Raw genomic sequence first — 56,320 nt, forward strand, 5'->3', positions numbered from 1 at the left:
CACGCCGACCACGCCGCCCTGACCCGCCAAGAAGCCCACGCCCGCAAACGCCGCGGCCTCACCCTGTCCATGCCACTCGACGGCACCGTCCGCCTCACCGGCACCCTCGGCATCGAAGACGCCGCCATCGTCCACGCCGCCCTGCACCCCCTGTGCCAACCCGACCCCAAAGACAACCGAACCCCCACCCAGCAACGCGCCGACGCCCTGACCGACATCTGCCGCCTCGCCCTACGCACCACCGAACTCCCTACCGACGGCGGCGAACCACCCCAACTATCAGTCACCGTCGCCTACGACCCACTCACCCAAACCCTCGGCGCCGGCACCACCGACACCGGCCAACGCCTCTCACCCGAAACCACCCGACGCCTCGCCTGCGACACCCGGATCCTGCCCATCATCCTCGGCGGACAAGGCCAGATCCTCAACGCCGGCCGCCGCCGACGCCACGCCACCGGCGCCATCCGCCGCGCCCTGCACATCCGCGACAAAGGATGCACCTTCCCCGGCTGCGACCGGCCACCCCGATGGACCGACGCCCACCACCTCAGACACTGGGCAGACGGCGGCCCCACCAACCTCGACAACCTCGCCCTACTCTGCCGCGAGCACCACCGACTCATCCACGACCCCACCACCGGCTGGCACATCCAACTCGGACCCGACCAACGACCCGACTTCATCCCACCACCGGCCATCGACCCCACCCGACAACCCCAACGAAACCTCTACCACCAACGCCAATAGCCGTCCCGTTCCGGCACCGCCACACCGAGCACCTCAGTGCTCGCTGCACAACGCCGCAGCACCATGACGCCGCTCCGGCGGAACCCCCGGACGCCACCCAGTCATGGCTGTACTCAGATGTTCGAGACGAGGTGCGCGATGTGGGCGGCGCGCTGTTCGCGGGTGTCGGGGCGGCCGGGGACGCCGGGGCGGCGCTGCCAGGGGCGTGGCCCGTCCAGGTGCCGGTACTCCACTCCGAGGGCGTCGAGGCGGCCCAGGTGGTGCTGCAGGCGCCGGGCGAAGTCGGTGTAATCGCGGTCGGCGGGGCTCCACAACGCTTCCGCGACCGCGCACAGGCGGGGGAAGGCCAGGTAGTCGACCGTGCGGGGTGAGTCGGCGTGCTCGGTCCAGATGTTAGCCTGGCCGCCCAGGATGTGGCGGGCCTCGGCGGGGGTCAGTTCCGGGGGGACCGGGTCGAAGGCGTAGACGTTCTCGACGGTCAGCGGGATGGAGACCGGGATGGGTTCGTCGGGCGATTCGGACTGGCGATAGTCGAGGTAGACGAGGTCGTCGGGGCAGGCGACAACGTCATGGCCGCGCCGGGCGGCCGAGACCGCGCCGGTCATGCCGCGCCAGGACGCGATGGTGGCGCCCGGGGCCACGTCACCCTCGAGGATCTCGTCCCAGCCGAAGAGGCGACGCCCGGCGGCGGTCAGGTGATCGTCGAGTCGCCGGATGAACCAGGCCTGCAGTCCCTCCTCGGTGCTGATCTCGAGCTCGGCCAGCCGCTGTTGGGTACGGGGGTCGGCGCGCCACTGGTCCTTGGGGCACTCGTCGCCGCCGACGCCGATGTAGCGCGACGGGAAGAGCTGCAGCACCTCGTCCAGCACGCCGGTGAAGAAGTCGACAGTGGTTTCCTCGGCGTTGAGCACGTTCGGGTTCACGCCCCAGCGGGTGAAGACCTCCAACTGCCGACCGGAGACCCCGAGCTGTGGGTACGCGGCAAGCGCGGCCTGCACATGCCCCGGCGACTCGATCTCAGGAACGATGGTGATGTGGCGCTGGGCGGCGTACGCCACGATCTCGCGGATGTCGTCCTGGGTGTAGAACCCGCCGTGCGGCCGGCCGTCCGTGGGTGCGTCGTGTGCGGCACCGACCTGGCTCTCGTGCCGCCACGCACCGACCTCGGTCAGCCGGGGATACCGCCGGATCTCGACCCGCCAGCCCTGGTCGTCGGTGAGGTGCCAGTGCAGCGTGTTGAGACGGTGCAGCGCCATCAGGTCGATGAAGCGCAGGACGTCGTGCTTGGGCATGAAGTGCCGCGCGACGTCGAGCATCGCCCCGCTCCAGGCGAACCGGGGCTCGTCATGGATTTCCACGGCGGGCAGCGCCCAGCGTTGCCCAGCCACGAGTGCGCGGCGGTGGATCGCCGTTGGCAGCAGTTGCAGGAGCGCCTGGCAGCCGTAGAACGCCCCGGCCGCGTCACCGGCACTGATCGTGGCGGCCTCGGAGGTCACCCGCAGGCGGTAAGCCTCAGCGCCAAGACTGGCGTCGAGTTCCAAGGCGATGATGGCCTGCGCAGACCCGGCCGCCAATTCCGTGACCCCGCCAGAATCTTGCGGATTCCGCGGAAACGCCTCACGGAGGCCGGTCTCGCCCACGGGCAGCCCAGCCTCGCCCACGGGCAGCCCAGCCTCGCGCAGGGGCAGGCCGGTCTCGCGCAGGGGCAGGCCGGTCTCGCCCACGGGCAACCGAGCCTCGCGCAGGGGTAGGCCGGATGCCGGGCGTAGCGCGCCCTGCAGCCAGGCCAGGACGTCGGCCAGCTCGGCGGGTGCGGTGAGGGTGGTGCTCCGGTCGAGGACGAGTTCGCCCGTGCCGGGGACGGTGGTGACAGGACGGGGGATCACGGGCCTAGCCCTTCACTGCGCCGGCGGACATGCCGGCGACCAGGTTGCGCTGAACGATGAGGAAGAAGACGACGACGGGTACGGAGAACAGCACCGAGGCGGCCATCTGCCCGCCGAAGTCCGTGCCGGTGACGGGGTTGGTGAACGACGCCAGCCACACCGGCAGGGTGTAGCGGCTCTCGTCCTGCATGAACGTGTAGGCGAACAGGTAGTCGTTCCACGCGGCGATGAACGCAAAAATGCTGGTCGAGATGACGCCGGGGGCGACGAGCGGGAACAGGACGCTGACGAGTACGCGCCACGTGGACGCGCCGTCGATCTGCGCGGCCTCCTCGATCTCGACCGGGATCGCGAGGAAGAAGCCGCGCATCACCCAGATCGAGAACGGGAGCACCGTGGCCACGTAGGCGAGTACCAGCGCCAGGTAGGTTCCGAGCAGGTTCAGGCTGTTGAACATGACGAACATCGGGATCAGCAGCGCGGTGCCGGGCAGCATCTGCACCGCGAGGATGACGACCATGATCGTGCGCCGGCCGGGGAACCGGAAGCGGGACAGCGCCGCCGCCGCGAAAATGCCCAGCACGATCGACGCCACCACGGTCGCGGCGACAACGATGACGCTGTTACGCAGGTTCGTGAGGAACTGCTCCTGCGTGACGGCGTTGACGAAATTGTTCAGCGTGGGATGCGCCGGGGCGAAGTGCGGCGTCGGCGTCATCACCTCGGGCCGGCTCTTGAACGCCGTGTTGACCATCCAGTAGACCGGAAATATCCACACCACGCAGAACACCGCCGCCAGCGTGTTCGCCCGCCACGACCGCCCAGACCCGCCGCGCAGCCCGGACCCACTCCGCCGCCCAGCCCCGCCGATCCGGCCAAACCCGCCAGCCTGCCCAGACCCACTGCCTTGCCCAGACCCGCCAATCTGCCCAAGCCCGCCACTCTGGCCAGACCCGCCAACCTGTCCCGAGCTGGTCACAGGTCCTCTCCCGACTTGAGCAGATTGCGGATGTAGAACGCGGTCAGGCCCAGCAGCAGCAGGGTGGTGACGACCGAGATCGCGGCGCCCTGGCCGATGCGGAAGCCGACGAAGGCGGTCTTGTAGGTGAAGACGCCGAGCGTGGACGTGGCGTCGCCGGGGCCGCCGCGCGAGACCAGCCAGATCTGGTTGAAGACGTTGTAGTCCCAGATCACCGAGAGGATGGTGATCAGCAGGAGCGTGGGCCGCAGATGCTGCAATGTGATCATGCGGTAGACGGCGAGTTCGCCGGCGCCGTCCAGCCGGGCGGCCTCCTGATACTCGGGCGGCACCTGGGTTTCGGCGGCGTTGAGGGTCAGGGCGATGAACGGCACTGCCTGCCAGACGATCAGGAGCCAGATGGAGACGTACGCGAGAGCAGGGTCCTGTGACCAGTTCAGCCCGGTGGTGTCCCCGAAGATGCGAAGCTGGCCGAGCAGCCAGTTGATGACGCCGTACCCGGGCTGGAACATCCAGTTCCACACCAGTGACGATGCCACGTTCGGCATTGCCCACGCCACGATCAGCACCACGGTCACCGTGTGGCGCCATGCCCGGCCCAGCCGGGTGAGCAGGTGTGACACCCCCATGCCGATCAGGACGCTCCCGGCCACCATCGCCACGGTGAAGATGACGGTACGCAGTAACGAGATCCAGAATGCGCCGCTGCCCAGAAGCTCGGAGTACTGCGCGAACCCGACGCCCGAATAGACGCCGGTGAAGAGGGTCCGCTGGTTGTAGTCGGTGAACGAGGTGAAGATCAGGAACCCGATCGGGGCCAGTGTCACCACGGCGAGCACCAGTCCCGCCGGGCTCAGCAGCCACAACGGAGCCCAGTCCCGCCGGTTGTGCGTGACGGTCATCGACCGGTGGCGAGGGTGGTGCCGAGGTGGGCGTCGAACTCCTTGGCGGCGTCGGTGGGGGTCTTGGCGCCGGAGGCGACGGCGGAGAAGACCTGGTTGATGCTCTTGTCGCCCTCGATTGTCGGCCACTGCGCCGCGGCGGGGGTTGCCTTGGACGTCAGGGCGGCGGCGAAAAAGCCCTGCTGCTGTTCGTTGAGGCTGGGCTGCGCGGCCTGGATACCCTCGGTGCTGTTGGGGATCCAGCCGTCGTTGCCGAACACGTTCTTGTCCTGCACGGCGGGGCTGGCGGCGAGCTTCGTCCACTGCAGGGCCAGGTCCTGGGCGTCGCTCTTGGTGGCGATGCCCCAGTCGGAGCCGCCGAGCATCACCGGCTGGTTCTTGCCGGACGTGCCGGGGAAGGGGAACGTACCCAGATCCGCGGTGGTGATCTTGGGGTTGGCCTTCCGGATCAGGCCGATCGAGCCGCTGGTCGCCAGCACGGCCGAGGTCTTCCCGTCGGCGAAGAGCTGGGTCTGGTCGGGCACGAGGATGTCCAGGGTCTGCGAGGCCGGTGTGGAGTACGCGTTCTGGAACATCTTGAACTCCGTCAGCCCCTTCTGCCCCGCGTCGCCGGCGAACGCGCCCTTCCACGCACCGCCGTCGTGCGAAGCGATCTCGCCGCCGGCGTCCCAGATGAACTGCAGGCCGGCGAACCAGTACTGACCCGGCAGGTAGAACGGCGCGAAGTCCGCGGCCGGGTTCGCTGCCCTGATCTTGTCCAGCGCGGCGGTGAGCTCGACGTACGTCGATGGTGCCTTCGTGATGCCAGCCGCCGCCCACGTCTTCTTGTTGTAGATGACCGCGCGCGCCCCGGCGAAGCCCGGCACGGCGTAGAGCGATCCGTCCACCGTCGCCGGGTCCGCCAGCCCGGCCAGCCAGGTCCGGCCCTGCTTCAGATCATCCTGGTACGCGGTGAGATCGAGCAGCCCGCCGTTCGCCGCGAACCCGGGCACCTGTGTATTACCGAGGTCGAGCACATCAGGGGTGCCGCTTGTGGACAGCGCCGTACTGATCTTCGTGGTGATGCCGTCCCACTGCTGGACCTGCACGTCGACCTCGGCACCGGTTGCCGCCGTGAACTGCGTGTTGATCGCGCTCAGGGTGGCATCGGTGTAGTCGCCGTCCATCACCCAGACGGTGAGCGTCTTCCCCTCACCCCGCGTGCTGGGGACCGCCGTGGGCGACTTGCCGCCACCCGCGGTGGACCCCGACCCGCTGCTGCAGGCACTCAGGGTCAGGATCGCGGCGGTACTCAGGGCTGCTGCTGCGAGATAGCGACATTTCCGCACAGTGGTCATCCTTTTCGCCGTCCGCTGTTGTTGATGAAAATTACGACCACCAAGTGACCTAGTCAATAACTCTTGCCTATGTTTCGATCTACGCCAGGAAAGACAGGCCAAGAGGGACGGGACCATGGGGTACGTGGTGGGCGTGGACGCGGGCGGTACCGCTTCGACCGCCGTGGTCGCGACGGTGGACGGCGTGGTCGTCGGGCGTGGACGGGCAGGGCCGGGGAACCCGTTGACCGCCGGCGCCCGGGATGCGGCCGCCTCGGTCACCGCCGCCGTTCGTGACGCGCTCGGGGGCCGCTCCCCTACGCTGATCGCCGCGGCGACCCTCGGCATCGCCGGGCCGGCAACCGCCGCGCAGTTCGCTCCCGCGCTGACCGCCCTCGGTGTCCCCGGGCCGGTCACCGTAGTCGGCGACGTGGTCACGGCGTTCGCGGCGGGGAGCCCGGCCGCATCCGGGGCCGTCCTGATCGCGGGCACCGGTGCGATCGCCGCCTCCGTGCGCGCGGACGCCGTCGAACGGACCTCGGACGGCCTGGGCTGGCTCCTCGGCGACGAGGGCTCCGGCCGCTGGCTGGGCCTGCAGGCGGTCCGCTGCGCGGTACGGAACTGGTCGGCGCCGTTCGCCGCGCGGGTCGCCGCGCAGGCCGGGGTGTCCACGGCGGACGAGATGGTCTACTGGGCGCAGGCGCTGCCCCTCGGCGAGATCGGTGACCTGGCGCCCCTGGTCTGCGCGGCGGCCCGCTCCGCCGACCCGCACGCGACAACGATCGTCCGCGAGGCGGTCACCCGTCTGGTCCGCACCCTCGACGACCTCGGCACGGACGGGCCGGTGGTGCTGGCCGGCGGACTCCTGACCGGCGACACCCCGATCCGCGACGGCGTACTCGCGATCCTGCACCAACGCGGACTGAGCCCCACCACCAGCCACGACCCCGCCGCCGGCGCAGCGTGGCTCGCCGCCCGCCCCCTGAGCCGCCTCCCCCCGACAACCCTGCACAAGGCACTGCTGGGCCCCGCCGAGAACGCCTGATCCCCCAGCCGCCACCCCTCAACCGCGCACCTCAAGCAGCGCGGCCTCAAGCAGCGCGACCCCAAGCAGCACGACCCCAAACAGCGCGACCCCAAGCAGCACGCCCGCAAACAGCGCAACTTCAAGCAGCGAAACGGTCGATGTCCGCCGCGAGGTCGTCGCCGGTCAAGGAACGCTGGGCCGCGCTGAGGACGCGCGCCGCGGCGGGGAGGGCGTTCTCGTCGTCGGTGAGGATCACGCTCGCGTGGGCGCGGTCGGGCACGAGGAGCATCGCGGCGCGGTAGCCGGGGAGGCGGCCGTTGAGGTACATCTGGGCGGAGGGGCCGATTGCCCAGCCCAGGCCGTACGTCATGGGGTCGTCGGGGTTTGTCCGGGGAGTGCGGGTCTCCTCGAGCAGCGGCCGGTCGCCGATCAGGTTTTCGCCGAGGGTGAGTAGATCCGGGACGGACGACCACAGCCCGCCACTGGGACGACGCGCAGGCGGGTAGTCGCCAGGCGCGGCGAATCTGGTCTGCGTGAGTTTCCACGGATCGAGCAGTGTGCGCCGCACCGCCGTTTCGTAGTCGACGCCGGTGAGGGTGGCGAGGATCGTGCCGGCCAGGAAGTAGTTGCCGTTGTAGTACGACCAGCGGGCGCCGGGTTCGCGTTCGTTGCCCGCTTGCACCACGAGCCGGGCCGCTTCGGTGAGGGTCAGGGGTGCGACGGTGGCCGCGTCCACGGATTCGCGGAGCCCGGAGACCTGGCCGAGGATCTGTTCGACGGTGAGCTCGCGATCGGCCCGCCAGTCGGGTGCGAGCAGCGGGAGCAAGCTGATCGCCGGGACGTTCAGCGGGATGCCCCGCTCGCGCATCGTCAGCACCAGCGCGGCGGCCGTGAACGTCTTCGTCAGCGACGCGATCCGGAACGGTGACTCCGTCGGCACACCACGCGCGGCGAACTGCCGAAAGCCGGCGGTGGAGGTGCCCGCGGCTGCGCTGAGCAGACCGGCCTCGGAGTCGAGCGTGTCCTGAAGGTTCACGACTCGGATTGTGCCACCGACCAGCAGTGCTAGGCGGGGGTGCAGTCGCCGGGCCCGGCTGCGCGTACCAGGGGAAGGGTGTCAGCGGTGCGGCCCGGCAGGTCGCGGAGCAGCCACTGGTTGTCGGGGTTCTCCGGAAAGATCGTGATGTTGTCGCGGTCGCGCAGCACCCGGGCGGTCTCGTCGGTGACCAGCTGGGCGTAGATGGTGATCTCCGCACCCTTGTCCTTCTGCGGGTCGGCGGCGGTCGGTTCCAGGCCGATGCCGACGTCGCGGGCCACCCAGCCCCGGCCGGTCGTCTCGGCGACGCCGTGGAAGTAGTACGGCCCGGTGGCGCCCCGGTCGAAGATGAGCAGTTGGTAGCCGTCGGGGACTTTGCCCGTACCCGGATAGGAATGGCAGTAGGGCACCGGGTCCGGCTGCGGGCTGAACCGCAGGTCCACGACCGGCGGGCCGGCAGGCTCCGACCGGGCGAGAGCCGCGCCCGCGCCGCCGGCACCGAGCACGAGGAGCAGGGCGGCCACCGCAGCCGGCACCGAACGCCCGCGGCGCCAGCAGAGCACCAGGCCGATGCCGCCCGCGACGAGCACCGCGCTGCTGAGCCCGAGCAGCCAGCCGCCGCGGCCGACGAGGAACGACACCACCGTCACGACGGCGAGGACCAGGCCGACCACATCGGCGACGACGCCGAGCGACAGCCGTGGGAACCGTGCTCCTCCGGACGATGAGGACATGGGCATCACCTCGATGCCTGTCGATGCTAGTGGAGAAAGCCGTCCAGCACCGGCGTCAACTCGGCAGCGAACTCCTCGAAGAAGCCGTGCCGCCCGCCGGGATGCAGGTGCAGCGTCGCCCCCGGGATCCGGGCCGCGATCAGCGCGGCGTTCGCGGTCGGGACCATCAGGTCGTCGTCGCCGTGCAGGACCAGGGTGGGCGCGGCGATCCTCGGCAGGAGGTCCCAGGCGTCGTGGCGATCGCTGGCGCGCAGGTGGGCGCGGCTCTCGGCGGCGGTCATCGTCGGGTCGCCGAGCAGGTGGCTGTCGCCGGGGTCGCGCGGCCAGGCGTCGGTGTAGAACAGGTCGTGCAGGATCCGGCGGCGCTCGGCACGGTCGGGCGTGGCGAGCCGGCGGCGCACCTCGGGCGCGCGTTCGCGGGCGTGCGGGCCGCCCGGCGAGGTGCAGGCCAGGATCAACCGCTCCACAAGCTGCGGGTACGCCGCCGCGAGCACCTGCGCGACCCGCCCGCCCATCGACGTCCCGTAAACCGTCGCACTGCCGATGCCGAGAGCAGTCAGCACGTACGCCGCATCGCCCGCGAAACCCGCCGTCGTCCACTCCCCGACCGCGCCCCGGCTGCCCCCGGTCCCCCGGTAGTCGAACGTCACGACCCGGAAGCGGTCCTCGAACGTCGCCCGCAGCCCGTCCCACCAGGCATGCGAGTTGGCCTGACCGGCGAGCAGCAGCAGGACGGGCCCGGTGTCACGACCGCTGACCTGCACGGCGAGCGGAAATCCGTCGGCGGTGATCATCACGGCTGATCCTATCCCTGGCCCACCGGCCATCCTGCGTTCCTCTCGCAGCCACCTCCCGCTGATGTGGCGCCGTAGGGTGCGCGCGGTGTGGAAGCTCCTGACCTCGATGCTGCTGCTCGTGTGCCTGGCCGGTTGCGAGCCGGGCAGGACGGTGCCGCCGCCCCCGAGTTCGACGCCGGCGTCGCCGGCCGTGATCGCCGAGCGGGCCAATGTCGTCTTCGTACTCGTCGACGATCTGGCGATGAACCTGGTGGAATACATGCCGCACGTGCGCGAGCTCGCCGCGCAGGGCACCTCGTTCACGGACTACACGGTGACCGATTCGCTGTGCTGCCCGTCGCGGACGTCGATCCTCACCGGAAAATATCCGCACAACACGGGGGTCTTCACGAACACCGGACCGGACGGCGGGTTCGCGACCTTCCAGCGGCTCGGCAACGGCAACTCCACTTTCGCCACCGATCTGCGGCGGGCGGGCTATCGCACGGCGTTCCTCGGCAAGTACATCAACGGATACTTCCCCAGGTCGAAGCACATCGCGCCGGGATGGTCGACGTGGGCGGCGGGCGGGGACGCGTACACCGAGTTCAATTATGACCTGCTGGAGGACGGCCGGATCCGGCACTACGGCAGCAAGCCCGGGGATTATCTGACCGACGTGCTCAGCAGGAAGGCCTCCTCGTTCATCAGCGCGTCAGCGGCGGCCGGGCAGCCGTTCCTGGTCGAGGTGTCGACGTATGCGCCGCACCTGCCGTACACCCCGGCGCCGCGCGACGCGGCCGCGTTCAAGCAGGTCAGGGCGCCGCGGGGCCCGTCGTTCGGGAAGCTGCCCACCGGGGCCACGCCGTGGCTCGCCGGGCACACACCGTTGACCGTTCAGGACATCCAGCTGATCGACCATGACTTCCGGGAGCGGGTACGCGCTGTGCAGGCCGTCGACCGCATGATCGGCTCGCTGCGGGACACCCTGGTGACGGCGGGCGTGGCCGGCCGTACGGTGGTCGTCTTCACCTCGGACAACGGCCTGCACATGGGTGAGCACGGCCTGAACCCCGGCAAGCAGACGCCGTTCGACACCGACATCAACGTCCCGCTCGTCGTGGCCGGCCCCGGCATCGTGCCCGGCGCGACCGTGACCGTCCCGGCCGAGAACATCGACCTGCGCCCGACCTTCGACGAGCTCGCCGGCGTCACCCCACCGGCCGAAGTGGACGGCGCCAGCCTGATGCCGTTACTGCGCGGCGAGAGCCCGTCATGGCGCTCAATGGCGCTGATCGAACATCACGGGCCGCCGACCGACCCCTCGGACCCGGACAAACAGCCGTGGCGCAACGGCAACCCGCCCGACTACCAGGCCATCCGGTCCACAGCCTTCACCTACGTCGAGTACGGCGACGGCGCCCGCGACTTCTACGACAACAACGCCGACCCCGGCCAACTGCACAACATCGCCCGCACACTGCCCCCGGAAAAGCTGGCCCAGCTGCACGCGACCCTGAGAACTCTCTCCGGATGCCGCGGGCAGCAGGCCTGCCGAGCCGTCCAAACTAACCCATGAAACGTACGCGACGCCGCCGCAACAATCCGGCCATGAACCCGCCCGCGAGCACCAGAACCCCACCCCCCGCAGCGATCACCCCGATGCCGGGACCGGTGACGGGCAGTCCTCCGCCATCGCCGCCACCGCCATCATCGCCGCCGGGGTTGGCAGCGTCGACCACTGTCACCGTGTCGCCCTCGGGGAACGTGGCCCGCGCAATCCCGTCGATGTTCTCCACGGTCGCGCTGACGCGGTAGGTGCCGGCTTTCGCATACCGGTGGGGCTTCGCGTGCTCCTCGTAGACGAAGCCGTAGTCCTCGACCGGGGTCCCGTCGCCCCAGTTCACGTGGGCCTGCATATAAGCACCGGAACCGTCGTCACCCCACTTGTCCAGCTGCGCCAGCTCAACCGTCGCACCCAGCGTCACCCGCTCCGGCTCAAGCCGATAACTCACCCCGAGCGGCGCCCGCGTAGTCGTCGGCGACGCTCCCGCCGACGCAGCGCCCGGGACGGAAGGCGAAGCCGAAGGTGGGACAGCAGCTGAGGCCGACGGCCTGGCAGAAGTCACAGCCGAGCCGGAAGGCCCAGCCGAGGCCGAAGTGGACGGTGCCGGCGCAGCCCATTCCGGCACGGCCCGACCCGGCACGCCCAGAGCAGACGCGGCCAAAGCAGGCGCGGCCAAAGCAGGCGCGGCCAGAGCGGCACCGGCGGTGCTCGCCAGTGCGACCGCGAAAATTCCCCGTAAGATCAACGTTCCTCCCGTGACTGATTGACCTGGCGGAGAATAGGGACCGGCGTCGCCGCGCGAGCGACGCCCGAATGAACAGGGCACGAAGGCTCGCCACCACCAACGGCTTCGCCGGACTCACAGGCGCTGAGTCGCGCTCCGAGGCTGAGTCGCGCTCAGAGACGGACGCGGGCTCAGAGACGGACGCGGGCTCAGAGACGGACGCGGGCTCAGAGGCGGAGCAGGCCGCCGAGTCGCATTCGGCGGTGTGCCAGGGTCTCCACCGATACCGCGCTGAGCATTCCCGCGGTGAGCAGCCCGAACGTCTGGGCCAGCAGCGACAGATCAGCGCCGGCACGCACCGGCATTCCCGCGGTGAACGCGTCGAGGCCAAGCGCCGGGCCGATCAGCACGGGCAGCAGCCAGCCCAGGGCCGCGCCCGCGACGAACGCGGCGGCCATCGACGGCAGCAGGTCGACGCACAGGACCGCGCGGCCTTGGCGACCGGTCAGGCCGAGGGTGCGCAGGCGGGACAGCGCCAGGCCGCGGGCGGGGGCGCCGGCGAGCACCTGGAGACCCACCGCGAGCAGGGCCAGCGCCGCCGATCCTGCGGCGCCGGCGACGAACACGAACGTGAGCACGCCGTTGACGCCATTGTCCTCGAGCGCACTGCGATGCTGGTGCCACGTCGTCACCGTGGCCCGGCGGGGCAGCTGCGTGTCGGAGATCGACGTGATGCCGGCGTCGCTCTGGCGTTGCAGCACGCCCAGGTAGTACTCCCGCTGGCCGGCGTCGGCCGCCACGCGCAACGCCTCGGGCGCGAAACCCGTGCCGCGGATGAGGTAGCGCGTCGGGATCAGGGGTGAGTAGTCCGGGGCGGGGACTGCCTGCCAGGACAAGGCGACGAAGCGACGGGTGCCGACGTCGAGGCCGGGGAGGGACGGGACGACGGCGGCGACGTGGAAGGCGTACCGTCGGGCCTGGACCTGGATGACACCGCCTGGGCCGAGCTCGGCGGCGACGTCCGGGGAGACCACCGCGGGGATCGAGCCGGCACCGGGTCCGGCGGACAGCGCCGCGGGCATGTGGCCGCCGCCGCGCAGGACCCGGTCGGCCGCGGCACCGTCGACGACCAGTTGCTGGGCCTGCAACGTGCGGCCCGAGGCTGCGATGATGGGCGCGCCGGAATACAGCAGCATCGGCACGGCCGCGTCGACGCCGGGCACCGCGGTCAGCCGGCGGTCGGTGCCGGGCGCGAACGAGAAGCCGGTCACTTCCGCGTCCGCCGCGACGCTCTGATGGGTGGCCCTGTCCCGGGCGTCGCCGATCGTCGCGTTCACAGCGGCGGTGAACACCCCGGTCGCGGTCGCGACGATCAGCACGGCGACGGGTCCCGCCGACAGCGACGCCGCACGCCCGGCACGAGCAAGACCCAGAAACACCACAATCCCACGGGTACGCCCGGACAACCGCCCCGCCACCCGCAACACCCCCGGCAGCACCTGAACCACGACCAACGCCACCGCCGCACCCAGCACCACCGGCACGCCCGCCAGAAACGGATCCCCCTCCTCCGACAACCCCCGCCGCCGCAGCAACACCACCCCCAGCACGGCCAGCCCCACCACAAAGACCCGCCCCGCCACCCCTGGCAGCACGGCCCCAGCCCCGGCAGGCCCAAACCCGGCAGCCCCCGCAATCCCGGACCTCGCAGCCCCAGACCCCGCAAACCCAGACCCCGCAAACCCAGACCCCGCAGCCCCAGACCTCCCGGTACCAGCCCCGGCCCCGATCCCGGCCCCGATCCCGGCCCACGGGACTCCGGTCTGCGCGGCCACGCACAAGGCGGGAACTCCGAGGGCGACAGCCAGCAGGGCGAGGAGGAGAGGCCAGTCGGTGCCGGCCCGCCCGGGAAGCCACGTCGACGCGTACCACCCGGCCAGAACCGCAGCGGGCACCACGAGAACGAGCTCCGTGAGAACCCGCAGCGCGATCGTCCACCCGGCGGCGCCGCGGGCTGCCAGCAGCGCGGATTCCTCCCGGCGCCGCCCGGCCATCACGGTCGCGGCGAGCACGAGCAGCCCGAGCGTCGTGGCCAGCAGACCCGTCCGGGCGACCGACCCGGTAGCCCCGGCGGCACGCTCCCGCTCCGTGAAACCGCCGAGCGCGACATCCACCCCCGTCCGGAGGAGCACGTTCTCCCGCGGCGGGGCGCGGCGCGCGTTCACCACGGCGGTGACCAGCGGGTCCACCCCGGAGGCGTTCAGGTCCTGGGCGGCGAGCCGGTAGCGCCACTGGTAGGCGAGCAGGCCCGTGGTCCGTCCCGCCAGCGTCACCCCCGGCACGTCGGTGAGGAGGGTGGCATGCCAGGTCATGCGGTCGTTCTCGGGCTCCGGGCAGATGAGCCGCTCGGGTTCGTGCCCGGCCCAGAACGGCGCGGCCGGGTCGCGGGGTTCGAAGACGCCGACCACGCGTACGGTGGCCGGTGCCCCGCCCGCTCCTGACGCGAGCACCGTCGAGCCCACCCGCAGCCCCGCCAGCCGGGCCGACTCCGCGGAGACCATCGTCTCGGTCACCGTGGTGGAGGCGGGCAGCCTGCCTTCGATCACGCGTACGGCGTCCGCGGCCCCGCTCTGGTACCGCACCCGCAGCGACGGCTTGCAGAACCCGTCGTACGGCGCCGCGCCGGACAGTCCCGCCCCGGGAACGTCCACATCGGCGACGAACCAGCGCCCCTCGGTCAGCCGCGGGATCGGCGCCGGCATCCCCGCCCCGATCCGGGCCAGCTCCGCGTCGCCGGCGCGGGGTTCGAGCGTGTCGACGAGAGCGGGGCGGGCGGCGTACATCAGGTCTGCGGTCTGCCAGGGCAGCCGCGCCAGATCGCCGTGCAGGCCCCGGTCGGTGTAGTGGTTGGCCAGCCGAGGCAGGCCGCCGATCAGCAGTGCCGCCACGAACGCGAGCACAGCCAGCAACCCGAGATGCCCCGCGTACGCCCGGACGCGCCGAACCACAGCACCCACCCGCCACGCCCCTCCCCCGAGGACCCGAGGGCCGAGGCCCGCGCCCCGAGCGTAGACGGGTGACCGGTCAGATCTCCAGCAGAACCTTGCTGCGTAGCTCGCCACTCTCCAGGCGGGCGTGCGCGGCGGCGGCGTCGGCCAGCGGCAGCACGGTCTGCGGCTGCAACGTGAGCGCACCCGCGCCCAGCAGCCCCAGCACCTCGGCCAGCGCGGCCGCGACCCCCGAAGGGACCACGTTGGACAGCGTCACGCCCAACTGCGGGCCGCGGGGGTCGGAGAGGGTGATGACGCGTTCCGCGCCGCCGGCGAGCTTGACCGCGGCGGCCAGGTCGCTGCGCCCCGAGGCGTCGAACACGGCGTCGACCCGCGCGGTGACCGCGCCGACGGCGTCCACCAGCGGCTCGGCGTAGTCGACCGGCACCGCGCCCAGCTCGCGCACGGCGGCGAAGTCGCCGGCGCGGACCGCGGCAACGACCGTGACACCGCGGGCCACGGCAAGCTGGATCGCGATCCGGCCGACCGAGCCCGCGCCGCCGAGCAGCACCAGCGTCTCCCCGGAGGTCATCCCGAGCTGCCCCAGCACGCGCACCGCGGCCTCCCCCGAGGCGGGCACGGCGGCCGCATCGGTCCAGGAGACCGACTCTGGCTTGCGCGCCCAGTAGTCGGCGACGACCAGCTCGGCATACCCACCGAGCCGGGGCAGGAACACCGCCACCTCGTCGCCGGCACCGGCACCGGTCACGCCCGGGCCCACGGCGTCGACGACCCCGGCAGCCTCGAAGCCGAGCACGGTCCCGGGCGGAGCCGGGAACACCGCGTCGAGGTGGCCCGCCCGGATGGCGAGGTCGGTCGGGCCGACCCCCGCGTAGCGCACCCGCACCCGGATCTGGCCCGCGCCGGGCTCACCGACCTCGGTCTCGCCGAGCCGCAACACATCGGCCGGCCCGTAGCCGCCGAGAAGAATCGCCCTGGTCATGCCCCGACCCTAGGCCGCCCCCGACACCACCCTCCAGGTTAAGTGACATATCACGCACCTGGAACACGGAGCAGGTCAAGCAGCGTCGGGGAGCAGCAGAAACACGGAGCAGGTCAGGCGGCGTCGGAGAGCAGCTGGAACTCCGCGTCGGTGAGCTCGATGCCCTCGGCGCCCATGTTGTCCTCCAGGTGGGCGACCGACGACGTGCCCGGGATCGGCACCATGATCGGTGAGCGGCGCAGCAGCCAGGCGAGCGCGAGCTGGGACGTGGAGGCGCCGCCGTGCTGCTTCGCGACGTCCTCGAGCGGGCCGCCGGGCCGGGCCAGGGTGCCCGCGTCGACCGGGGCCCAAGGGATGAACGCGATGCCCTCGCGCGTACAGAAATCGAGCAGTTCCTCGGCCCGGCGGTCGCCCAGGTTGTAGCGGTTCTGCACCGACGCGATCCGCAGACCAGCGGCCTGAGCTGCCTGAACGTCCTCGACGCCGACCTCGGAGAGCCCGATCTGGTCGGCCAGCCCCTCGTCGACGAACGCCTTGATCTCGCCGAACTGCTCCTCACGCGGCGTCTCGGGGTCGATGCGGTGCAGCTGCCACAGGTCGATCCGCTCGACCCCGAGGCGCCGCAGCGACATCAGGATGCACTGCCGCAGGTACGCCGCCCGCCCCACCGCCGTCCACCGGTTCGGACCCGTACGCGTGAAGCCGCCCTTGGTCGCGATGACGACGTCGCCGTACCCGCTGCCGTCGTGCAGGGCCTCGCGGATGAGGTCCTCGGAGTAGAACGGCCCGTACGAGTCCGCGGTGTCGATGAACGTCACGCCCAGTTCCACCGAGCGACGCAGCACCCGGATCGCCGCGTCATGATCCTTGGGCGGCCCCCACACCCCGTCACCGACGATGCGCATGGCGCCGTACCCGAGCCGATTGACGGTCTTACCGCCGAGTTCGATGGTCGTAGTCACTCCCCGATCATGCCAGCGCCCGACCGGCTCCCGACCTCTGTCCCGTTCTTGCTGTCGGATTACCGCGTTGTTTCAGATCTAAGTCAAACTATTGCATCGAAGTGTCGGGCGCTGTCACGATGGCGGTCGATCCGGTCACTCCCCTCACCCGGATCACCCAGGAGACCCCCGTGCCCCTGTCCCGCCGCACCCTGCTGTCCTCAGCCGCCGCCGCGTCCCTTCCCCTGCAGGTCAGACACGCCGAGACGTCCGCCGAAGGAGCCACTGAGGCTGCAGCCGCGGCGAGCCCGACCGGCGACGTCGTCGGCAAGATCACCGTCGGCTACCAGGGGTGGTTCGCCTGCCCCGGCGACGGCGCCCCGATCGGTGGCTGGTGGCACTGGAGCCGCGACCGGTTCCAGCCCCCGTCCCCCGCCAACACCACGATCGAGTCCTGGCCGGACGTGCGCGAGTTCGACCACGCCTACCCCACCGCGTACGCGAATCTGGGCAACGGACAGCCCGCGCGGCTCTTCTCGTCCTACGACGCGCAGACCGTGAACACGCATTTCGCCTGGATGCGCACCTACGGCATCGACACCGCCGCCCTGCAGCGCTTCAACCCCACCGGCGACGAGGGCCCGACCCGCGACGCCATGGCGGCCAAGGTCCGTGCGGCGGCCGAGGCCACCGGTCGCAAGTTCTATGTGATGTACGACGTGACGGGCTGGACGGCGATGCAGTCCGAGCTCAAGGCGGACTGGACGGCGAAGATGTCCGCGCTCACCGCGTCACCGGCGTACGCGCGGCAGAACGGCAGACCGGTCGTGTGCATCTGGGGGTTCGGGTTCGCCGACGACGGCCGCCCGTTCACCCCGGCGCAGGCCCTCGACGTGATCACCTGGTTCAAGGCGCAGGGCGTCTACCTCATCGGCGGCGTGCCGACCTGGTGGCGACAGGGCATCAACGACTCGCGGCCCGGGTTCACCGACGCGTACCACGCCTTCCACGCCGTCTCGCCCTGGATGGTCGGGCGCGCCCGGACCACCGCCGACCTCGACTCGTACTACGCGAACGCGAACGTGGGTGACTATCAGGACTGCCAGGCCCACGGCATCGACTACCTGCCGTGCGTGCTCCCCGGCGACCTGCAGTGGGGCGACCGGCGGCACGGCGACTACTACTGGCGCAGCCTCTACAACATGATCCGGCTCGGCTCCCAGGGCCTCTACGTGTCGATGTTCGACGAGTTCAACGAGGGCAACCAGATCGCCAAGACAGCCGAGACCGCGGCGTTCGTGCCGGCCGGCAGCGGCATCCGCGCGCTCGACGAGGACGGCACAGCCTGCTCGGCCGACTACTACCTGCGCATCACCACCGACGGCGGCAAAATGCTCAAAGGCCAGATCCCCCTGACCGAGGTACGCCCGACGCAGCCCGCCCTCACGACCCCGCCGCCCGTGACCACGGACCTCGCCCGGGGCCGGCCGACCGCGGAGAGCAGCCATACCCAGGGCTACAGCAGCGCCAACGCCACCGACGCCGACCCGGGCACCTACTGGGAGAGCGGCAACAACGCCTTCCCCCAGTGGCTCCAGACCGACCTGGGAACGGCGATGACGCTCAACCGGATCGTCCTGCGTCTCCCCGCGTCGTGGGGTGCCCGCACCCAGACGCTCTCGGTGCAGGGCAGCACCGACGGCTCCGGCTTCACCACGCTGGCCGCCGCAGCCGGGCACACCTTCGACCCCTCCGAAGCGAACAGCGTTACGATCCCGGTCACCCCGGCGCCGGTGCGTTACCTACGGGTCACCGTCACCGCGAACACCGGGTGGCCGGCCGGGCAGGTGAGCGCGCTGGAGGCGTACACCGGGTAGAAGCTGGTCCGTGGCACGATGGAGCCGGCGGACAGGCGGGACGACGGGGAGCACGGGGTTGGATCTCACGGAAGCGCGGGAGCTGGCGGCGGGTCTGATGGCCCGGCACAGGCTCCCGGGATGGCGGCTGGTGTTCGACAACGCCAAGACCCGGGCCGGCTCGTGCCACTCGGGCCGCAAGGAGATCAGCCTGTCCCGCACCCTGATGCGCCTCTACTCCGAGGACCAGGTCACCGAGACGGTGCTGCACGAGATCGCCCACGCCCTCGTCGGCCCCCGCCACGGCCACGACCGCGTCTGGCAGACCACCGCCAAACGCATCGGCTGCTCCGGCAAGAGGTGCATGCCCGCCGACGCACCCCAGGTCGAGGGCCCCTGGGTCGGCACCTGCGCGGCAGGTCACCGCACCACGGCCCACCGCCGCCCCATCCGCGTCAAATCCTGCACGAACTGCTCCCGCGTGTTCACGGTCGCCGCGCTCTACACCTGGACCTACCGCGGCGAACCCGCGGACATGGACCCCCGCTACGACGCCGAGCTCTCCCGCATCCGAGCCGCCCGCTCCACCCCCGCCCAGATCCCCGCCCAGCTCCGCGTCGGCGACCGGGTCCGCCTCACCAGCACCGGCAAGTACGCCGACCTCACCGGCACGATCGTCAAACGAGGCCGCAGCCGCTACCACGTCAACACCCGCGCAGGCATGCTCAGCGTCGCCTTCACCGCGGTCCTTCCCGCCGGCGACCGCCCTTAATTCTCGGCCAGGACCCGCTCCACGTCGGTCCCTTCGCGCACCACAACCGCCCCCGCCCGGATCTCCTCAGGCAGGTGCCGCTGTTGATCCGCGTGCGCGAGCAGCGTCGGACACCCCACCGGCATCACCACGGCATCGGCGGCGACGATGAACTCGACCAGCAGGTCAAGAACCCTGCCGGATGAGAAGTGGGTAATCATGAACCCGGTGAAGGCCTTGTCCAAGGTGCCGGCGTAGATGTCCGCTTCCCCGCCGTCATCGGCACGAATACGCCAGAAGCCGAACTCCGGCTCGTTGCGGTCGACGTACGGCCCCCAGACCGCATGGAACACGCTGCTGTCCAGATCCGCCGCGTCACCGTTCTCAAATCCTTGAACGAACATCTCGAAGCCCACGCGGACAAAATACCGACCAGTGGGGCAAAACGTCGCCCACTTTGTTGACAAGGTGCCGAGTCCACGGTGGAGGATGCGGCGTGCGGATTCTTGTGGTGGGTGGGAGCGGGCTGATCGGCGCGCATGTGGTGGACGTGCTCCGCGAGCGGGGGCACGGGGTGACCAGCGTCGCGCGTACGATGCGGGATGGGGTTGATCGGGTCCTGGATTGTGAAGTTGCCACGCAGCGTGAGCTGCGGGAAGTGCTTCAGGGGCACGACGCTGTGGTTTACGCCGCGCGGACGGATGAGCAGCAGGCGCTGCCGAAGCCGATCTATCCGGCTTTCCGGAGCAACCTCGTGGATCCGCTGGTACGGCTGTTCGCCGCGGCCCGCGACGAGGGGCTGACCGGCGGGGTCATCATGGGCTCGTACTACACGTACTTCCAGCGGGTGCGGCCTCAGTGGGATCTTGCGGGCAGGCATGTGTACGTACGGTGCCGGGTGGAGCAGGCGCGGGAAGCTCGCGTGGCAGCCGGGCCTGAGCTGCCCGTTGCCGTGCTGGAGTTGCCTTTCGTCGTCGGGCGGGCCGGGGACCGGTTGCCCAACTGGGTCGGGCAGCTGGACCGGTGGGCGAGGTCCCGCGCACCGCTGGTCGCACCGGCCGGCGGGACCGCCGTGGTGTCCGCGCGCAGCGTCGCCGAGATCGCCGCTGACGCTGTCGAGACGGCGAGCGGCGCGGACATTCCCGTGGCGGACGAGAATCTCACCTGGCACGAGATGATCGCGCGGATCGCCGCGGCAACCGGTCATGGCCGCCGGGTCCGGCGGCTGCCGGCCGGTGTCGTCCGCGCCGCCACGACACTCGGCGGCTTGTCGCAGGCCCTTGCCCGCAAGGAATCGGGGCTCAACCCGGTCCATGCCGCTGACCTGTTCCTCAAAGACCTGTTCGTCGAGCCGGTGACCGGAAAGCCGCTGGACACAGCGTTCGGTGAGAGCTTCGGTTAACGGGCGCAACAAGCTTGTGCCGGAGTCGTATCAAGGGTCTCGGCCATCGTTGACCGTCAATACAAATTCGGTCCCTAACGTCTTCCTCAGGCGTCACCGCGACGCCGCAGATCCAGGAGGACCGATGATCCGCTCCAGTGTCACCCGTGCCGCGGCCGCCCTCGCCGGCACGGCTATCGCCCTCGCCGCCGCCACCCCGGCCCTCGCCGCCGAGCCGACCGGAACCGTCGAGCACGCCGGCAGCGCGACCGCGATCGACGGCTCGTACCTCGTCACGCTCAAGGACGGCACCCAGGCGGACAATGCCGTCGCGCAACGGCTGACCACTCGTTACGGCGGCACGGTCGGCAAGGTCTTCGGGCATGCCGTCGAGGGGTACACCGCCCACCTCAGTGCACGCCAGGCCGCCCGGCTCGCCGCCGACCCGGCCGTGGCCTCCGTCGAGGCAGACCAGATCGTGCGGATCGCCGACACGCAGACGTCGGCGCCGTGGGGCCTGGACCGCTCGGACCAGCGGGCGCTGCCGCTGAGCGGGACGTACACGTACGGACCGAGCAGTGGCGTCACCGTCTACGTCATCGACACCGGCATCACGATCACCCACCAGGACTTCGGCGGGCGGGCCTCCTACGGTTACGACGCCGTCGACGGGGACAACGTCGCGCAGGACGGCAACGGTCACGGCACGTTCGTCGCCGGGGTCGCGGTGGGCAGCACGTACGGCATCGCGAAGAGCGCGAACGTCGTCGGCGTCCGGGTGCTGGACAACAACGGCTCCGGCACCACCGCCGGGGTCATCGCCGGCATCGACTGGGTGACCGCGAACGCCACCCGCGGCACGTCCGTGGCGAACCTCAGCCTCGGCGGCGGCACCAGCACCACCCTCGACGCCGCGGTCCGCCGTTCGATCGCGGCCGGCATCCCCTACGCGATCGCGGCGGGCAACTCGGGCGTCAACGCCGGCACCACGTCTCCCGCCCGGGTCACTGAGGCACTGACCGTCGGCGCCACCAGCCGCACCGACGCCAAGGCCTCCTGGTCCAACTACGGCTCCGTCCTGGACCTCTTCGCCCCCGGCGTCGACATCACCTCCGCCTGGCGCACCAGCAACACCGCCACCTACACCGGCAGCGGCACCTCGTTCTCGTCCCCGCACGTCGCGGGCGCCGCCGCCCTCTACCTCGCCGCCCACCCCGGAGCCTCGGTCACCACCGTCAACGCCGCCATCGTCGCCGCCGCCACCACCGGCGTGGTGACGAGCCCCGGCAGCGGCTCCCCCAACCGCCTCCTCTACACGCCGTCCCTGTCCAGCTGACCCTGATCGTGGCCCGGTCCGGCACTCCCGGGCCGGGCTTCCTTTTCGAGCTCTTCCAGGAACTCGTAGAACGACAGAGTGATGGGATGACCCGGCGGGTAGATCGTGCCCGCGATCCGGACGGCCCTGCGGCAGAGCACCATGGCGTCGCGATGACGGTCCAGGTCGGAGTAACAACCGGCTAAGTTCCCCAGACACGTGACGACGGCGGGATGCTCGGGCCCGAAAACGTCCTCGGCAATTGCCAGGGCCCGCTCGAACAGGGGAACCGCCCTGCCGGGCCGATCCAGTTGGCGATAGCTGACACCGAGGTTTCCCAGCCGGGTCGCGATCTCGGGGTGCCCGGGACCGAGAACCGCCTCCGCGATCGTGAGCGCGCGCCGCTCCAGGGGCACTGCCTCGTCGAGTTTGCCCAGGTCGCGATAGCTGACGGCAAGGTTTCCCAGGCACCTCGCGACGGCAGGATCGTCGGGACCGAGAATCGTCTCGGTGATCGCCAGGGCCCGCCGGAACAGGGGGACCGCCTCACCGGGCAGGCCCACGTCGCAGTAGCTACCGGCGAGGTTTCCCAGGCACGTGGCGACCGCGGGATGCATGGGCTCGAAAACCTTCTCGGCGATATCCAAGGCCCGCTGCGCCAGCGGCAGTGCCTCGGCATGCCGGCCGAGGGCGGAATAGCTGCCGGCGAGGTTTCCCAGAGCGGTGCCGACGTCAGGGTGGTCGTGACCGAGAACTTCGTCGGCGATCAGGAACGCCTGGGTGTAATGACCTTCGGCCGGCTGATACAGGCCCTGGGTCATCTCGTAGTGGGCGGCCCGGTTCAGCATCCGGCCGAGGTCGATGTCGATGGTGTCCCGGAGGTGGTGGGCGAGGACGGTGACATGGGGCAGGAGGTCGCGCCAGCGGGGCCAGCCGGTGGGGTCGTCGACGGGACCGCCGGGGACGGCGTCGGCGAGCAGGTACAGGGCCTGCAGGCTGACCTCGCCGGCGGGTGGGGTGAGGCGCAGGACGGTTTGGACGAGGCGGTGGACGCTGACGGTGCCGGCGTCGAGGGTGATCATGCTGTAGGACGCGAGCAGGCCGAGGGCGATGTCAGCGGCGGTGCGGTCGTCGTCGACGAGGGCGGTGATCAGGTCGCGGGGGACGTCGTCGGGGGCGAGCCAGGCCAGCACACGCAGGATCGCGACGGCGGCCGGGTTGCCGGCCGTGAGCGCTTCCAGGGTGATCTCCCAGACCCGGGTCACGGCGCGTGGGGCGTCCTGGCCGGGTGCGACAGCGGCGAGCAGGCCGCCGGCCCGGTCACGGAGTCGCTGCTGGTAGTCAGCCAGGGTGATGTGGTGGTGGTTGATGAAGGCCGCGGCCTGTTCCAGGGCCAGCGGCAGGCACCCCAGGTGGTCACCGATGCCGGCGGCGGCAGCGGGGTCGTCCTGGCCGGTGCGTTCGTGCACCATCCGCACGGCGTCGGCCCGGGTGAGGGTGCCGAGCCGGATCGGGGTGAGGCCGTGGCCGTCCCAGTCGATGTCGCGGCGCGTCGTGATTAGGACATGACCGCCGCCGATGCCGCTCAGCAGGGATGCGATGTCGTGGGGATCTTCGACGTTGTCGAGGACCAGCAGCCAGCCGGAGTGGTGCCGCAGCCAGCCGGTCGCCCACGCCTCGGCCTGCTCGTCGGGAAGAACACTGGTCGCGGGCATCAGCCGGTGAGCCAGTCCGGCGAGGCCGGTGGTCAGGTTCGCCGGGCTGTCGGCCGCGATCCACCACACCCCCGCGTATCTGCTCCGGTGGGTGCGGGCGTGGTGGAGTCCGATCTCGGTTTTCCCGACGCCGCCGAGTCCGACGACGACCACGCCGATCACGTCGTTCACGTCGTTCACGAGCGTGGCAGCCACCTCGTCCATGGCGTGTTCCCGGCCGACGAACACCCGTGACGGGCGTCGCGGCACGTTCCAGAAGCCGTCGGGCGGCACGTGCTGCGGAGGCGGGAGAGAACCGGGGTCGAGCTGAACGAACCTCGGGTTGTCACCGGTGTTGGCGATGCCACTGTTCGCGGCGATGCTGATGGACCGCGCGCCGGGTGCGGGATCGGTCACCGGTGGAAGGCGGCGCCGTCGCCGGTGTTGGCGATGCCGGTGTTGGTGCCGATCGCTATCGACCGTGTTCCGGACGCTTCGATGTGCACGGCGCCGGCGGGCAGCAACGCCGCCACGTCGCGGGCGAGGTCCGGGTCGGCGGCCAGGGCCTTACGGATCTGCAACCGCAACGCCGCCTCGCTGTCCTCCTCACCGGCGGCCACGTCGGCGATCGCGCCTTCGATCGCCTGTCGTGACCCGGCCCGGCCCAGAATCAGGTCCACCAGCCGACTGCCGAGAGCAACCGTCGCATCGGACGTCCTGTCCACCACCGCTTCCCGGAACTTGTCCAGCGTGGTCACCCCGTACGCCGTCACGTACGGCATCACCGCGGCGGCCACCTGCGCACTGTCGACATCCATCCGATCTGGATACCGGAGCCCAGGGCGGCAGGAAACCCGCCAACCGGACAACACCCCGGCGAAGATCGGCGACTTCTTCTCCCATAGGTTAAGTAGGCATAGGATCGGGGGATGACTGAGATTGCGCAAGAGTGGGCGCAGTGGCATGCCGGGCATGAGCAGCAGCTGGCCGATCCGCACGGGTTTCTGGCTATTACGAGCCTGAACTTTCTGAACGCGACGCCGCAGCGCTTCCCCGACGCGCCGGGGTCGTGGAGCACCGGCCCGGACGGACCCGTCGTGGAGCTGGCCGACGGTGAGACCCTGAGCGTGGACGGGGCGACCGTGACCGGGCGGTACGGGTTCGGGGTGCTCGGGGAGCGCAGCGGGATCAACGCGGGCGCCGGGGACGCGGTCATCGAGGTGGCCAAGCGGGGCGGGTTCGACATCGTCCGGCCGCGGCATCCGGGGAATCCGCTGCGATCGAGCTGGGTACGTACCTCGGGTTCCGCCACGACGGAAAGCTGATCGCCATGGCCGGGGAACGGCTGCGGCCACCGGGCTGGACCGAGATCAGCGCGGTCTGCACCGACGCGGCGTATCGCGGGCGCGGTCTCGCCACCCGGCTCGTCCGGGCGGTCGCGGCGGGCATCCGGGCGCGCGGGGAGACGCCGTTCCTGCACACCGGGGCCGCCAATACGACGGCGATCCGGCTGTACGAGTCGATCGGCTTCGAGCTGCGCCGGTCGACGACGTTCGGCGCGTACCGCTGTCTCGAAAAGTCTTGAAGCGAGCCCTGTCCTGAGGATGAGCAAGGTCACCATCCGTTCGGCGCCGCTTGTGGGTAACCTGTTTGTTCCCTAGCAGACACGTATGTTTACTAGAATTTGAAAGGTCTGAAACATTGTTCAGCTCCGGTTCGCGGTCCGTCCGCGCCGTCCTCGGTGTTTTCGCAGCTACCGCTCTCGCTCTCAGTGCGGCCTGCGGTGGCGGGGATGACTCGTCCAGCGCCGCCGCCGACAATCCGTACGATCTGCTTCAGGCCGGGACGATCCGGGCCGGCACGCTGACCGACGCCCCGCCGAACGTGTTCCTGAAGGACGGCAAGTTCACCGGGTTCGACAACGACCTGCTGACCGCCGTGGCGGCGAAGATCGATCTGAAGGTGGAGTTCGTCGGTACGGACTTCTCGGCGCTGCTCGCGCAGGTCAACACGCACAAGTTCGATGTCGGCAGCTCGTCGATCACGATCACCGAGGCCCGCCGCAAGACCGTGGACTTCAGCAACGGGTACGACTTCGGCTACTTCGGCCTGGACGTGCCCAAGGGCTCCACGATCACCGGCTTCGACGGACTGGCCGGCAAGCGGGTCGCCGTGGTGCAGGGCACCGTGCAGGACGACTACGCGACGAAGAACAACCTGAACCCCGTGCGCGTGCCGGATTACAACAGTGCGGTCAACCAGCTCAAGGCGAAGACCGCCGACGCCTGGATCGCGCCCGCCGAGATCGGTGAGAAGCTCGCCGGGGACAGCAAGGGCGCCGTCGTGGTGGTCGAGAAGCAGCTGAGCTCGGAGCCGACGGCGTTCGCCGTCGCCAAGGGCAACGACAAGCTGCGCGAGGCCCTCAACAAGGGGCTCGACGAGGTCATCGCCGACGGCACGTGGAAGAAGCTGCAGGAGCAGTACTACCCTGGCCGTCCGATCCCGGACACGTTCAAGCCGGGCAGCGCGGGCTCGGCCGCCGCGCCGTCCGCCAGCGCCGGTAGCTGACCCCGCTTTTACCTACAGGAAGACGTCCGTGGACACCCTGACCCAGATCTGGGACACCTTTTTCGACTGGCCCTCCATGCGCGAGGCGCTGCCGGAAATGCTCACCGTCGGCCTGCCCAACACGCTGATCCTGGCGCTGGCCTCGGCCATCCTGGGCACCCTGATCGGGTTGCTGCTGGCGGTGGCCGGCATCTCGCAGACGCGCTGGCTGCGCTGGCCGGCCCGGGTCTACACGGACGTCTTCCGCGGGCTGCCCGTGGTGGTGACGATCCTGCTCATCGGGGTGGGGCTGGCGCCGCTCGCGCTCGAGTTGTGGGGCACCAACCCCTATCCGCTGGGCATCCTGGCGCTCGGGCTGGTCGCCGGGGCGTACATCGGGGAGATCTTCCGCTCCGGGATCCAGAGTGTGGACCGTGGCCAGCTGGAGGCGACCCGGGCGCTGGGGTTCTCGTATTTCACGGCAATGCGGCTGGTCGTCATCCCGCAGGGCATCCGGCGGGTGCTGCCGGCCCTGGTCAACCAGTTCATCGCCCTGGTCAAGGATTCCAGCCTGGTCTACTTCCTCGGCCTGCTGGCCAGCCAGCGGGAGCTGTTCCGGATCGGCCAGGACTACGCGGCGAACACCGGTAACGAGTCGGCGCTGCTCCTCGCCGGGCTGTTCTACCTCGTGCTGACCGTCCCGCTGACGCACCTGGTGAACTTCATCGACAACCGGCTGCGGTCCGGCCGCCCCGAGGCCGTCCAGGAAGCCGACCCCGAGCTCAGTGAGGTAGCACCCCGATGAGCACCACGACCTCATGGAAGACCGCCGACCCGGTGCACCTCGAGGTGCGCGATCTGCACCTGGCGTTCGGCGCCAACAAGGTCCTGCGCGGCGTCGACCTCGACATCCCCAGTGGACAGAGCGTCTGCGTCATCGGGCCGTCCGGGTCGGGCAAGTCGACCCTGCTGCGTACGGTGAACAGGCTGATCGAGCCCGACAGCGGCGAGGTCCTGCTCGACGGTGAGAACACGCTCACCTGGAACCCCGATCAGCTGCGCCGTCAGGTCGGGATGGTGTTCCAGCAGTTCAACCTGTTCCCGCACAAGACCGTCCTGCAGAACATCACCCTGGCGCTGCGCAAGCTCAAGGGCCTGTCCGCCGACGAGGCGAACGAGGTGGCCCTGGGCCAGCTCGACATCGTGGGCCTGCGGGACAAGGCGGGACGGCGCCCCGGGAACCTCTCCGGCGGTCAGCAGCAGCGGGTGGCCATCGCCCGGGCGCTCGCGATGTCGCCACGCGCGATGCTGTTCGACGAGGTGACCTCGGCGCTCGACCCGGAGCTGGTCAAGGGCATCCTCGCGCTGCTGGCCGATCTCGCCGCGCAGGGCATGACGATGGTGGTCGTGACCCACGAGATGGGATTCGCCCGCCGCGTCGCGGGCAAGGTGGCGTTCATGGACGGCGGTGTGGTCGTCGAGGCGGGCCCGCCGGAGCAGATCTTCGACTCCCCGGCCGGCCCGCGCCTGCAGCAGTTCCTGTCCCAGGTGCTGTGACGCACGACCGGCCGCCGGGTGCGGGGTCCACCCTCGCCATCTGCCTGGCGGCCGCGTTCACCACCCTGCTCGACCAGTCGGTCCTCAACCCCGCCCTCCCCGCGATCCGGTCGTCACTGGACGCCGGTCCCGCGACGCTGCAATGGATCATCGCCGGCTACTCCCTGACGTTCGGTCTCGCGCTGATCCCTGCCGGGCGCCTGGGCGACACGTACGGCCGCAAGTGGCTCTTCATCGCCGGCATGAGCGTCTTCTGCCTCGGCAGCGTGCTCGGCGGCACCGCCACGCAGGACTGGGTCGTCGCGGTCGCCCGGCTGCTGCAGGGCGTCGGCGCCGGCACGGTGAACCCGCAGGTCCTGGGCCTGATCCAGCAGCACTTCACCGGTCGCGAACGCACCCGGGCGCTCGGCGCCTACGCCACGGTCGGGGGCATCGCCGGGGTCATCGGTCCCCTGGTCGGCGGCACCCTGCTCAGCGGGCTCGGCGGGGAGGACGGCTGGCGCTGGGTGCTGCTGGCGAGCCTGCCGTTCGGCCTGCTGACGATCCCCGCGGCGATCGCGTGGTTGCCGCAGTCACGGCCGATGACGGCACGCCGGCCCGATCTGGACCTGCCCGGGATCGGGTTGCTGGCGCTGGCGACGATCTGCCTGCTGCTGCCGTTCGTGCTGCCCGCCGGCCAGGGGCTGCCCCGGCCGCTCTGGCTGCTCGCGATACCCCCGCTCCTGGCCCTGCTCATCGTCTGGGAACGCCGGTACACCGGGCTCGGGCGTACGCCCATCCTGCTCCCGGCCCTGACCCGGTCCCGCGGCTTCACCCTGGGCACCCTCGTGGCCATGTTCCAGTTCGGCTCGTCGCTGTCCGCCTCGCTGGCGCTGACCCTGTTCCTGCAGGACGGTCTCGGCTGGACGCCGCTGCACGCCGCCCTCGTCACGCTCCCCAGCGCCCTCGGTTTCGCCGTGGCCTCGTCGCTGAGCTGGCGCGTGGTCAGCCGTTACGGCCGGATCAGCGTCGTCTGGGCGCTCGCCGGCTCACTGGCGACCCTCACCGGCACCGTCGCGGTGCTGCTGTGGGCACCGGGGCGGCACCTCGCCCTCGGGCTCACCCTGACCCAGCTGCTCCTGGGCATCACCAACGGCCTCATCATCTCCCCGAACCAGGCGCTCACCCTCGCCCACGCCCCGGCCGGGGCAGCCGGGCTCGCCGCCGGCTTCCTCCAGGTCTCCCAGCGCATCTCCGCGACCGTGTGCACCGCCGCCGTCGCGGGCCTCGCCCTCTCCGCAGCCACGGGCGTCACCCGGACGTCAGCGGCGTACGGCCTGGCGGTCTGCTGCGCGATGCTCGCCTTCTCGGCGACGTTCGCAGCCCTCGACACCCGTCAGCCGGGCCCGCTGCCCTTCACCCCGCCCGTGCACCAGAAAGCCCGCTGACCGCACGACACGACAGGCCCGGACCGCGAACGACGCTCAGTTGCCCCGCCGGGCCCATTCCCCGGCCAGCAGCTCGTACGACCGCACCCGGTCGGCGTGGTCGTGGGTGATGGCCGTGATCGCACCCGTGCCCGAGCGGATGCCGTGCACCCACAGGCCGTACCCGGACGCGAGCACGGCAGCCTGCTCGTCACTGTCACCCACGACGACATCGGCGGAGACCGAGATGTGGGGCCGGTCCAGCTCGGCGGAGGGCACAAACGCGGCACGGTACGCGTCCACGGCGTCGATCACCGTGCTCGGACTGTGGTGGTACCCGGCGGCGAACCGCAGCCCCCGCTCCCCCGCCACCGTCGCACTGGACCCGCCCGAGGCACCGAGGATCCACACCTGCAACGCCGCACCCTCCCCGGGGTACGCGTGGACCGCCACCCCGCCCGCGGCTGCTGCTTCTGCTTCGGGCTTTTCTTTCTGCCGCCCGAACGACCGGCCAAGACCGAGATCAAGCCGCCCCGGGTACGCCGCATCGAGCAGCCCGAACTCCTCCACCGTCGCCAGCGGCTGGCGGTGCCCGAGCTGAACCCCGGCGGACCCGAGCCGGATGGTGCTGGTGGCGTCCGCGACCAGCGAGATCGACACCGCCGGGGAGGCGCCCAGCACCCCGGGGTTGAGATGGTGCTCGGCGAACCAGTAGCGCTGATACCCGAAGCGCTCGGCCCGCTGAGCCAGATCGATGACGTTGTGCACAGCCGTCACGGTGCTGTCGCCACTTCTGCGCGGGATGAGATCCAGAACTGACAACGGTGTTGTGCTCACCAAATAAACATATATAGCCTATGGAACTTGTGCGTTATGTGAACGACGCCCTGACGTCAATGTCGTGACAGAGGCCGTCCGCAACTACTACGGCTCGTTCGACCGGCGTGAGCTGAACCGGCTCGAGACCCCCGAGGGCCGCCTGGAGTTCCAGCTCACCACACGGCTGCTGCACCCGCACCTCCCCGCCACCGGCCGCGTCCTCGACATCGGCGGTGGCCCGGGCCGCTACGCCGCCTGGGTCGACCGCCGCGGCCTGCAGGTCACCCCGGCCGACCCGTCCCCCAACCTGCTGGACCTCGCCCGCGACCATCTGGCGCCCGGCGGAGTCTCTCCCCGCTCCGGAGCGGATCCTGCTGGCCTCCACGCACGGCTTCGCCACGGGCCTGGAGCATCAACTCGACGACCTGCGCGTCGCCGACCCCACCACCTACGACGCCGCCCTCGACCTCCTCGCCCGCACGGCGACAGAGCCCAGCCTCCTCGGCACCGCCGGGCATCTGCTCTACATCGGTCGCACACCCTCCTGACCGTCTCTCCGTCAGGTTCCGCCGGGGGTCCGCTGGGCCGGTGACGATCGTGTTGCGGATCTTTATTTCAAGATCTTTTAGGTTGACTCATCGTGACCGGTTGCGGACCGTGTGGAAATCGTCCCGTGTCCGCGATGTGGACGGTGCGATCGCGCCCCGCATTGGGTATTTGCGCACGCAGAGATGCCTCCTTTGTGTTCCGGGCCGATATCCGGAAAAGTAACCTGGCGATTTCGTCATGAGTAAATCCCTCCGGGACATGATCACTGAGGGCGATGATCCTTGGTGGACCAGCCGGAGTCAGGTCGCCCGAAGGTCGGCGGACAGTGGCGCAATAGTTATTGCGCTCTGGTAAAACTCTGTCCGGCCCATTGACCGTATCGGTGCGTCACCACAATCCTATGGCGGCGGTCGGCGCCCTCACCGCCATGGGCGGTGAGTGGCGGCAGTGCATCATCTGGAGGGAATTCCTTGACGAGATTCGCAATGCCGTTCCGCTTCGCCGCGGTAACCGTGGCGCTCGGGATGGCGGTGGCCGGTTGTGGCGGCGCGTCGTCCGATGCCGGAACGGATGAGAAGGAGGCGGGGTCGAAGGGCACCGTCAAACTCGCGATCAACCCGTGGGTCGGCTACGAGGCGAATGCCGCCGTTCTCGGATATCTGCTCGAGCACGAGCTGGGCTACACCGTGGACAAGAAGTCCCTGAAGGAGGAGATCTCCTGGCAGGGCTTCGAGACCGGTGAGGTCGACGCGGTCGTGGAGAACTGGGGCCACGACGATCTGAAGAAGACGTACATCGAGGAGAAGAAGGTCGCGGTCGACCTCGGAGCGACCGGCAACAAGGGCGTGATCGGCTGGTACGTCCCGCAGTGGATGGCCGAGAAGTACCCCGACATCACCGACGGCGCCAACCTGAACAAGTACGCCGATCTGTTCAAGACCTCGGAGTCCGGCGGCAAGGGGCAACTCCTGGACGGTGACCCCTCGTTCGTCACGAACGACGCGGCGCTGGTGGAGAATCTGAAGCTGAACTACAAGGTCGTGTACTCCGGCAGCGAGGCCGCATTGATCAAGGCCGCCCAGCAGGCTACCGCGCAGAAAAAGCCCCTGTTGTTCTACTTCTACGAGCCGCAGTGGCTGTTCTCGAAAGAGAAGTACGCGCGGGTGAAGCTGCCGGCTTACACCGCGGGCTGCGACGCGGATCCGAAGAAGATCGCCTGTGACTACCCGGACTACACGCTCGACAAGATCGTCAGTAAGAAATTCGCGGACGGCGACAGCACCGCGTTCAAGCTGATCAAGAACTTCACCTGGACCAACGATGATCAGAACCTGGTTTCCGATTACATCACCAACCAGGGCATGACGGCGGAAGCGGCCGGCGAGAAATGGGTCAAGGAGCACGAGGCGACCTGGAAGCCGTGGATCCCCGCCGCGAGCTGAGTTACTGAGAATCACCGCTCCGCGGGCGTCGATCCGGCGTCCGCGGGGCCTGCTTCGAGGACCCCGTCCGGGTAGAAAATTCGTACATCGCGGACCGCCCCGGTCAAATCATGGCGATGTCTGGAACCCTCGGCCACGCATCAGACACATATTCGACAGAGCTAGAGGTTGCGAGTCCGCCCCGATGAAGATTCCGCGCCCACGCCAAGCCACCGAAGATTCCGGCCTCCCTCTCAACCGGGCGCAGGACGCCCCCGTGCAGCCCGCACCCACCACCGGCCGCTCCGGTGGGACGATCCGCCGCCGGGTGGTCCGCACCCTGGCCCTGCCGGTCGTCGCCGTCCTGGTGCTGCTCGGCGTCATCAGCGTCATCGAGATCGACAACTACCGCAACGCCGACGCGTCCGCGAAGGCCGTCACCCTGGTCCTCGCGGTTCAGGACCTCGTCCAGGAGCTGCAGACCGAGCGTGGCCTCACCGCCGGCCTGCTCGGCGGCAACGTCGGTTTCCGCTCCGAGCTGGGACCCGCCCGCAAACGCGTCGACGACCGGCGTGCCGGGGTCGAGAAGCTGATCGCGGGCGGGGGCGCCACCCAGGAGCGGGTGGCCCGGGCCGTACGTGAGCTGGACGGCCTCGCCGGCGTCCGGGCCGGCACCGACGCGGGAGCCGCCGACCGCGCACCCACCTTCACGTTCTACACCGGACGCATCGCCGAGCTGAGCAGCGTCGACTACGGCCTGGACAGCTCCGCCGACCCGGCCCTGCGCCGCGGTGTCAACGCCCTCGAGGCGCTCGGCGACGCCAAGGAGAGCACCGCCCAGGAGCGCGCGTTCCTCAACGGCGTCTTCTCCGCGGGCGGTTTCCGCTCCGGCGAGTTCCTGCAGTTCGTCACCATGCGCGCGGCCAAGGACGACGCCCTCACGGCGTTCACCCGGTACGCCACCGACACCCAGCGCACCGCGAAGGACTACGTCCTGGCCACCGGTCCCGCCCAGGTCGCCGCGTACTTCGAACAGGTCGCGCTGAACGCCGGTGACGGGCGCAACCTGCAGCTCAACCCGCAGTCCTGGTGGTCGGCGCAGACCACCGTCCTCGACGACATGCGCCAGCTGCAGCAGCACGTCGGCTCGGTCATCCAGGACCGGGCGGGCACCCTGCAGTCCGACGCCGCCCGGCGGATGGGGGTGCTGCTCGGCGCCGTGCTCATCTGCGTTCTCGGGTCGGTCTACCTGGCCACGGTGGCGTCCCGGTCGATCGCGTCGCCGCTGGCCACCCTCGCCGCGGAGGCCAACCGGCTGGCGGGTGAGCGGCTGCCGGCCGCTGTGCGTACGGCCATCGCCGGTGACGACCGCACGCCACCACCCGCCGTGGCCGTGCCCGCCCGCGCAAGCGACGAGGTCCGCCTCGTCGCCGACGCGCTCGACCGGGTGCAGGCCACCGCGTACTCGCTGGCCACCGAGCAGGCGATGCTGCGGCACAGCACCACGGAGTCGCTGGCCAACCTCGGCCGGCGCAACCAGAACCTGCTGCGCCGTCAGCTCGGCTTCATCACCACCCTGGAACGGGAGGAGTCGGACCCGGCCGGGCTGGCGAACCTCTTCGAGCTCGACCACCTCGCCACCCGCATGCGCCGCAACGCCGAGAGCCTGCTCGTGCTCGTCGGCGCGGCCAGCCCCCGGCAGTGGTCGGACCCGCTGCCGATCGCGGACGTCATCCGCGCCGCGGTCTCCGAGGTCGAGGAGTACCGCCGGGTCGCGCTGCGCCGCGTCGACGAGGCCCTGGTGGCCGGCGCCGTGGTCAGCGGCATCGCACACATGCTCGCCGAGCTGGTCGAGAACGGCCTGGTCTTCTCGCCGCCCGACGCCGACGTCGAGATCCAGGGGCGCCGGATCGGTGACAGCTACCTGATCGCGATCACCGACCAGGGCGTCGGCATGAGCAGGGACGACCTGGAGATCGCGAACCAGCGGCTGCGGGGCGAGGGCGACTTCATCACGGCGCCCACCCGCTTCCTCGGTCACTACGTGGTCGGCCGGCTCGCCACCGACATGGACATCGACGTGCAGCTCGCGCCGTCCCCGGTGACCGGCGTGACCGCGCGGATCGTGCTCCCGCCGAGCCTGCTGGCCGGTCAGCCGGCCGTCAGCGCACCCGAACGAGGCACCCAGCGGATCGCCGAACCCCGCATGGCCGAACCCCGCCGGCCGGAACCGGCCCTGGAACCGGCCCGCGAGCTGGCCGCGGTGGCCGACACCCAGGTCGTCACCATGACGCCCGTCGAGCAGCCGGTGTCCACGGACAGCCGGATCAGGCCGGCCACCATCGAGTTCGTGCCCATGACCGGCAGCCCGGCGGCGCTGCGGCAGGGCCCGGAGAACACCCTCGGGATGGATATGTACACGTTCGAGCGGCCCGCCGACGACGCCGACCGCACCCCCAACGGCCTGCGCAAACGCGCCCCTCGGGCCCGCAAGCAGGCCAACTCCGGTTCCGAACGTCTCGCGGCCACGGCCCCCACCCGTACCGCGGAACGGCCCGCCCCCGTCAGCGCCTCACCGGACGACGTACGCGCCAGGCTCACCGCCTTCCGCAGCGGCGTCCAGCGCGGAAGCACCTCCGCTGACGCTGACCAGTCCTGACCCGCCCCCACCTGCGACGAGGCCGAGAACTATGAGCGTTGACACGTCCGCCGACCGGCACCAGTTCAACTGGCTGCTGGGCAACTTCGTCCACCAGACCGACGGCGTCCGCGACGCGGTGGCGGTCTCCTCCGACGGGCTGCTCATCGCCGCCTCCGACGGGCTGGCCCGCGCCGAGGCCGACCACCTGGCCGCGATCGTCTCCAGCCTGGCGAGCGTGGCCCGCAGCGCGTCGCGCCGCTACGACTTCGACGGCCTGAAGCTCATCATGATCGAGATGCAGCGCGGATTCCTGCTGGTCTCGGTGATCTCGGGCGGGAGCTGTCTCGGTGTCGTGGCGGGCGGTGACAGCGACGTGGGCCTGATCGGCTACGAGATATCGCTGCTCGCCGAGCGGTTCGGCACGCTGCTCACCCCGGCGCTGATCTCCGAGTCCCGGCAATACCTGCCGCGATGAGCCACCGGGGCGAGTGGGGACCGGACCCCCGCATGATCCCGTACGCGGAACCGGCTGCTCCCGCGCGTACCGAAAAAGACACGCCGCGGCAGGTCCCGGAGCCCGCGGATGATCCCGTCGTGCGCCCTTTCATGCTCACCGGCGGCCGGACCCGGCCGCTGCACGACGGACTGCGGATCGAGACCCTCCTGCAGGCGGCGCCGGCCGCCCTGTCGGCTCCCCTGCGGTTCGAGGCCCGGCACATCATCGAGCTGTGCCAGGCACCGATGTCGGTCGCCGACCTGGCGGTGGCCCTCAAGGTGCCGCTCGGGGTGATCCGGGTGATCGTCGCCGACCTCGTCACCGAGGGCTACCTGCGCATCGAGCAGCAGCTCGGCGAGCTGCCCATCGCATTGATCGAAAGGATCAGGGACCGTGTACGGGCTCTCTAACGAGGCTGAACGGCTGGCACCCGTCGCCGTCAAGATCGTCATCAGTGGTGGTTTCGGCGTCGGCAAGACCACGTTCGTCGGCGCGATCTCCGAGATCGAGCCGCTGGTCACCGAGGCCGAGATGACCGAGCGGTCGATCGGCATCGACGACACGTCCGCGGTGTCCGGCAAGACAACGACCACGGTCGCGCTCGACTTCGGACGCATCACCCTGGACGACGCCCTTCTTCTCTACCTTTTCGGTACGCCCGGACAGGACCGTTTCGCGTTCCTGTGGGACGACCTCGTCGACGGTGCCCTCGGCGCGATCGTGCTGCTCGACACCCGCCGCGTCGAGGACTGCTTCGCCGCGATCGACTACTTCGAAGAACATGAGATCCCGTTCCTGATCGGGGTCAACACGTTCGAGGGGTCGCGGCGCTTCGACCTGGAAGAGGTCCGCGACGCCCTCGGCATCGACAGCGACGTCCCGATCCTCGAATGCGACGCGCGCCGCCGCGAGTCGGTCAAGAACCTCCTGGTCGCCCTCACCGAAGAGGTCCTCACGAAACGGCTCAGCCGGGAACGGCCGGTCCCGACGTGGTGATGTTCGAGAAACGGAATCCGATGCGCCGGTTGTACAAGCTCACCGCCCTGCTGAGCACGATCACCCTCGCCGCCTGCGGTGGCTCCACGACGGCGATCACGGCCCCGCCCGGCGTGACCCGCACCGACTGCGGCAGCGTGTCCATCGCGGTCAACCCGTGGGTCGGCTACGAGGCGAACGTCGCCGTGGTCAGCTATCTGCTCAAACAGGAGCTCGGCTGCACGGTCGTCGAGAAGGACCTCACCGAGGACGCCTCCTGGGAGGGCCTCGCCAGCGGCGACGTCGACGTCATCCTGGAGAACTGGGGTCACGACGACCTCAAGAAGACCTACATCGACGACAAGAAGGTCGCCGTCGAGCAGGGCCTCACCGGCAACAAGGGCGTCATCGGCTGGTACGTGCCGCCGTGGCTGGCCGAGGAACACCCCGACATCGTCAAATGGAAGAACCTCAACGACTACGCCGAGCTGTTCCGCACCTCGAAGTCCGGCGGCAAGGGCCAGCTCCTCGGCGGCGACCCGTCCTTCGTCACCAACGACGCCGCCCTCATCAAGAACCTCAAGCTCGACTACTCCGTCGTCTACGCGGGCAGCGAGGACGCCCTCATCGCCGCGTTCAAGAAGGCCGAGGCGAAGAAGGAGCCGCTGATCGGCTACTTCTACACCCCGCAGTGGCTGCTCTCCGAGGTCAAACTCGTCCACATCCCGCTGCCGCTCTACAAACCCGGCTGCGACGCCGACCCCAAGACGGTCGCCTGCGACTATCAGCCGTACGACCTCGACAAGATCGCCCGCAAGCAGTTCGTCGACTCCAGCAGCCCCGCCGCCGACCTCGTCAAGAATTTCACCTGGACCAACGACGACCAGAACCAGGTCGCCCGGGACATCACTGTCAAAAAGATGAGCCGCGACGAGGCCGCCAAACGCTGGCTCGACGGCCACCGCCCCGACTGGCAGAAATGGCTCCCGGCGCGTTAGGCCCTAGCTCGGCTTCATCGTCCAGGTGCCGTCCGCCTCGATGGCGATGGCGGCGGTCCCGCGGGGGATCATGACCTCGCCCGAGTATCCGCCGATCTCGTTGACCATGAGGTCGGGGTTGTCGCCGTACGCGTACACGGCGAAGTTGGATGTGCCCTTGTGGGTGAGCTTCGCCGTGGTCAGGCCGTCGTCGGCGCCGGGGCCGAGCGTCAGCACCGCCGGGCCCTTGCCGGACGTCTTGGTGGGCCAGACCGGCGCTTTCTCCAGCACCTTGACCACGATCTTCCAGGAGCCGTCGGCCTCGACCCGCAGCGACGTCGGATCGTCGTCGAAGTCGAGGGGGCGGGCGCCCGAATACTTGCCGACGGCGTTGACGACCAGGTCGAGCTCCTCGCCGCCGTCGCCCAGCGACCAGACGGCGAAGTTGCTGCTGCCGGTGTGGGTGAACACCGCGAAGTGGGCGTAGTCGGCCGACAACGGCTTGAGTTTGACGACTTTCTCCCCGCGGCCCTGATAGGTGACGTCGGCCGGCAGCGTCGCGGGCTTGGACGGCACCTCGGTGGTCGGCTCCGCCTCTTCCGGGGCCGTCGTGGTCGTCGTCTTCGCCGGGGCGGGGGCGGGGGCCGGAGCCGCCGTGGTCTCGTCGCTGTTGCTGCCGACGACCAGGGCCACCACCGTCCCGCTACCGCAGCACAACAGCAGCACGCCGACCACGATGGCGAGGATCAACGCCAGACGGTTGTCCCTCCCCGGCGCCACGGAGCCGGTTGCGGGCGGCGGGGGTTGGGCCGGGCCGGGGTAGACCATGGGGACTCCAGTCAATGACCGCCGCTGGACGGTCCACGAGGGACATTCACCGGACGCTCCGCGGGGTCGTAACCGGCGACCAGGGCCGCCAGGGCCGTGGTGATCGGTACGGAGGCAACCAGGCCGATCGTACCGACCGCCGCACGCAGGATCTCCTGGGCCAGGAACTCGCTGGTCAGCAGCTCGGTGAGCGGTTGTGGGCTGACCGCGACCAGCAGCAACAGCGGCAGCGACGTCCCCGCGTAGGCGAGCACGATCGTGTTGACCGCCGACCCCACGTGCGCGCGCCCGATCCGGATCGCCGAACGGTACAGCTCGCGGCGGCTCCGCGGGCGGGCGGCGGCCAGCTCCGCGACGGTGACGGCCTGGGTGACGGTGACATCGTCGAGTACGCCGAGAGCACCGATGACGATGCCCGCGAGGAGCAGGCCGCGCAGGTCGATCGTCGCGCGCGTCGTGGACAGGTAGAGGGTGTCGTCGCTGCTGATTCCGCTCAGGTGCATCGAGGCGGTGAACGCGGCCCCGAGCAGGCCGGTCACCACCAGGCTGGCGAGGGTGCCGGCGACCGCGACGGAGGTGTGCACGTTCACGCCGTGGGTCAGGTAGAGCGCACCCAGCATGATCGCCGCCGACCCGACCACGGCGATCAGCAGCGGTGGCGAGCCGTCCAGGATCGCGGGGATGACGAACCACACCAGCACCGCGAAGCTGAGCGCGAGCCCGGCCAGCGACGCGAGCCCGTGCCACCGCCCGAAGACGAGCACCACGGCCACCGCGAGGGCGAGCAGCCAGATCATCGGCGTCGACCGCTGGTGGTCCCGGTAGGTGTAGACCGCGACACCCGTGGCCGGGTCCTTCACCGAGTCGAGCACGATCTTGTCGCCCGTACGCAGCGTCACGCCCTGTGGCGGCGCGAAGGCAACGGCGGTCTCCCCCACCTGCGCGAACGCCCCGCGTCCGTCGATCGAGACCACCGTGGCCCGCACCCGTGTGCCCGCGTCCCCGGCGGTGTCCCGTGGTGCGGCGGCGGGCCACAGCAGGATCATCCCCACGATGGTCACCGCCGCCAGCGGCACGAGGACCAGGGTCACCATCCGACGGGTACGCCGTGACGCCGCCGGTCCGGGTTCGTGCGAGTGCCCGTGAGCGGCGTGCCTACCGCGCCGGCCGACCTCCATGCCGGGCAGCGTAAACGCCGGGCCTCAACATGCACCCATCCACATATGCGCAGGTTCTTACGCCAGATAGGCGGCGAGCGGAATGTTCTGGGCGCGCACGGCGCCGGCTACGAGGACGGCGATCTGCTGAGCACCGTACGTTTCGAAGTGGGTGTGATCGTTGCAGAAGAACGCGCCGACCGTGCCGGAGCCGTAGTCACCGTTGTTCGGGCAGAATGCCCGCTGGTTGTAGAGATTGACGCTGAGCGTCTGCAGATCGATCACCGGGGCACCGGTGGCAGCACCCGCGGCGACGGTCTGCGTGACGAAACCGCGGTTCTTCACCGCGCTGCTCCCGGAACAGGTGATCGCCGCAACCGCCGTGAGCAGCACCGGGTGCGCGCCCCGCGCGAGCGCCGCCTGCGCCATCGTCGTCATGAGCTGCTGATACCGCGCCGTGCCGACGTGCCGGGGGCAGGCGGTGTCCCCGTCGTTGATCCCGAACTGGATGAACAGGTAGTCCCCGGCCTTCATCCCCGTGGTCGCGTCCAGCATCGCCTGCCACCGCGACGAGTACGCCGTCGAGCTGAGCGTGCACTCCCCGGCGGAATTCTTGACGGAGGTCACGTTCCCCTCGTACATCCAGGTCTGAATGCTGCGCCCGCCGACGGCCCGGTTGTTCACGGTGACCCCGCTCTTGAACAGCGGAGCGAACTGACTCCCCCAGCCGACGGGACAGCTCGTGCCCGGGTTGGCCATCGTCGAATCCCCCGCCAGCCAGACCGTGGGCGACGCGGCCACGGCTTTGGTTTCGGCTTTCGGCGACGCCTGAGCCGCGCATTGTTGCTGGAAGGCCTGGGCGGGAGCGGTCAGCGAAAGCGGAATCATCAGGGCGATGACGGCAAGCAGGCGCGCTTTGTTCATGATCGTCTCCATCTGTCGGCTTTACTCCGTAATATTGATACTCGTTAATCTCCTTGTAAAGATGGAAACGCTCCCACGGTAAATTCGTGGCGTGCCGCCGCGGGCGTGGGGACACTGCATCGGTGACCGTTTCCGCCCTGCTCCGACCACGCGCCCTGCGGCCCGGTGACCTCGTGGTCATCGCCTCGCTGTCCTCGCCGCTCCCCGCCGCCTACGAGCCCAACATCGAGCGGACCGCGGTCATCCTCGAACGGATGGGCTTCCGCGTCCGGAGGGCACCGCTCCTCGAAGCGGAACGCCACCGCTGGTGGAGCGCCGCCACGCCGGCGGAGATCGCCGCGGAGCTCAACGGCCTGCTACGCGACCCCGAGGTACGCGCCATCGTCGCGAGTGACGGCGGCCAGACGGTGTTCGGCTACCTCGACCTCATCGACCTCGACGCCATCCGGTCCGACCCCAAACCGATCCTCGGCTACAGCGACATCTCCCTGCTCCACCTGGCCCTCCACGCCCGCACCGGCCTGGTCGGCTTCCACGCCGACATGGCCGTCCCCGGCTTCGGCAGCGCATGGCAGACCGTGTCCCCGGCGCGCCGAGCGGAACTCTCCCAGCTCTACTCCCGACTGCTGACCAGCACCGACCCCATAGGGCCGCTACCCACCAGCCCGACCTGGGAGTGCTGGCGCCCGGGACGCGCCGAAGGCCACCTGATCGGCGGGGTGATCAACCGCATCGCCCTGGTGCAGGCCACGCCCTACGCCCTACCCCTCGACCGCTTCAACGGCGCGATCCTGTTCTGGGAGGAGCTCGGCGGCCTCGCCTCGTACGTCTGGAGCTACCTGCACGTCCTGCGGCACAGCGGCATCCTCGACCGCATCGCCGGCATGATCGTCGGTGTCCCCCGCGACATCACCGGCCTCGACGAGACTCTCACTCTCGCCGAAATCGTCCTCGACGTCCTCGGCAACCGCCCCATCCCCGTCCTCGGCAACGTCGACATCGGCCACGCCGGCCCCAACCTCCCCATGCCCCTCGGCATCAGCGCCGCCCTCGACGCGGACCAGCGCACGTTGTCCCTGCTCGAACCAGCAGTCGGCCCCTGACGTTCCCCACGACATCACCCACGAGTCATGTTCCCCGGCTGCCTGCGACCGCGTGCAGCCGCGACCAGACTCACGCGGGCGTTACTTCTCGAACCCTCGGAAATCCCCGTCCGACGAGCGATCGCTGGCGCTCAACCGCATTGCACGACGGCCATTGCCAATCTTCTGTATTGCTCGCCTGATCTGGTGAACGGCCGCAACTCCTGCATCTGATGCGCGTTTCGCCCGTCGGAAGGGATGGGCTGATGGCGCAGCGGCAGGGCTTGGCGGTGCCGGGATCGGCTGCACGGGTCGCTGCGAGTGACATCGAGGAAGGGTGAGATCAGCACCACGCGCGCCGGGCTTTCCACGCCGCGACGGATCACCTCCTGAACGGCCGCCAGCGCGAGGCCGGCACCGGCGGAGTCGCCTTGGACAGCGACCAGGTCCGCACCGCGCTCACGGACGAGGTCGGCGATGATCGGGACGATGCAACCGGCGGTGCCGTGGGTGCCAGGGGGTGGATCGGCACGATCACGTCGACGTCATCGGCGCGGGCCCAACTGGCGTTCCAGGCCCGGTCATGGCGTCGATCTCGATGACGTGGTTACGCCTGTGCGGGAGCGGTGACGTCGATGATCCAGGTGACGCCGAAGCGGTCGGTCAGCATGCCGTAGAGCGGGGCGAAGACCGCCGGGGCGAGCGGGGTCAGGATTTCGGCTCCCTCGGTGAGGCGGTCCCACTGTGTCTGGATCTCCGCCGCGTCCGTGCCGCGCAGGGCGATGTAGAAGGAGTTCTGGCCGTGGTCGAACGGCTTGGCGCTCTGAACGTCGTAGGCCATGACGCGGAATCCGTTGGCCCCCTCGACCTGGCCCCAGGCGACGCTGTCGGCCTGGGCGGGGTCGGTGACCTGGTGGATGTCGGTGTAGGTGGCGACTGTGACAGTGCCGTCGAAAACGGTTGCGTAGAGGCCGAGGGCCTCGCGGGCCTGGCCGCGGAAGTTGATGTGGGTGGTCGTGGTGACGCTCATGAGAGCTCCTTCTGATGGGGTTGGCTGAAACGGGAAACGCAGGTTGTGTGTTCGGACAGCTCAGGTGAGCTGGGCGCCGCGCATCGCGGGCAGGATCACGCTGTCGATGAGCGACAGCGTGAACTCGGGCGTGATGGGCTGCTGCTGCACGGCGGCGCGGCAGATACTCATCATCGGCATGACCCGGGCGAGCGTGTCGACGTCGGCGCCGGGGTACTCGCCCCGGTCGATGGAACGCTGCAGAAGCACTCGGGCCGCGTCGACCCACGGCTCGATACCCGCACCGCCACCGATGCCGGCGAGGCGGGGTTCCGTCTTGGCCAGCGTTGCCAGCCCTGCGAGCACCTTGATGCGCCGCTCTTGGTCCTCGACGCTCAACGGGATGACGGCGGCGATGAGATCGCCGCGGAGGGTGCCGGTGTCAGGCAGAGTGAGTTGTGCGGTATCGGACGCGCTCATGTGGCGAACCGCGTCGACGACAAGGTCGGCCTTGGTGCTCCAGCGACGGTAGACCGTCGCGCGGGCCGAGCCGGAATGGGCGGCGACCATGTCGATGGTCATGCCGTCATAGCCGGTCTCGGCGAGCACCTCGAGTGCCGAGTCGAGGATCTTGGCGTTGCGGGCGACGTCGAGCTTCGGCCCAGGACGGCGAGCCGCCGCAGCGGGGGTGTTCACCGTCTGGTCGTCGTCTGCTTCACTCATGGTTAAAACGATACGCCAGCATCTCGATATGAGCAAGTATCGTTTTTGAGAAAGCCCTGGTCAGGGTGCCGCAGCTCATCATGGAGGACCGCTTTGCTCACCATCACGCCCGAACAACGTCGCCTCGTCATCGCGCACCGTCACCTTCTGCAGGGGGACGCCACCGGCCCCGATCAGGTCGCTGCCACGCTCATCGGGCTGCACGCCACCGACCCGGCCACACCGTTCCTGTCCGTCCTCGCACGAAGCAGGACGACCACGATCCCAGGCATCGTCGACGCGATGTACGCACGGCGAAGCATGGTGCGCTGGATGGCGATGCGCCGCACCCTTTTCGTGTTCCCGACCTCGGACATCGCCGGAATCCAGGCCGCGGTCAGCACACCGCTCGCGGCGACGCTGCGTCGACAGCTGCTCAGCCGGCTGCGGCGCAACGGCGCTGAACCGGCTATCGAGGGCGACCTTGGCGCTTGGCTCGACGATGTGGAGAAGCAGACGCTGGCCGCACTCGTCGATGCGGGGTCCGCCACCGGTGCTCAACTGTCGGCGCGGGTTCCAGGCTTGACGACGGTGATTCCTCCAGGGTCGCCGTCGGAGGTTCGACAGAAAGTCACGTCACCATTGCTGACCATCATGAGCGCTGACGGGTTGATTGTCCGCGGTATACCGACTGGAGCGTGGACGTCGAGGAATCACCTCTGGCAGCCTGCGGTGGCCTGGTGGCCACACAACTTCGAGGCGATAAGCGAAACCGATGCACAGCGTGCGCTCGCGCGACGCTACCTGGAGCGGTACGGGCCGACGACCGCGGACGATCTGCAATGGTGGACGGGGTGGAACAAGACCACGACCACACGCGCCCTTTCGCGCCTGCCGACCATCGACGTCGACCTCCACGGCCGTACCGGACTGATGCTGGGTGAGCCCGATCTCGAGATCCCCGACTCCCCGCCGCACGCCGCCCTTCTGCCCTCGCTCGACTCCACACCGATGGGATGGAAGGAACGCGAGTGGTTCCTCAGCATCGACCGGCGCGAGATCTTCGACACGGCCGACAACATCGGCCCGACCCTGTGGTGGAACGGCGAGATCATCGGCTCCTGGGCCGTGGCAACCACCGGTGAAGTGCGAACGTCGATCCGCGTGGACCGGGGCACCGACGCGACATCAACCATTCACCTGGCTGCCGCGGAACTCCAGCGGCGGCTCGACGGGACGGTCGTCACCCCCTCGATCCGAACACCGCTGGAGAAGTCGCTGCTCTGAGCGACAAGACCGGACCAGCAGAGCGCCACGAATCTCGCGCGCTCCGCACTCATCCGCTCAACGTCATCGACAGCCGCTTCGCGCCCCTCATCATCGACCTCAATCTACGAGCCGCAGAGCGATGCCAGAACTGAACCGACCTACGTTGCCGCTCACCCCCAGCCGAACGGATCGCTGGTGTCCCGATGACCGTTCCCCTGACGGGACACCCAGCTCAACGACCACCCTCCCGGCATCGCGCAGTCACCCCGATACTTGACGCCGTAGCGCCTGTCACCGAGCCGGAACGACCCCTGTCGAGTGCCATCGGTGGGCGCCGCAGGGCCTGCCCAGCGTCAGGTCGTTGCGGGGCGACGGGGGACAAGGTGCTGTGGCCGGCGATCGAGCTGATGCGCGCCGCCGGAGTGGCGCAGTCACCGCCAGGGCGTCGGCCAGGACGGCGGTCCACTGTCTACACGTCGTCATGTCACGCGGAACACCGGCCACCCGATCTCCGTGCGCCAGGCGGCCGGATCGCTCACATCCCGGGGCCCCACGAGGTAAACCTCCCGCACGGGCCCAGCCACCGACATCGCGTTCTCCACGACCCACGCACCGAGCTCGCCGTAGGTGACGTCCACGCCCTCGTGCTCGCCGACGTGGGTGGTCACCGCCAGTTCCGCGGCGGGCAGGGTCACGGCGTGCACCCGTCCGGTGCGCGGCGGGGTGGAGGTCGGCAGATAGACCAGCACCCGTCCGCGGCCCTCCTCGAACAGGGAGTTGTCGTAGTTACCCCCCGGTGGTCCGGTCCTACCTGCGCCCACGGCCGCTTGCAGCTCGGCCATTGCGCCGGCGAACCATGCCTCGACGTCGGCGTGGCCGATCACGGCCTCGACCGCCGCGACCTCGCGGGCGGGTTCGGCGCGCAGCTCGACCTCGATCGGCGCGGGGTCGGGCTGCAGGAGGCGGCGCAGCGAGGTGACCGCGGCCCGGGTGCGAGAAAGCTCGGCCTCCAAGCGCCGCAGGTGACCCGCGACCAGGGTCGACCGGACGCCGGGATCCGGCGTCCGCAGGATCCGCTGCACGTCGCTCAAGGGGACGTCGAGCTCGCGGAGCCGGTTGATGACCTGCGCGGTCGGTATCTGCTCGACGGAGTAGTAGCGGTAGCCGGTCGCCCCGTCCACGACGGCCGGCTCGAGCAGCTCCCCCTCGTGGTAACGGCGCAGGGTCCGCACGCTCAGGTGGGTCAAACGCGAGAACTCCCCGATCGTCAGCACCCCCTCAGTGTGGACCCTCCCCCAGGGGGAGGGTCCAGCACTTGACCCTCCGGCCCCGCGAGGCCGCACGGTGACGACATGACGAACAGCGACCTTCGCTCCGACATCCTCCCGACCACCGTCCGCGACTTCCTCGCAGCCAGCACCGTGCACGACGCCGGCACGGCCTCGTCGTTCCTCGTCGAGGACGTCGTGATCGTCGACCAGAACGAGACCTTCCGGGGCCGCGATGAGGTGCACGCGTTCCTGCGCGACGCCGGCTCCGAGTTCGAGTACACCACCGAGCAGATCGGCGCCCGCCGCGTCGACGACGACCACTGGGTGGTGACCCTGCGCCTCGAGGGCACCTTCCCCGGCGGCGTCGCCGACCTGGACTACCGCTTCACCCTCCGCGGCAACCTCGTGGCCGAGCTCGTCATCGCCAACCACCAGGCCTGAGCCCGACCGCACACCACCCAACCGTCTGAAGGAAGAGAAAAATGTCCAGCAAAGAACGTGACCGCCTCGACGGCCGCCACGCGCTCGTCACGGGCGGGTCGAAGGGTTCGGGCAAGGCCGTCGTCACCCGCCTGCGGGAGATGGGCGCCGACGTGTGGACCACAGCCCGGACGATGCCCGACGGGTACGACCACCCCGAGCGGTTCATCGAGGCGGACACGTCGACCGTCGAGGGCGCGCAACTCGTGGCGGACCGCATCACCGAGTCCGTCGGCGCGCTCGACATCCTCGTGCACGTCGTCGGGGGCGCCTCGACGCCGTCCGGTGGGTTCGCGGTCATCACGGAACAGCAGTGGCTGACCGAACTGAACCTGAACTTCTTCGGTGCGGTGCGGCTCGACCGGGCTCTCCTGCCGCCGATGGCCGGGGCCGGGTCGGGTGTGGTGCTGCACTTCACCTCGATCCAGCGGGAACTGCCGCAGTACGACGCGTCACTGGCGTACGCGGCGGCCAAGGCGGCCCTGCGCACGTACAGCAAGGGCCTCGCCAACGAGCTCGCACCGCGCGGCGTGCGGGTCAACGCGATCAGCCCCGGCGGCATCGAGACCGAGGCCTACGAGCGGTTCGTGGACCGGATCGCCGAGGGCAACGGGCTCACCCGCGAAGCCGCCAAGCAGACGATCTACAACTCCCTCGGCGGGGTTCCCCTGGGGCGATTCGCCCAGCCCGAGGAGATCGCCGACCTGGTCGGGTTCCTGGTGTCGGACCGCGCCTCGGCCATCGTGGGCGCCGAGTACGTCATCGACGGCGGCACGGTCCCGACCTTGTGAGCCGACGGCGGGGCGGCCTCAAGAAGATCGCGGCCGCCCCGTCCGGACCACCCGAGGAAACACCCGATAAGTCATCGACGACGAGGAACCCCATGACCACTCACGTCACCGCACCCTCCCCCGTCCAGCCGGTCGGACCGCCGCCACCCTTCGATCCCGAGCTCGCCCCCGTCCTGGACGTGCTGACCGGCATCCGCCCCCCCCGGACGCGTACCGACCGGACACCATCGTCGAGATGCGCCGGCCCGTTCCCGGCGTACCGACCCCGACCGACGACGTCCTGTCGCGCGACGGTGCCTACCTCGTCCGTCAGAGGACTGTTCCCGGTCCGGACGGGGACCCGGACGTCGCGCTACTCGTTTGCCTCCCGCGGCACAGGCGCACGCCGGTTCCGGCCATCTACTTCATCCACGGCGGTGGGATGATCGTCGGCGACAACCGGTTCGGCCTCCCGGAAGTGCTGGACCTGGCTGAACCGCTGGGCACGGCGGTGGTCTCGGTCGAGTACCGACTCGCGCCGGAGACTCCCCACCCGGGTCCTGTCGAGGACAGCTACGCCGGTCTGCGCTGGCTGTCGGAGCACGCCGACGAGCTCGGCGTCGACCCTGGCCGCATCGTCGTCGCCGGCATGAGCGCCGGCGGCGGACTGGCCGCAGGCGTCGCCCTCATGGCCCGTGACCGTGGGGGCCCGACGATCGCGGGACAGCTGCTCCTGAGCCCCATGCTCGACGACCGCAACGACTCGCCCTCGGCGCGCCAGATGCGCGGCTTCGGCATCTGGGACAACCGCTCCAACGAGACCGGCTGGAACGCGCTCCTCGGCGATGCCGTACGCGGGGGGCCGGAGGTGTCCCCGTACGCCGCCCCGGCCCGCGCCGAGGACCTGTCCGGCCTACCACCCACCTTCATCGACGTCGGCTCAGCCGAGACGTTCCGGGACGAGGACGCCGCCTTCGCGAGCCGCCGGTGGCAGGCCGGCGGCCGCGGTGAGTTGCACGTCTGGCCCGGCGGTTTCCACGGGTTCGACGTCGTGGCACCGTCCGCCGCGATCTCCAGGGACGCGATCGCTGCCCGCGCGGCGTGGCTGCACCGCCAGCTGGGCAGGTGAATGGGCGGCTCTCTGATGGAAAGAGCCCGATGGTGTCACGGTTTGACCCGGTCGCCCGGCGTGAACCGGATGGCCTGGAAGGGCGACTGGGAACCGGGACAGCCCGGGCGAGTGGTACGGGCGGGGTCAGCGGTCGAGGAGCTGGGCCAGGTGGAGGGCGGGGCGGTTGCGGAGGTCGGCGACCTGGGTGCGGCAGGAGAAGCCGTCGGCCAGGACCACGGCGTCCGGGGCGGCGTCGAGGGCGGGGAGGAGGTTCTGCTCGGCGACGGCGACGGAGACCTCGTAGTGGCCCAGTTCGACGCCGAAGTTGCCGGCCAGGCCGCAGCAGCCGGCCAGGCGTTTCACCTTGGCGCCGGTGGAGGCCAGGAGGTCGGCGTCGGCTTTCCAGCCCAGGATGGCGTGGTGGTGGCAGTGGGGCTGGGCGACGACCTCGATGTCGGACAGGTCGGGTGGGGTCCAGCCGGGGGTTTTGGCGAGCAGTTCCGCGAGGGTGTGGACCGAGGCGGCGACCGTCTTGGCGTCCTCGTTGCCGGGGAGCAGTTCCTGGACGTCGGAGCGGAGCACCGCCGTGCAGGACGGCTCGATGCCGACGATGGGGATGCCGGCTCGGGCGTCGGGGGCCAGGGCCGCGACCGTGCGGGTGAGGATCTTCTTGGCCGAGTCGAGCTGGCCAGTGGTGATCCAGGTGAGGCCGCAGCAGACCGAGCCGGAGGGCAGTTGCGGTTCGTAGCCGGCTGCGCGCAGGACGCGGACGGTGGCGTCGGCGACCTCGGGTGAGAAGGCGTCGGAGAAGGAGTCGGCGAACAGCACCACGGGGGTGCGGGTCTGCACACTCTCGGGGACGAAGCTGCGGTGGAACGGGCGGCGGGCGAACGCCGGGACGGAACGGCGTTTGTCGACGCCGGCCAGCCACAGGGCTGCGCCGGGGAGGCGGGTGGCCAGGTTGGCCAGGCGCGGGGTCCAGCCGGCCAGGCGGGACCAGAACGGCAGCTTGCCCAAAGTGTAGTGCGAGCGCGGGCGCAGCTTGCCCTTGTAGCTCTGGTGCAGCACCTCCGACTTGTAGGTGGCCATGTCGATGCCGGTCGGGCAGTCGGAGGCGCAACCCTTGCAGGACAGGCAGAGGTCCATGGCGTCGTGCACGGACGGGTCGGTCCAGGCGAGCTCGCCGCGGACGACCTCCTGCAGCACCCGGGCCCGGCCGCGGGTGGAGTCCTTCTCCTCGCGCGTGGCCAGGTAGGAGGGGCACATGACGCCGCCGGCCGCGGAGTTGTCGGCGCGGCACTTGCCGACGCCGGTGCAGCGGTGGACGGCCTGGCCCAGGTCGCCGTCGTCGTGGGGATAGGCCATGGCCAGCTGCTTGAGCGGGAAGCGGCCGGCGGGGCGGACGTCGGCGTCGACCGGGTCGGGGTCGACCAGGACGCCGGGGTTGAGCAGGTTGCCGGGGTCGAAGGCATGCTTGATCCCGGCGAACAGCGCGATCGCCTCCGGTGAATACATGTGCGGCAACAGCTCCGAACGGGCCCGGCCGTCACCGTGCTCCCCCGACAACGAGCCGCCGAACTCGCCCACGAGCCGGGCGGCGTCGGTCAGGAACTCGCGCATCACCTTCGTGCCGCCGGGCTGGTCCAGCGGGAAGTCGAGGCGCACGTGCATGCAGCCGTCGCCGAAGTGGCCGAACGGCGCGGACGTCATGCCGTACGACGCGACCAGCTCGTCGAACCGGGCCAGGTAGGCGCCGAGCTTCTGCGGGGGCACCGCGGCGTCCTCCCAGCCGGGCCACGCGGGTTTGTCGGAGGGCGCCCGGCCGGCCAGCCCCGCGCCGTCCTCCCGGATGCGCCACAACCGGGCCTGGGTGGCGGGGTCGGTGACGACCAGCGCGTCGAGCCCGATGCCGTCGGCGGCGAGCTTCTGCGCCCGCGACGTCACCTCGCCCAGCTCGTCCCCGGCCAGCTCGACGAAGAGCCAGGCGGCGCCCCGTGGCAGCGACGGCACCGCATCCGGCCCGCGGCGGGCGCGCAGCACGTCGAGCAGCCGCGAGTCAAGGCCCTCGCACGAGGTCGGACCGTGCGCGACCACGGCCGGCGACGCTTCCCCTGCGGCGACGATGTCGGCGAACCCGAGCACCACCACCACCCGGACCGGCGAATCCACCACCAGCTTCACGGTCGCCCGGGTGATCACGGCCAGCGTGCCCTCCGACCCGACGAGCGCCCGGGTCAGGTCGAACCGCTCCGGCAGCAGATGCTGCACGGCATAACCCGACACCTGCCGGCCAAACCGATCAAATTCGGTCCGGGCCGTCGCAAGATGGCTTCCCACCGAGTTTCGTACGCCGCTGAGCACCGACTCGGCTCCACTGACAACCGCGATCCCGCCGTCATACCCGGTGGTGAACCGCTCCCCACCCGCGGTCAGCAGCTCGAGGCCGGCGACGTTGTCAGACGTCCGCCCGTAGGCCAGGGACCGCGACCCGCACGCGTTGTTGCCGATCATCCCGCCGATCGTGCACCGCGGATGCGTCGACGGATCCGGCCCGAAGCGGACACCGTGCGGCATCGCGGCCTTCTGCAGCACGGCGTGCACCGTCCCCGGCTCGACCACCGCCGTCCGCGCCTCGGGGTCGATGCTCAGCACCCGGTTGAGGTGCCGGGAGAAGTCGAGCACGATCCCCCGCCCGACGGCGTTGCCCGCCACCGACGTGCCGGCCCCGCGCGAGGTCAGCGGAACACCGGTTTCCCGCGCGACGGCCAGCGCCGCGGCCACCTCGTCGACGTCCCGCGGCCGCACCACGGCGAGCGGCGGGATCCGGTACAAAGAGGCGTCGGAGGAATACATCCCGAGCGTGCCCTTGTCGGCCCGCACCTCGAGCCCGGCCCGCTCCAGCGCCGCCACCACGCCGGCAGACGAAATGCCGCCCGCCGACGGATCTGCCGACGGGAGACCGGCCGGGGAGGGACTGCCCAGATCCACGCTCATGGGTAACATGTTACTCATGCCGGAGCTCGCACTGCCACCCGAGGCCCAGTCCCTCGCCGACGCCGTCGTCAAGGCCGTCCGGCACGGCGTAGCGGCCGGTGAGCTGGTCCCCGACGTGACATATTCCGTCTATCAGCTGGCGGACCTGCTCGGCATCTCCCGCAGCCCGGTCCGCGAGGGCCTGCTCCGCCTGGAGGAGGCCGGGCTGATCGAAATCAGACGTAACCGAGGGTTCCGCGTCCTGCCCCCGCAGGCCCACGACATCGAGGAGATCATCGGCATCCGGCTCGCGCTGGAGCCACCCGCCGCCCGCCTGGCCGCGACGCTGGGCACCGCCGACCAGCACGCCCTGATCGGCGCGACCCTGGCCGCGATGGCCGCCGCGGCCGCCCGCGACGACGAGAATTCCTTCTGGCCTGCCGACCGTTCCCTGCACGACCTGCTCCTGCGCACCTCCGGCCGGCCTCGCACCGCCGCCATCATCGAGCGCCTCCGCACCACGACCGCCCTGCTCGGCCCGCCCACCACAGCCAGCGGCCGCACCCTCGCCCAGATCCACGCCGAACACGAGCCGATCGTCACCGCCGTCCTCGCCCGCAACGGCGCCGCCGCCGAGGCCGCCATGCGCACCCACCTCGAAGCGACCGCCCACCTCCTCGTCACGAACCTGTGACCGGCAGGACCCAGGAGCGGGCGAGGAAGGCGGCAGAGCCCGGGGAGGCGGGCAGCGCTGTCCGAGTGGTGATGCCCAGTTTCGGGTAGACGCGACAGAGGTGCTCGCCGACCGTACGGTGCGAGAGGAAGAGTCTTTCGCACTGCTCTGGCGGTCGGTCAGGCCGGCGGCGTGGCACCGACCCGCGAGAACGCCTCCAAAGTTGGTAGTTCGACGCCGGCGCCTGGGGAGCCCACATCACGGCTGACGGAAAAACCGCCTGGGTGACTCTGCGCGTGTGAATGCCGCGGTTCCGGGCATCTACTCAGCGGAGAAACCGGACGAAGGAGGTACGCCATGCCTGCAGGATCCAGCCCGAAGCGGGAACGGCAGTACGAGCACATCAAGGAGAGCGCCGAGAAGCGTGGCGTGCCGGAGAAGGTGGCCACGGAGATCGCCGCGCGAACGGTGAACAAGGAGCGCGCCCGCGCCGGGGAGTCCCGCACGGCGAGCCGCTCCTCCCTGGACGACGTCTCGTCCGGTCACCGGGGCGGGAAACGGTCGCACACCGGCGCCCGGGGCCGCACCAAGGCGCAGCTCTACAACGAGGCCAAGCAGCGCAACATCCAGGGCCGGTCGGCGATGAGCAAGGCCGAGCTGGAGAAGGCCCTCGCGCGCTGAGCGCCGCCGGGTACCCTCGGCCGATGTTCTCGCCGCAAGGACCGTCTCTGCGTGAGCTGTGCGTCCAGGCATTGTCCTCGGTCGAGCACGGCTACGACCTGCTCGCGCCGAAGTTCGACCACACACCGTTCCGCACCCCGCAGAGCATGCTCGACGCCACCACGCGCGCGCTGTCCGGGCTCGGGCCGTTCCGCACGGGACTCGACGTGTGCTGCGGGACCGGCGCCGGGATGGGGGTCCTCGGTGCGTTGTGCCAGGACGGGACCACCGGCGTCGACTTCAGCAGCGGGATGCTCGGACAGGCGCGCAGTGCCTATCCGAATGCTTCGTTCGTGCGGGCCGATGCGAGGGCGTTGCCGTTCGACGCGGGCTTCGACTTGGCGGTCACCTTCGGGGCGCTGGGGCATTTCCTGCCGGAGGAGCGGCCCGCGCTGTTCAACGGGATCTACCGCGCGCTGCGGCCCGGTGGGCTGCTGGCCTTCCCCGCCGGTTCGCGGCCACCCGTGACCTCGATCGCGCACTGGGCCACGCTCGGATTCGACCTCGCCCTGCGCGTGCGCAACGCCGTGTGGCGCCCGCCGTTCGTCATGTACTACCGAACCAACACGATGCAGGAAGTCAGCCGGGACCTGACGGCAACGGGCTTCACCGTACGCACGGTCCCGTTGAGCCCGCCGGGATACAACCTGGTCATCGCCCGCAAATAGCCTCTGCCCTCCTCGCAGTCGCTCAGCACGTCGACACCGGCCTCGATCACCACCTCCAGCGCGCTGCGGCCGGAGGGGACCGCGAGCTCCACACCGGAGCGTTGCAGCCGCAGCGTGAACGCGCCCGGCTCGGCAACCGGCAGATCCGGGACCTCGAAACACTCGGCACGCAACGCGAACCCAGGCAGGAACGGCACCAGCCAGCCGATCGGGAAATACGTCGTGGACCCGACGGTCCTCCTTCGCTCCAGGATTGGATCCCCTGAGCCGCCATACCCGCGGCACGCGCGGGCTGGCAAGCTGTCCGAATGGCACATCTGCTCACCGATCAGGCCCTGCACGCCTCGTCGGTGGTCGCCAACAACGCGATGAACCGCGACCGCAATCTGACCGGCGTCAACAGCTACGAGCGAGTGCTCGGCTTCGACCCACTCGCCTGGCTCAGCGAAGGCGGAAGCGGCGACGGCGACCGCAACGCAAGCGACAGCAAAGAAGCCGATCCAGGATGGCTGGATCTCTGCTGCGGCAGCGGCCGCGCCCTGCTCCAGGCCGCGGCCCTTCAGGTACGCGCAGAGCTGATCGGCGTCGACCTCGTGGACGCGTTCGCCGCGGGGCCCGGGCCCACCCTCATCGCCGCTCCCCTCGAAAGGTGGACCCCGGAGCGGGCCTTCGACCTGATCACCTGCGTCCACGGCCTGCACTACATCGGCGACAAGCTCGCCCTGCTCAGCCGGGCCGTACGATGGCTGACCCCGGGCGGCCGCTTCGTCGCCGACCTGGACCTCACCAGCATCCGCCTGGTCGACGGATCCCCGGCCGGACGTCGCCTCACCGCCCGACTGCGCGCCGCCGGCCTGGTCTACGACACTCGCCACCACCGGATCAGCTGCACCGGCCCCCGCCACCTGGATCTCCCGTACGTCTACCTCGGCGCCGACGACCGCGCCGGCCCGAACTACACCGGCCAGCCCGCCGTCCACTCCTACTACCGGGCGACATCATGATCCCCGTGGTACGCGCGTCCGAGGCGGACGTGGCGGGCTGGCTCCTCCCCGAGGCGGACAGAGCCGCGTTGATCTCCGACGGCGTACCGCTGATCGAGGGCCTGGTCGACAGGGTTTCGTTCAGCACCGGGCCGGGCGCCTACCGGCTGGCGAGCGGGCCGGACGGGCCGGCCTATGGCGCAACGGCGGAAACCGGCGAGGTCTTCGAGCTGCTGCCGGAGGGGCGCGGAGTCCTCATCAACTCCAGCATCACCCTCTGGCTGCGGTCACTGCACCTGGTCGGCAACCACATGGCCACCTCCACAGCCCTCGACCACTGGGACGAGAGCGGCGAGTACGAGGATCAGGCGCTCGCGGAACTGGCCGGCCTGCTCGACTTGATCAGGGCCTTCGATCCGCCCGCCTTCGGGGACGGCGACCACGAGACCCACTTCTGGCCCGCCGTGCTAGATCGCTGGTTGTACTAGGCGGCGGGCGGCTTCCAGCAGGGCGGCGCGGTGGGTGGCGAGGACGGCGGGGTCGAGGGGCTCGCCGTCGAGGATCATGCGGGAGATCTGGGGCGCGGCGAAGAACCAGCCGACCATGCCGACCAGGATCAGGGTGAGGTTCTGCGGGGCCAGCACCGGGTCCGCGGCCGCCTCGCGGACCGCGGTGACCTTGCCCTGGTAGTACGCGGTGCGCGCCCGTTGGTCCGGGACGTCGGCGGTGCCGTAGTGGAAGCCCTCGGCCACCATCAGGCGGATCACCCGCGGGTGCGTGACGTGGTAGTCGAACAACTCGCCGACGTAGTCCACGACCCGGCCGGGGTCGAGGGTGACGGATTCCGCCAGCGCGGCCAGTTCGCCCATGAGCACGGCGGCGAACAGATTTTCCTTGCTCGTGTAGTAGCGGTAGATCAGGGACTTGTTGGCCTGCGCGCGCTCCGCGATCCGCTCGATCCGGGCCCCGCCGATCCCCGCCGCGGCGAACTCCTCGGCGGCCGCGGCGAAGATCCGGGCGCGGGTGGCGTCAGCGTCGTACGGCATCGCTCAAATGTAGGCGGATCAGTAGCCGGCCTCGTCCAGGGCCTTGGTGGTGAGGGCGCGGCCGAGGTCGATCATCTCGCCGGCGCGGTGGAAGTCCATGACCCGGCCGGCGGTGACCGGGACGGCGATGTGGAGGTCCGGGGGCAGGCCGGCCATGCGGTAGCGGGCGATCAGGTCCTGCATGGCGTCCAGCGACGAGGAGACGACGTCGCTGAGGCGCAGGTCGCTGGGGAGTGCGGCGTCCTCGAACGGCTCCGGTCTGCCGGGGGTGCGGCTCTGGAACGCGTGGCGCAGGCGGTCGCGCCAGATGTCGAGCCGGGCCGGGCCCGCTTCGGCTCTGATCGGCGCCGCGGACTCGTGGTCGGGGCGGCGGGCCAGCAGGGAGACGGCGATGGTCAGGTCGGCGGGGGCCGAGGCCGTGGGTTCGATGGGTACGGGGTTGAGCAGCCCGCCGTCGGCCAGCAGCCGCCCGCCGATGACCACCGGGGTGATCAGGCCGGGGATGGCGATCGACGCGCGGACCGCCGAGCGCAGCAGTCCCCGCTGGAACCAGACCTCGCGGCGGGTGTTGATGTCGGTGGCAACCGCTGTGTACGGGATGGGCAGCTGCTCGATCTCGACGTCGGTGAGGAACTCGTTGAGGTGGACGATGAGCCGGTCGGCGGTCATCGCGCCGGGCGTCGACCACTTGGGATCGATCATCCGCAGCACGTCGCGTTGTTTGAGGCCGACCGCCCAGTCGGTGAACTCCTTGAGCCGCCCGGCCGCCATGACGCCGCCGACGAGGGCTCCCATGGACGAGCCGGCGACCGCGACGATCTCGAAGCCGCGCTCGTCGAGGACCTGGAGCACGCCGATGTGCGCGAAGCCGCGGGCGCCACCGGAACCCAGCGCCAGCGCGACCCGCCGTTGCTGGGACATGCCCCGATGATAGTGGAGCGGACGGACGGCGTCCGTCCGCTCCGGGCGTACCCATCAGATGGTTCTGACCAGTTCTTTCTCGGGTTCGGCGGCGAGCTGGCGGGTGAGCTGCTCGCCCTCGACGTCGATGTTCGGCAAGGCCTTGTCGAGCCACTTCGGAAGCCACCAGGCCGCCTTGCCGAGCAGGGACAGGACCGCCGGGACGATCGTCAGCCGGACGACGAACGCGTCGATCAGGACGCCGAACGCCAGGGCGAAACCGAGGGACTTGATGATCGTGTCGTCGGCGAGGATGAAGCCCGCGAACACGCTGATCATGATGAGGGCGGCGGCGGTGACGACCCGTGCGCCGTACTTGACGCCGCTGATCACCGCGTCGTCCGGGGTGGCGCCGTGGACGTACTCCTCGCGGGCCCGGGTGACCAGGAAGAGCTCGTAGTCCATGGCCAGGCCGAACAGGATGCCGATCAGGAAGATCGGGATGAAGCTGACGATCGGGCCCGTGGACTCGACGCCGAGCAGGCTGTTGAGCCAGCCCCACTGGAAGACCGCGACGACCGCACCGAACGTGGCGGCGACCGACAGCAGGAACCCCGCGGTGGCCTTGATGGGTACGAGGATCGAGCGGAACACGAGCATGAGCAGGATGAACGCCAGCCCGACCACGACCGCGAGGTACGGCAGCAGCGCGTCACTGACCTTCTCGGAGACGTCGAT

56 protein-coding genes (1 of these 56 cut by a window edge) are annotated in these 56,320 nt (G+C 70.1%); 30 read left to right on the forward strand and 26 right to left on the reverse strand.

Going from position 1 to position 56,320, the window contains the following annotated elements; translation table 11 throughout:
• Positions 1–750, forward strand: a 750-nt coding sequence (locus Aco04nite_RS47340) for an HNH endonuclease signature motif containing protein (protein WP_213003723.1), incomplete at its 5' end; no start/stop codon positions are given.
• Positions 751–863: 113 nt separating this feature from the next.
• On the opposite strand, the gene Aco04nite_RS47345 is transcribed toward Aco04nite_RS47340, so the two are convergent.
• The 4 genes from Aco04nite_RS47345 to Aco04nite_RS47360 all read right to left on the reverse strand — a co-directional run bounded on the left by Aco04nite_RS47345 (position 864) and on the right by Aco04nite_RS47360 (position 5,854).
• Positions 864–2,636 (reverse strand): beta-N-acetylhexosaminidase, encoded by a 1,773-nt coding sequence (locus tag Aco04nite_RS47345; RefSeq protein WP_213003724.1) that lies wholly within the window; start codon positions 2,634–2,636, stop codon positions 864–866.
• Positions 2,637–2,640: 4 nt separating this feature from the next.
• Positions 2,641–3,417: a carbohydrate ABC transporter permease gene (locus Aco04nite_RS47350; RefSeq protein WP_244876820.1), complete on the reverse strand. Its 777-nt coding sequence runs from the start codon at positions 3,415–3,417 to the stop codon at positions 2,641–2,643.
• A 194-nt stretch (positions 3,418–3,611) separates the two neighbouring features.
• Entirely contained in the window at positions 3,612–4,517 is a 906-nt protein-coding gene (locus Aco04nite_RS47355) for a carbohydrate ABC transporter permease (RefSeq protein WP_213003725.1), read from the reverse strand.
• A complete protein-coding gene (locus Aco04nite_RS47360; RefSeq protein WP_244876821.1) occupies positions 4,514–5,854 on the reverse strand; it encodes an extracellular solute-binding protein in 1,341 nt (446 codons plus the stop codon). Before Aco04nite_RS47360 ends, Aco04nite_RS47355 begins: the two co-directional genes overlap by 4 nt.
• 115 nt (positions 5,855–5,969) lie before the next feature.
• Here Aco04nite_RS47360 and Aco04nite_RS47365 point away from each other — a divergent pair, with 115 nt between their 5' ends.
• A complete protein-coding gene (locus tag Aco04nite_RS47365) occupies positions 5,970–6,878 on the forward strand; it encodes an N-acetylglucosamine kinase (protein ID WP_213003726.1) in 909 nt (302 codons plus the stop codon).
• Positions 6,879–6,999: 121 nt separating this feature from the next.
• Here the strand turns inward: Aco04nite_RS47365 and Aco04nite_RS47370 are convergent, their stop codons facing one another.
• Genes Aco04nite_RS47370 through Aco04nite_RS47380 form a run of 3 tightly spaced genes read right to left on the reverse strand, consistent with a single transcriptional unit; the run spans position 7,000 to position 9,424 of the window.
• Positions 7,000–7,896, reverse strand: coding sequence for a serine hydrolase domain-containing protein (locus Aco04nite_RS47370; RefSeq protein ID WP_213003727.1), 897 nt, complete (start codon positions 7,894–7,896; stop codon positions 7,000–7,002).
• Positions 7,897–7,925: 29 nt separating this feature from the next.
• Positions 7,926–8,630 (reverse strand): hypothetical protein, encoded by a 705-nt coding sequence (locus Aco04nite_RS47375; RefSeq protein WP_213003728.1) that lies wholly within the window; start codon positions 8,628–8,630, stop codon positions 7,926–7,928.
• A 26-nt stretch (positions 8,631–8,656) separates the two neighbouring features.
• A complete protein-coding gene (locus tag Aco04nite_RS47380; protein ID WP_244876822.1) occupies positions 8,657–9,424 on the reverse strand; it encodes an alpha/beta fold hydrolase in 768 nt (255 codons plus the stop codon).
• An 88-nt stretch (positions 9,425–9,512) separates the two neighbouring features.
• On the opposite strand from Aco04nite_RS47380, the gene Aco04nite_RS47385 reads away from it, so the two are divergent.
• On the forward strand, positions 9,513–10,985 hold the full coding sequence (locus tag Aco04nite_RS47385; protein WP_244876823.1) for a sulfatase family protein: 1,473 nt from the start codon (positions 9,513–9,515) through the stop codon (positions 10,983–10,985).
• On the opposite strand, the gene Aco04nite_RS47390 is transcribed toward Aco04nite_RS47385, so the two are convergent.
• From Aco04nite_RS47390 to Aco04nite_RS47405, 4 genes are all read right to left on the reverse strand, one after another.
• Positions 10,975–11,421 carry a PKD domain-containing protein gene (locus Aco04nite_RS47390; protein ID WP_213003731.1) on the reverse strand — a complete coding sequence of 149 codons (447 nt, stop codon included), beginning with the start codon at positions 11,419–11,421 and terminating at the stop codon, positions 10,975–10,977. The two genes, Aco04nite_RS47385 and Aco04nite_RS47390, sit on opposite strands and share 11 nt — an antisense overlap.
• A gap of 503 nt (positions 11,422–11,924) precedes the next feature.
• Positions 11,925–14,705, reverse strand: coding sequence for an ABC transporter permease (locus tag Aco04nite_RS47395; RefSeq protein ID WP_213003732.1), 2,781 nt, complete (start codon positions 14,703–14,705; stop codon positions 11,925–11,927).
• Positions 14,706–14,781: 76 nt separating this feature from the next.
• Positions 14,782–15,690, reverse strand: a complete 909-nt coding sequence (locus tag Aco04nite_RS47400) for an NADP-dependent oxidoreductase (RefSeq protein ID WP_213003733.1) — start codon at positions 15,688–15,690, stop codon at positions 14,782–14,784.
• A gap of 113 nt (positions 15,691–15,803) precedes the next feature.
• On the reverse strand, positions 15,804–16,652 hold the full coding sequence (locus tag Aco04nite_RS47405; protein ID WP_280519507.1) for an aldo/keto reductase: 849 nt from the start codon (positions 16,650–16,652) through the stop codon (positions 15,804–15,806).
• Positions 16,653–16,771: 119 nt separating this feature from the next.
• On the opposite strand from Aco04nite_RS47405, the gene Aco04nite_RS47410 reads away from it, so the two are divergent.
• Together Aco04nite_RS47410 and Aco04nite_RS47415 are read left to right on the forward strand one after the other, a co-directional pair.
• Positions 16,772–18,508, forward strand: coding sequence for a glycoside hydrolase family 99 protein (locus Aco04nite_RS47410; RefSeq protein WP_213003734.1), 1,737 nt, complete (start codon positions 16,772–16,774; stop codon positions 18,506–18,508).
• Positions 18,509–18,566: 58 nt separating this feature from the next.
• Positions 18,567–19,259 carry a SprT family zinc-dependent metalloprotease gene (locus Aco04nite_RS47415; protein WP_213003735.1) on the forward strand — a complete coding sequence of 231 codons (693 nt, stop codon included), beginning with the start codon at positions 18,567–18,569 and terminating at the stop codon, positions 19,257–19,259.
• On the opposite strand, the gene Aco04nite_RS47420 is transcribed toward Aco04nite_RS47415, so the two are convergent.
• Positions 19,256–19,654, reverse strand: a complete 399-nt coding sequence (locus Aco04nite_RS47420) for a hypothetical protein (RefSeq protein WP_213003736.1) — start codon at positions 19,652–19,654, stop codon at positions 19,256–19,258. The two genes, Aco04nite_RS47415 and Aco04nite_RS47420, sit on opposite strands and share 4 nt — an antisense overlap.
• An 80-nt stretch (positions 19,655–19,734) precedes the next feature.
• On the opposite strand from Aco04nite_RS47420, the gene Aco04nite_RS47425 reads away from it, so the two are divergent.
• Positions 19,735–20,640, forward strand: coding sequence for an NAD-dependent epimerase/dehydratase family protein (locus tag Aco04nite_RS47425; protein WP_213003737.1), 906 nt, complete (start codon positions 19,735–19,737; stop codon positions 20,638–20,640).
• 124 nt (positions 20,641–20,764) lie between these two features.
• Positions 20,765–21,955 (forward strand): S8 family peptidase, encoded by a 1,191-nt coding sequence (locus tag Aco04nite_RS47430; RefSeq protein WP_213003738.1) that lies wholly within the window; start codon positions 20,765–20,767, stop codon positions 21,953–21,955.
• Here Aco04nite_RS47430 and Aco04nite_RS47435 read toward each other — a convergent pair.
• Both Aco04nite_RS47435 and Aco04nite_RS47440 read right to left on the reverse strand, forming a co-directional pair.
• The gene (locus Aco04nite_RS47435; RefSeq protein ID WP_213003739.1) at positions 21,931–24,045 is read right to left on the reverse strand and encodes a tetratricopeptide repeat protein; all 2,115 of its coding nucleotides are present in this window, start codon (positions 24,043–24,045) and stop codon (positions 21,931–21,933) included. The genes Aco04nite_RS47430 and Aco04nite_RS47435 overlap by 25 nt on opposite strands.
• The gene (locus Aco04nite_RS47440; RefSeq protein WP_213003740.1) at positions 24,042–24,446 is read right to left on the reverse strand and encodes a hypothetical protein; all 405 of its coding nucleotides are present in this window, start codon (positions 24,444–24,446) and stop codon (positions 24,042–24,044) included. Before Aco04nite_RS47440 ends, Aco04nite_RS47435 begins: the two co-directional genes overlap by 4 nt.
• A 111-nt stretch (positions 24,447–24,557) precedes the next feature.
• Here Aco04nite_RS47440 and Aco04nite_RS47445 point away from each other — a divergent pair, with 111 nt between their 5' ends.
• The 6 genes from Aco04nite_RS47445 (at position 24,558) to Aco04nite_RS47470 (ending at position 29,159) form a co-directional block, all read left to right on the forward strand.
• Entirely contained in the window at positions 24,558–24,953 is a 396-nt protein-coding gene (locus Aco04nite_RS47445) for a hypothetical protein (protein ID WP_213003741.1), read from the forward strand.
• A gap of 5 nt (positions 24,954–24,958) precedes the next feature.
• Positions 24,959–25,213, forward strand: coding sequence for a GNAT family N-acetyltransferase (locus Aco04nite_RS47450; protein WP_438875010.1), 255 nt, complete (start codon positions 24,959–24,961; stop codon positions 25,211–25,213).
• A gap of 116 nt (positions 25,214–25,329) precedes the next feature.
• A complete protein-coding gene (locus Aco04nite_RS47455) occupies positions 25,330–26,196 on the forward strand; it encodes an ABC transporter substrate-binding protein (protein ID WP_213003742.1) in 867 nt (288 codons plus the stop codon).
• Between the two features lie 28 nt (positions 26,197–26,224).
• Positions 26,225–26,980: an amino acid ABC transporter permease gene (locus Aco04nite_RS47460; protein WP_203843474.1), complete on the forward strand. Its 756-nt coding sequence runs from the start codon at positions 26,225–26,227 to the stop codon at positions 26,978–26,980.
• Positions 26,977–27,732 (forward strand): amino acid ABC transporter ATP-binding protein, encoded by a 756-nt coding sequence (locus Aco04nite_RS47465; protein WP_213003743.1) that lies wholly within the window; start codon positions 26,977–26,979, stop codon positions 27,730–27,732. The genes Aco04nite_RS47460 and Aco04nite_RS47465 overlap by 4 nt, the downstream gene beginning before the upstream one ends.
• A complete protein-coding gene (locus Aco04nite_RS47470) occupies positions 27,729–29,159 on the forward strand; it encodes an MFS transporter (RefSeq protein ID WP_213003744.1) in 1,431 nt (476 codons plus the stop codon). Before Aco04nite_RS47465 ends, Aco04nite_RS47470 begins: the two co-directional genes overlap by 4 nt.
• 36 nt (positions 29,160–29,195) lie before the next feature.
• Here the strand turns inward: Aco04nite_RS47470 and Aco04nite_RS47475 are convergent, their stop codons facing one another.
• Positions 29,196–29,975 (reverse strand): LLM class flavin-dependent oxidoreductase, encoded by a 780-nt coding sequence (locus tag Aco04nite_RS47475; RefSeq protein WP_213003745.1) that lies wholly within the window; start codon positions 29,973–29,975, stop codon positions 29,196–29,198.
• A 64-nt stretch (positions 29,976–30,039) separates the two neighbouring features.
• On the opposite strand from Aco04nite_RS47475, the gene Aco04nite_RS50170 reads away from it, so the two are divergent.
• The 7 genes from Aco04nite_RS50170 (at position 30,040) to Aco04nite_RS47510 (ending at position 37,037) form a co-directional block, all read left to right on the forward strand.
• A complete protein-coding gene (locus Aco04nite_RS50170) occupies positions 30,040–30,549 on the forward strand; it encodes a class I SAM-dependent methyltransferase (RefSeq protein WP_213003746.1) in 510 nt (169 codons plus the stop codon).
• A 442-nt stretch (positions 30,550–30,991) separates the two neighbouring features.
• Positions 30,992–31,948: an ABC transporter substrate-binding protein gene (locus Aco04nite_RS47485; protein ID WP_213003783.1), complete on the forward strand. Its 957-nt coding sequence runs from the start codon at positions 30,992–30,994 to the stop codon at positions 31,946–31,948.
• Positions 31,949–32,204: 256 nt separating this feature from the next.
• The gene (locus tag Aco04nite_RS47490; RefSeq protein WP_244876826.1) at positions 32,205–34,586 is read left to right on the forward strand and encodes a sensor histidine kinase; all 2,382 of its coding nucleotides are present in this window, start codon (positions 32,205–32,207) and stop codon (positions 34,584–34,586) included.
• A 31-nt stretch (positions 34,587–34,617) separates the two neighbouring features.
• Positions 34,618–35,043: a roadblock/LC7 domain-containing protein gene (locus tag Aco04nite_RS47495; RefSeq protein ID WP_203843469.1), complete on the forward strand. Its 426-nt coding sequence runs from the start codon at positions 34,618–34,620 to the stop codon at positions 35,041–35,043.
• Between the two features lie 119 nt (positions 35,044–35,162).
• On the forward strand, positions 35,163–35,474 hold the full coding sequence (locus Aco04nite_RS47500) for a DUF742 domain-containing protein (RefSeq protein WP_239159746.1): 312 nt from the start codon (positions 35,163–35,165) through the stop codon (positions 35,472–35,474).
• A complete protein-coding gene (locus Aco04nite_RS47505; protein WP_239159745.1) occupies positions 35,458–36,060 on the forward strand; it encodes a GTP-binding protein in 603 nt (200 codons plus the stop codon). The genes Aco04nite_RS47500 and Aco04nite_RS47505 overlap by 17 nt, the downstream gene beginning before the upstream one ends.
• Complete coding sequence (locus Aco04nite_RS47510; RefSeq protein WP_244876827.1) at positions 36,060–37,037, forward strand: ABC transporter substrate-binding protein; 978 nt, start codon at positions 36,060–36,062, stop codon at positions 37,035–37,037. The genes Aco04nite_RS47505 and Aco04nite_RS47510 overlap by 1 nt, the downstream gene beginning before the upstream one ends.
• A gap of 3 nt (positions 37,038–37,040) precedes the next feature.
• Here the strand turns inward: Aco04nite_RS47510 and Aco04nite_RS47515 are convergent, their stop codons facing one another.
• Genes Aco04nite_RS47515 through Aco04nite_RS47525 form a run of 3 tightly spaced genes read right to left on the reverse strand, consistent with a single transcriptional unit; the run spans position 37,041 to position 39,925 of the window.
• Positions 37,041–37,844, reverse strand: coding sequence for a hypothetical protein (locus Aco04nite_RS47515; protein ID WP_213003749.1), 804 nt, complete (start codon positions 37,842–37,844; stop codon positions 37,041–37,043).
• An 11-nt stretch (positions 37,845–37,855) separates the two neighbouring features.
• Complete coding sequence (locus Aco04nite_RS47520) at positions 37,856–39,022, reverse strand: YibE/F family protein (RefSeq protein WP_213003750.1); 1,167 nt, start codon at positions 39,020–39,022, stop codon at positions 37,856–37,858.
• 57 nt (positions 39,023–39,079) lie between these two features.
• Positions 39,080–39,925, reverse strand: a complete 846-nt coding sequence (locus Aco04nite_RS47525) for a GDSL-type esterase/lipase family protein (RefSeq protein ID WP_244876828.1) — start codon at positions 39,923–39,925, stop codon at positions 39,080–39,082.
• Positions 39,926–40,047: 122 nt separating this feature from the next.
• On the opposite strand from Aco04nite_RS47525, the gene Aco04nite_RS47530 reads away from it, so the two are divergent.
• Entirely contained in the window at positions 40,048–41,028 is a 981-nt protein-coding gene (locus Aco04nite_RS47530) for a S66 peptidase family protein (RefSeq protein ID WP_213003751.1), read from the forward strand.
• A 131-nt stretch (positions 41,029–41,159) separates the two neighbouring features.
• On the opposite strand, the gene Aco04nite_RS50175 is transcribed toward Aco04nite_RS47530, so the two are convergent.
• The 3 genes from Aco04nite_RS50175 to Aco04nite_RS47545 all read right to left on the reverse strand — a co-directional run bounded on the left by Aco04nite_RS50175 (position 41,160) and on the right by Aco04nite_RS47545 (position 42,739).
• Entirely contained in the window at positions 41,160–41,498 is a 339-nt protein-coding gene (locus tag Aco04nite_RS50175; RefSeq protein ID WP_213003786.1) for an alpha/beta hydrolase fold domain-containing protein, read from the reverse strand.
• 116 nt (positions 41,499–41,614) lie between these two features.
• Positions 41,615–42,037, reverse strand: coding sequence for a VOC family protein (locus tag Aco04nite_RS47540; protein WP_213003752.1), 423 nt, complete (start codon positions 42,035–42,037; stop codon positions 41,615–41,617).
• A 60-nt stretch (positions 42,038–42,097) separates the two neighbouring features.
• Positions 42,098–42,739, reverse strand: a complete 642-nt coding sequence (locus Aco04nite_RS47545) for a TetR/AcrR family transcriptional regulator (RefSeq protein ID WP_213003753.1) — start codon at positions 42,737–42,739, stop codon at positions 42,098–42,100.
• 93 nt (positions 42,740–42,832) lie between these two features.
• On the opposite strand from Aco04nite_RS47545, the gene Aco04nite_RS47550 reads away from it, so the two are divergent.
• Positions 42,833–44,005: a winged helix DNA-binding domain-containing protein gene (locus Aco04nite_RS47550; RefSeq protein WP_213003754.1), complete on the forward strand. Its 1,173-nt coding sequence runs from the start codon at positions 42,833–42,835 to the stop codon at positions 44,003–44,005.
• A 461-nt stretch (positions 44,006–44,466) separates the two neighbouring features.
• Here Aco04nite_RS47550 and Aco04nite_RS47555 read toward each other — a convergent pair whose 3' ends face one another.
• Positions 44,467–45,261: a MerR family transcriptional regulator gene (locus Aco04nite_RS47555; protein WP_213003755.1), complete on the reverse strand. Its 795-nt coding sequence runs from the start codon at positions 45,259–45,261 to the stop codon at positions 44,467–44,469.
• Between the two features lie 78 nt (positions 45,262–45,339).
• Between Aco04nite_RS47555 and Aco04nite_RS47560 the strand changes: the two genes are divergently transcribed.
• From Aco04nite_RS47560 to Aco04nite_RS47570, 3 genes are all read left to right on the forward strand, one after another.
• Positions 45,340–45,699, forward strand: a complete 360-nt coding sequence (locus Aco04nite_RS47560; RefSeq protein WP_213003756.1) for a nuclear transport factor 2 family protein — start codon at positions 45,340–45,342, stop codon at positions 45,697–45,699.
• A gap of 41 nt (positions 45,700–45,740) precedes the next feature.
• On the forward strand, positions 45,741–46,529 hold the full coding sequence (locus tag Aco04nite_RS47565; RefSeq protein ID WP_213003757.1) for an SDR family oxidoreductase: 789 nt from the start codon (positions 45,741–45,743) through the stop codon (positions 46,527–46,529).
• Positions 46,530–46,764: 235 nt separating this feature from the next.
• Positions 46,765–47,637 carry an alpha/beta hydrolase gene (locus tag Aco04nite_RS47570; protein WP_213003758.1) on the forward strand — a complete coding sequence of 291 codons (873 nt, stop codon included), beginning with the start codon at positions 46,765–46,767 and terminating at the stop codon, positions 47,635–47,637.
• A gap of 126 nt (positions 47,638–47,763) precedes the next feature.
• Here the strand turns inward: Aco04nite_RS47570 and Aco04nite_RS47575 are convergent, their stop codons facing one another.
• A complete protein-coding gene (locus tag Aco04nite_RS47575; protein WP_213003759.1) occupies positions 47,764–50,613 on the reverse strand; it encodes an FAD-binding and (Fe-S)-binding domain-containing protein in 2,850 nt (949 codons plus the stop codon).
• A 16-nt stretch (positions 50,614–50,629) separates the two neighbouring features.
• Between Aco04nite_RS47575 and Aco04nite_RS47580 the strand changes: the two genes are divergently transcribed.
• The 5 genes from Aco04nite_RS47580 (at position 50,630) to Aco04nite_RS47600 (ending at position 54,124) form a co-directional block, all read left to right on the forward strand.
• On the forward strand, positions 50,630–51,286 hold the full coding sequence (locus Aco04nite_RS47580; RefSeq protein ID WP_213003760.1) for a GntR family transcriptional regulator: 657 nt from the start codon (positions 50,630–50,632) through the stop codon (positions 51,284–51,286).
• A gap of 336 nt (positions 51,287–51,622) precedes the next feature.
• Positions 51,623–51,946, forward strand: coding sequence for a plasmid stabilization protein (locus Aco04nite_RS47585; protein ID WP_213003761.1), 324 nt, complete (start codon positions 51,623–51,625; stop codon positions 51,944–51,946).
• A 23-nt stretch (positions 51,947–51,969) separates the two neighbouring features.
• Positions 51,970–52,653, forward strand: a complete 684-nt coding sequence (locus tag Aco04nite_RS47590; RefSeq protein ID WP_213003762.1) for a class I SAM-dependent methyltransferase — start codon at positions 51,970–51,972, stop codon at positions 52,651–52,653.
• 308 nt (positions 52,654–52,961) lie between these two features.
• Entirely contained in the window at positions 52,962–53,657 is a 696-nt protein-coding gene (locus Aco04nite_RS47595) for a class I SAM-dependent methyltransferase (RefSeq protein ID WP_213003763.1), read from the forward strand.
• On the forward strand, positions 53,654–54,124 hold the full coding sequence (locus Aco04nite_RS47600; protein ID WP_213003764.1) for an SUKH-4 family immunity protein: 471 nt from the start codon (positions 53,654–53,656) through the stop codon (positions 54,122–54,124). The genes Aco04nite_RS47595 and Aco04nite_RS47600 overlap by 4 nt, the downstream gene beginning before the upstream one ends.
• Here Aco04nite_RS47600 and Aco04nite_RS47605 read toward each other — a convergent pair.
• The 3 genes in view from Aco04nite_RS47605 to Aco04nite_RS47615 are tightly spaced (at most 54 nt apart) and all read right to left on the reverse strand, a layout consistent with a single transcriptional unit that may run on beyond the window.
• Positions 54,104–54,682: a TetR/AcrR family transcriptional regulator gene (locus tag Aco04nite_RS47605; protein WP_213003765.1), complete on the reverse strand. Its 579-nt coding sequence runs from the start codon at positions 54,680–54,682 to the stop codon at positions 54,104–54,106. The genes Aco04nite_RS47600 and Aco04nite_RS47605 overlap by 21 nt on opposite strands.
• A gap of 18 nt (positions 54,683–54,700) precedes the next feature.
• Complete coding sequence (locus Aco04nite_RS47610; RefSeq protein WP_244876829.1) at positions 54,701–55,603, reverse strand: patatin-like phospholipase family protein; 903 nt, start codon at positions 55,601–55,603, stop codon at positions 54,701–54,703.
• A 54-nt stretch (positions 55,604–55,657) separates the two neighbouring features.
• Positions 55,658–56,320, reverse strand: partial view of an MMPL family transporter gene (locus Aco04nite_RS47615; RefSeq protein ID WP_213003766.1) — the end only. It continues 1,530 nt past the right edge of the window; the window shows 663 of its 2,193 coding nt (coding positions 1,531–2,193); its start codon lies beyond the right edge, outside the window; it ends in the stop codon at positions 55,658–55,660.

This window comes from Winogradskya consettensis, assembly GCF_018332715.1.
GTDB lineage: Bacteria > Actinomycetota > Actinomycetes > Mycobacteriales > Micromonosporaceae > Actinoplanes > Actinoplanes consettensis.

What these genes read in the sequence shown, in the direction of transcription:
- Aco04nite_RS47355 (WP_213003725.1), bottom strand. Translation starts at nt 4,517, where the DNA reads ATGACCGTCACGCACAACCGGCGGGACTGGGCTCCGTTGTGGCTGCTG.
- Aco04nite_RS47360 (WP_244876821.1), bottom strand. Translation starts at nt 5,854, where the DNA reads ATGACCACTGTGCGGAAATGTCGCTATCTCGCAGCAGCAGCCCTGAGT.
- Aco04nite_RS47365 (WP_213003726.1), top strand. Translation starts at nt 5,970, where the DNA reads ATGGGGTACGTGGTGGGCGTGGACGCGGGCGGTACCGCTTCGACCGCC.
- Aco04nite_RS47375 (WP_213003728.1), bottom strand. Translation starts at nt 8,630, where the DNA reads ATGTCCTCATCGTCCGGAGGAGCACGGTTCCCACGGCTGTCGCTCGGC.
- Aco04nite_RS47380 (WP_244876822.1), bottom strand. Translation starts at nt 9,424, where the DNA reads ATGATCACCGCCGACGGATTTCCGCTCGCCGTGCAGGTCAGCGGTCGT.
- Aco04nite_RS47400 (WP_213003733.1), bottom strand. Translation starts at nt 15,690, where the DNA reads ATGACCAGGGCGATTCTTCTCGGCGGCTACGGGCCGGCCGATGTGTTG.
- Aco04nite_RS47410 (WP_213003734.1), top strand. Translation starts at nt 16,772, where the DNA reads ATGGCGGTCGATCCGGTCACTCCCCTCACCCGGATCACCCAGGAGACC.
- Aco04nite_RS47430 (WP_213003738.1), top strand. Translation starts at nt 20,765, where the DNA reads ATGATCCGCTCCAGTGTCACCCGTGCCGCGGCCGCCCTCGCCGGCACG.
- Aco04nite_RS47440 (WP_213003740.1), bottom strand. Translation starts at nt 24,446, where the DNA reads ATGGATGTCGACAGTGCGCAGGTGGCCGCCGCGGTGATGCCGTACGTG.
- Aco04nite_RS47445 (WP_213003741.1), top strand. Translation starts at nt 24,558, where the DNA reads ATGACTGAGATTGCGCAAGAGTGGGCGCAGTGGCATGCCGGGCATGAG.
- Aco04nite_RS47450 (WP_438875010.1), top strand. Translation starts at nt 24,959, where the DNA reads ATGGCCGGGGAACGGCTGCGGCCACCGGGCTGGACCGAGATCAGCGCG.
- Aco04nite_RS47465 (WP_213003743.1), top strand. Translation starts at nt 26,977, where the DNA reads ATGAGCACCACGACCTCATGGAAGACCGCCGACCCGGTGCACCTCGAG.
- Aco04nite_RS47485 (WP_213003783.1), top strand. Translation starts at nt 30,992, where the DNA reads ATGCCGTTCCGCTTCGCCGCGGTAACCGTGGCGCTCGGGATGGCGGTG.
- Aco04nite_RS47495 (WP_203843469.1), top strand. Translation starts at nt 34,618, where the DNA reads ATGAGCGTTGACACGTCCGCCGACCGGCACCAGTTCAACTGGCTGCTG.
- Aco04nite_RS47510 (WP_244876827.1), top strand. Translation starts at nt 36,060, where the DNA reads ATGTTCGAGAAACGGAATCCGATGCGCCGGTTGTACAAGCTCACCGCC.
- Aco04nite_RS47515 (WP_213003749.1), bottom strand. Translation starts at nt 37,844, where the DNA reads ATGGTCTACCCCGGCCCGGCCCAACCCCCGCCGCCCGCAACCGGCTCC.
- Aco04nite_RS47520 (WP_213003750.1), bottom strand. Translation starts at nt 39,022, where the DNA reads ATGGAGGTCGGCCGGCGCGGTAGGCACGCCGCTCACGGGCACTCGCAC.
- Aco04nite_RS47525 (WP_244876828.1), bottom strand. Translation starts at nt 39,925, where the DNA reads ATGAACAAAGCGCGCCTGCTTGCCGTCATCGCCCTGATGATTCCGCTT.
- Aco04nite_RS47540 (WP_213003752.1), bottom strand. Translation starts at nt 42,037, where the DNA reads ATGAGCGTCACCACGACCACCCACATCAACTTCCGCGGCCAGGCCCGC.
- Aco04nite_RS47545 (WP_213003753.1), bottom strand. Translation starts at nt 42,739, where the DNA reads ATGAGTGAAGCAGACGACGACCAGACGGTGAACACCCCCGCTGCGGCG.
- Aco04nite_RS47560 (WP_213003756.1), top strand. Translation starts at nt 45,340, where the DNA reads ATGACGAACAGCGACCTTCGCTCCGACATCCTCCCGACCACCGTCCGC.
- Aco04nite_RS47565 (WP_213003757.1), top strand. Translation starts at nt 45,741, where the DNA reads ATGTCCAGCAAAGAACGTGACCGCCTCGACGGCCGCCACGCGCTCGTC.
- Aco04nite_RS47570 (WP_213003758.1), top strand. Translation starts at nt 46,765, where the DNA reads ATGCGCCGGCCCGTTCCCGGCGTACCGACCCCGACCGACGACGTCCTG.
- Aco04nite_RS47575 (WP_213003759.1), bottom strand. Translation starts at nt 50,613, where the DNA reads ATGAGCGTGGATCTGGGCAGTCCCTCCCCGGCCGGTCTCCCGTCGGCA.
- Aco04nite_RS47580 (WP_213003760.1), top strand. Translation starts at nt 50,630, where the DNA reads ATGCCGGAGCTCGCACTGCCACCCGAGGCCCAGTCCCTCGCCGACGCC.
- Aco04nite_RS47585 (WP_213003761.1), top strand. Translation starts at nt 51,623, where the DNA reads ATGCCTGCAGGATCCAGCCCGAAGCGGGAACGGCAGTACGAGCACATC.
- Aco04nite_RS47590 (WP_213003762.1), top strand. Translation starts at nt 51,970, where the DNA reads ATGTTCTCGCCGCAAGGACCGTCTCTGCGTGAGCTGTGCGTCCAGGCA.
- Aco04nite_RS47595 (WP_213003763.1), top strand. Translation starts at nt 52,962, where the DNA reads ATGGCACATCTGCTCACCGATCAGGCCCTGCACGCCTCGTCGGTGGTC.
- Aco04nite_RS47600 (WP_213003764.1), top strand. Translation starts at nt 53,654, where the DNA reads ATGATCCCCGTGGTACGCGCGTCCGAGGCGGACGTGGCGGGCTGGCTC.
- Aco04nite_RS47605 (WP_213003765.1), bottom strand. Translation starts at nt 54,682, where the DNA reads ATGCCGTACGACGCTGACGCCACCCGCGCCCGGATCTTCGCCGCGGCC.
- Aco04nite_RS47610 (WP_244876829.1), bottom strand. Translation starts at nt 55,603, where the DNA reads ATGTCCCAGCAACGGCGGGTCGCGCTGGCGCTGGGTTCCGGTGGCGCC.